Below are 57,671 nucleotides of genomic sequence, written 5' to 3' on the forward strand. Positions count from 1 at the left end.
GGCCCAGAACGAGCTGTTTTCTCCCGTGTAACGGAAGCGGAACTGCGCAGTCGTGGCTCCTGCGGGCACTGTGAAGGGCAACTTCTCCACCGTATTCGTCGCCGTGGAGTAGCTCTTCAGCGTCTGGGAGGCCCCGGTATCGAAGGTAACTGTGACCGTGGCTGACTGCGGACCATCGATGGCGTAGTTGGTGGCGTAGCCAAGGCTCGCGCGTCGCAGGCCGGCAACTTCAAAGGCGGGGCTGACCAGCGTCGAGTCGAACTGACCGGATGCGTGCTGCTTGTCATCCCATTCGTCCGAGTCAGCCACCGCGATCACGTCGCGGCCACGTACCGTGGTTTCGCGGCGCTGGTCGCGATCGGCCGCCGTCCAGAAGTCATCCGTGGCAAAGGTCCACCCCCGCCACTCTGCAGTCCCGCCACTGGGCATCGCCGAGTTGTCGATTGACCAGCCCTCAGGCGTCGTCTTGGTCCATCCGAGAGTTCCCGTGGGGATCGCTGTCTCATCAACGCCGGGCTGAAGAGCCGGGCGCAGGGAGTCGAAGGCATCGTGGGTGAGGCTGCCAAGGGATGTTCCGTCGAGATTCCACTCCGGCTTCACGGGCACGCCCGCGGCGGCCATGATGGTGGGGGCTACGTCCACAAGCTTGGCGTCGTACCGCGTGACGTTTGCGGCGACTCCCTTGCCAACCATCGTGGTGAAGACACGCCGCTCCACCGGCGAGCTTCCGCCGTGACCTCCCGTAGGGGTGTGACCGTGGTCGGTGGTGACAACTACCGTCCATTCCTCGTTTGCCGGGCGCGCCGCTACCGCGTCCATGACCTGGCCAATTCTCGCGTCCGCGCTGGCCAGAGCTGCACCGTACGCAGCTCCATTTGTACCCACACTGTGCCCGGCCTTGTCCACGTCCTCCAGGTAGAAGAAAAGATCGTCCACTGATCCGGTGGAGATTGCGTCGACTGCGGCCGTCGTTGTCTCCGCATCAGTGGAAAACTTGGTTCGCACGTCCACACCCGGACCGAAGATGGTGGCGGTAATGGGCTCCCATGTTCCCATTGCGGCGGTCTTGCGTGATGGCGATGCCGCGTTGATACGGGTCAGATAGTCCGGATAGGCTCCGAATTGCGGCGAGCCAAACCCGTTATCCAGCACGTTGTGCTTGTCCGGCCAGACGCCGGTGGCAATGGACGCCCACCCCGGCCCGGACCACGTCCCAGCCATTGGCGACGCATAGAGATTGCTGACCGATGTTGTGCCCTGCGCACGCAGCGCATCCAACCGGGGCATTTCTGCCGGGCCCAGAAAATCGTAAGCTGCCCCGTCAATCCCGATAATCAGGGTCTTTACTATGGGTGCCTCGGCGGCAATCGCGGGGGCGCTGGACAAGACTGCGCCGGTCAACGCCACGGCCGTAGCCGCGACCCCCGCCCACAGACGTAGATGGTGTGCCATGGAGTGGTTCTCACGATCTCTAGGGTGCTCGTGGTGCATCGGCCAGCTGCCAGGCAGGGCTCCACTAACACCCGAAATCGTCTGCACCGACGAATGATTACGTAAACATTGAAGGGGTATGCGCCGACATTGTCAAGAGCACGAGCCTCCACTCCCGCGGCGGAAGGAACATGGACTACTGACCAAAAATGTTCTATTTTGGTAGGTATTGTTTCTTAATGGTGTAAGTTTTATGGTGGATCGGGTTCGTTCCGAAGATTCGCCTGCACCGCTGCCCTTACCCCGGCACAGTTGTGCCTCTCCCATTGGTTTCGATGCGCAGCACGGCGCACAACGAAGGAATAATCCACCGATGTTTCCGAGCACTTTTCCCAAGCCTCAACTCTTCTCCCCCGGCACAGACGCCCCGGCGTTGCGTTGGGGGCTGCTTGCGCCCGGATGGATAGCGGACCTGTTCGTGTCTGCCGTGCACGAGCACACTGACCAGCGATTCGTCGCCGTTGGCTCCCGGTCTGCTGACCGAGCGCGATCGTTCGCAGCCCAGCACGGTATTGCAAGGGCGTATGACTCGTACGAGCAACTCGTAGCCGACCCCCAGGTTGATGTGGTCTATATAGCTGCACCGCAAAGCGAGCACCTGACGCTCGGGCGCCTCTCCATCGCTGCCGGAAAACACACCTTGATCGAAAAGCCGATGGCGACCACTGCCGACGAAGCCCGGGCGCTGACCGCAGCGGCTCGAAACGCCGGAGTGCTCCTGATGGAGGCGCTGTGGAGCCGTTACCTACCGCAGACTTCCGTTGTTCGCACCCTCGTCAACGACGGGTTCCTCGGCGAAGTCCGCTCTGTGATGGCCGATCACGGCCAGGCCATTCCCGGCTACCCGGATCATCGCCTTCACCGCCGCGAACTGGGCGGAGGGGCACTGCTCGACCTCGGCATCTACCCTGTACAACTGGATTCAATGGTCCTGGGTGCGCCACAATCGATCACCGCGATCGGCGGCCTCCTCGATACCGGCGTCGATGCCTACTCCACTCTTGTGCTTGGACATGGGCAGGACATCCAATCCACTCTCACCACCAGTCTTGCCGTGCGCACTCCGTCCACAGCCGTCATCACCGGCACGCACGCGAGAATCGAGATTGACGGTTCCTTCTACATGCCCACCACCTTCCGCCTCGCGGGCAATGATGGTGACGCGATGGTGTGGAACGATCCCACCGGGGTGACGTCCATGGCGGGGCTGTCCTGGGAAGCGACGGCACTGGCACAATTCGTTGGCGAAGGCCGTACTGAATCACCCATCCATACTCTGGACGAGACCATCTCAATCCTCGAAACTCTCGACGAAGCGCGTCGACAACTCGATGTATCCGCATCGCTTTAACACCCGATCTTCTTCCGCCAGCACTCGCCGAGGCCCCCTCCCGGCTGTTCCGGCACTGGCACTCAGTCGGCAACACTTGGACATATTTGCGGAAATCGGACGGAAAGTGACAGTACCTTTGTTTAGGTGAACATGGATCAGGAGAGCGCGGACCCCAAGGCTCCGGCGGGAGCGTCCAAGGAGTCCCGGAAACCCGCGGCCAGGAAGCGTGCTTCCCGGGGCCCATCCATCGGGGACGTGGCGAAGGCGGCAGGAGTCTCCGCCCAAACAGTTTCCCGGGTTTCCAACGGACTCACCAACGTCGAAGAATCCACGAAGAACAGGGTCCTGGACGCCATGAAGGAGCTCGGCTACCGGCCCAACAGGGCCGCGCGTGCGCTCAAGAGCGGCCAGTTCAAGTCCATCGGCGTCATCATGTTCACCCTCTCCAGCTTCGGCAACATGCGCACCCTGGACGCCATTGCCACCGCGGCCTCCCGGGCGGGCTATTCAGTAACGCTCATCCCTGTGCAGGACCCCACCACCGGCACCGTGTCCGGGGCTTACGAAAGACTGCGCGAACAGCAGGTTGACGGTGTGGTGGTCATTTTCGAGGCCCACCTTCTGGATGACACAGACATATCTCTTCCCCAGGATCTCCCGGCTGTGGTGATCGACTCCAATCCTGGGTTCGGCTATCCGATGGTGGATACGGACCAGGCCCAGGGCGCCCGGTTTGCTACGCAGCACCTTCTGGACCTGGGGCACCAAAAGGTCTGGCACATAGGCGGACCAACCACCTCATTCTCTGCAACACACAGGGAAGAGTCGTGGCGGCGGACGCTTGAGGAAGCGGGTTTGGAGGCTCCTCCGGTCCTTCATGGCGACTGGTCCACGGAGTCCGGCTACCAGATCGGCCTGGAACTCGGCCGCAAGCCCGAACTGACCGCCATTTTTGCCGCCAACGATCAAATGGCTCTCGGAGCAATGCGCGCTCTTCACGAGTTGGGGCGCAGGATTCCGGAAGATGTCAGCATCGTCGGATTTGACGACCTCGACGAGTCCACGTCCTTCTGGCCGCCTCTGACCACCATCCATCAGGACTTCTACGCCGTGGGCCGCCTCAGCATCGAAAACCTGCTTCAGCAAATCGGCGGCACCGGTTCGGTGAATGACGTCACCACCGTGCCCACCAGCATGGTGGTGCGCAAAAGCACTGCCGCACCCGCCGTCAGTGCCAGGCCGACAGCCCGGAAAAAGCGCGTAGCTGCGGAGAAGGGTTAACCCTCCTCCGCAGCTGCCACGTTCAGTACTGCTAGCCCTTGCTTGCGCCCAGGGTAAGCCCCGCCACGAATTGCCGTTGCAGGACCAGATAGATGACGAGGGTGGGTATCAGCGTGATCATGGCGCCTGCCGCGATCAGGTTGTAGTTGCTCAGGAACTGTCCCTGAAGGTTGTTGATGGCGGTGGTGATAGGGAGTCTGTCACCGCTCTGGATGAACAGCAGCGGCCAGAAGAAGTCGTTGTAGATGAAGATGACTTGCAGGGTGCCCAAAGCTGCTAGTGCCGGACGACAGAGTGGCATGATGATATTCCAATACTGCCGCCAGATACCAGCGCCATCCACCAACGCGGCTTCCGTCAGGTCCTGCGGGAGGGCCTTCATGTAATTGGAAAGCACAAAGGTGCAGAACCCGATCTGGAAAGCAGTGTCCACGATGATGACGGCTATGTAGGTATTGAGCAGGTTACCGGAGTCGCTGACTGAGTACGGCAGGGAAACATGCTTGAACATCTCAAACAGCGGTGCTGCAAGTACCTGCGGCGGCAGGAGGTTGCCGGCGGTGAACATGATCAGCAGCGTGATGTTGAACTTCCAGCTCACCCGCGATACTGCAAAAGCCATCATGGACGCGAAGAGCAGCGTCAGCAGGACCGTGGGAACCGTGATCAGGACTGAATTCAGGAAGTACTTTGAGAACCCTCCCTGGTTCCAGGCCTGCACGAAGTTCTCGAAGCCGAAACTGCCGCCGAAGCTGAAGTAGCCGTATTTGTCGGTGTCCTCTTTGGGACGGAGCGCCGTATAGAGCGACCAGACCAGCGGTACCAGCCAGACGGCGGCCATGACGATGAGGAAGATGTGCGTGCCGTAATGACGCTTGCCCGGCTTGCGGACAACGACAGTCTGGACAGGAAGGCGGCGGGCGATAGTGCTCATGCCTCTTTCTCCTTGCCGAAGGTGCGGATCAGGTAGAAGACAATCGGTACCAAGGAAATCACCAGCAGTACCACAGCCAGTGCTGAACCGACGCCGATCACCTGTCCTTCACCGATCAGGTTTTGGATCACCAAGGCGCTGAGCAGTTCCAGCCCGTTGGTGCCCCGGTTGATGACATAGACGATGTCAAAGGCGCGGAGTGACTCAATGATGGTGATGACCACGATCACGATGTTGACCGGGCGCATGGCGGGGAAGACTACGCGGAAGAAGGTCTGAACAGCATTGGCGCCGTCAATCGACGCTGCTTCCCTGAGTGCGGGGTCCACACCCTTCAAGCCGGCCAAGTAGAGGATCATGACGTAGCCTGCGTGGCGCCACGTTGCCGCGATCATGGCGGCCCAGATGTTGACATTCGAGTCACCGAACCAGTCCACCGCCTGGGGCGTGCCGGCGGTTCCCAGGAGGAAGTTCAGCAGGCCGCTGTCACGGTTGTAGAACAGTTGCCAAATGATGCCGATGAGTGCCAGCGAGAGCATCACCGGGGTGAAGAAGATGCTCTGGTAGATCCTGCTTCCGCGGATTTTCTGATCCAGCAGAACCGCCAGGAGCAGGCCCAGGGGCGTTGCGATGAGCGCCAGGAAGGCCAGCCAGAGGACGTTGTGCTGCATGGCCGGCCAGAACGGTGGGTAGTTCTGGCTGATGAACTCATAGTTGTCCAGTCCGGCCTGCTTGATGTCTGCCACGTCCAGGCCGTTCCATCGCGTGAAGCTCAGCCCGATGGAGAAGAGAGTGGGAAGCCAGACAAACAGCAGCTGGATCAGGGTGGGCAGGCCAACCATGATTCCGAGGACCGTTTTGTCCCGGCGGCTGAGGCGGCGTACCCGCCTGGACTTGATGCGCTTCTTGCCGGGAACTGCCGTTGCCGCGCGGGATCCGCCGTGCTGCGAGCCGTGCTCGGGTGGTCCGCCGTTGTGGGAGGCCGGTTTTTCGGCTGTGGTGCTCATGGGAAATTCCTTTGGTCTTCATGTCAGGGGTCGGGCGTCGTGTGCCCACCCGACCCCTGACCAGGCTGACTGGCTTGTGGGCCATCAACCCCTGTAGCCGGAGCGGCTCTCTGCTATTGGGCCGCGTAGAGCGACTTTGCCTGCGCTTCGAGGTTCTTCACGTCGACGTTTCCATCTTTGATGAAGGACTGAAGTGCCGGAATCATGACGTTGTTGGCCATTGCCGGCAACGCATCGCGGTCCAGGAACTGGCTGATGTACTTCGCGTTCGCAATGGTGTCCGCACACTTCTTGTTCAGAGCAGAGTACTTGGACGTGTCTGCGCCCTTGACCGTTGCGATGTTGGAGGTATCTACGGCCGCGTAAGCGTCCTGGCCTTCCGGGCTTCCCATGAATGCAAGGAAGTCACGGGCGGCTTGATTCCCGCCACCCTTTTTCGACAGCAACAGGCCATCGATCGGAGCTTCTACTGCGTCCGTTCCTTCAACGGCGATCTCCGGGAACGGGAAGAAGTCGATGTCAGCCAGCACTGTGGGATCTGTGAACTGCTGCGTCACGAATGAACCCAGGAGGTACATACCCGTCTTCTTGGCCTCGAGGGCCTTGGCTGCATCCTGCCAGGTCTGGCCCAGGGCCGCCGGGTCCTGGAACGGCAGGAGCTGTTTCCAGGTATCGAAGACGTCGCTGACCTTCTTCTGATCCCAGCTTTCCTTGTGCGCGGTCAGGTCAACGTGGAACTGGTATCCGTTGAGGCGCATGTTGATGTAGTCGAAGGTGCCCATGGCCGGCCAGCCGTCCTTGTCGGCGAAGCCGATCGGAATGATGCCATCTGCCTTCATCTTGGCAGCCAGGGTTGTCAGCTCATCGAAAGTTGCTGGAACTGCGTAGCCCTTTTCGGCCCAGAAGCTCTTCCGGTAGAAGAAGCCCCAGGGGTAGTTGTAGTTGGGAACCAAGTACATTTTTCCGTCAGGACCGGTGGAAGCCTTCTTGATGGCGTCGGAGAAGTTGCCGCCGATCTTCTCCCAGACGTCGTCGACAGGAGCCAGGAGGCCCTTCTCGGCGTAGTACTGCATGCGGTAACCGGCAAACCAGGTGAAGGAATCGTCCGGGCTGCCCTGCAGGTAGGAGTTGATCTTGTTCTGGAAGTCGTTGTGGGGAACCACGTTGGTCACCACATCGAAGCCCGACTTCTTCGTGAAGGCGTCCGTTACGGCCTTGTAGGCAGCGCGGGGAACTTCGTCCGATGAACCCGAGCCAAAGGTGAGGCTCTTCGAGGTGGAACCGGATGTGGGCGCTGAACCGCCGGTACAGGCAGAGAGCATGGGGATGCCCGCTGCAGCGACTGCCCCGACTCCCAAAGTCTTAAGGAAGGTGCGCCGTCCTGGACCGGCGCCCTCCACCGCCTGGAACGGGCCAAGATGTATAGCCATGATTACTCCTTTGGATCGTGGTTCTTGGTCAGACTGTCCTGTATCCGCGCGCACTGTGGGATAGCTCAAGTGTGGGCTTGCGGAAGCAGAAAGTCGCCGGGTGGGATCAATATTTTTGTGAATGTTCACGTAAACATCGAGTTGCAAGAAGTTTACGTAAACATGGTTGGTTTGACAAGGTGTTTTTGCTGCTTTTCGGCACTTTTTCGGGAGCACGGTGCGCTCCCGGATATCAGGGCGTACCGACTTCCCGACGCCCGGCCTCACGGGCCTCTTCGACCAGCCTGGCCAGCTCCTTCTTCCGCCGCTTGCGCCCCAGGAAAAGGCCCGCAAACAGGAGCATCACAGCAACAAGGATGGCGAGCTGCGGCCACGGAATCGCCCATAACGTCACGCTTTCCTGCACGGGATCCAGCGCTTGGGTGGCCCCGTCAGGGGCAACCACGCCTTGCGAAACCGTCACTGGCAATGTCAGGATGCCCAGCGGCCACACATGAGGTACGTGGATACTGACGGTTCGACGGTCCCCGGGCAGCAATTCGAGAGTTCTGGCTTCTTCGGTACCGGCAGCCGGCCACCGGGCGTCATTAACCATGGTGGAGGGATCCACTGACAGGCGGACGTTGCCCGTATTCTCCAGTTCAACGGTAAGGTCGGCGGATCCGGGTTCCAGGGGATTCCACGACGTATCGTAGCTCGCGGTTGCCTTCATGCTGAGCGCAGCTTTGACCTCTCCCTTGACCCGGGTCATCACACGGAACCCAACGCGGCTTTCCACGCCCAGTTGTGTCCCGTCCGAGCCGCCCTGTGAGTAGATAGAGGCAGCTATTCCCGCCGCATGATCGCCCGGTGTCGCGTTGTCCGGAACCGTCACCTTGAACGGCACGACGGCGGTACCTCCCGCCGCTACGGTGACCGTCTTGTCCATGGAGATCCAGGTACCTGCAGCAACCGACTGTTTGTCACCAGGGAGCATATTGAAGCGCCCTGTCGGAGTGAAATACCCATCGGCGGCGGTGAGGGAAAAAGTGACTTCCCTGTCGCTGAGGTTTCTGACCGCCAAATGGTCATCTACGCTCGTCCCGGAATCGAGTTCCAGTTCAACCCATGAGCGGCCGTCAGGGCCCGCTGAATCCGCAGGAGTCACGGCCCAGGTGACCGGACTATCCGTCGCATCTCCGGTGGTGGCAAAGCTGCTGGTCGCAGAAGCGAAACTCGCACAGACAACAGCTCCCACAATGCTTGCCACGATGGCGCAGCGTCGCAGAAGTCCGTAATCGGACAGTTCGAGGGTTGGGGACCTCATAAGCTGAAGATACCTCCGCCGGTACTATTCGAACAGGGACAGCGTCAGCTTGGCCACATAGTTGCCAGGGGCGACTGTTGCGGGCGTGCGGAGGAAGAGGTCAGCGTTGGCTGTCCACTGTCCTTCCGAGGCAATCGCACCCGAGTTCTGCGTCAACGCCAGCAACTCCTGGTCCACAAGACCCACGGCATTGCTACCGGAATCCATCGATGTGTCCACTCGGTCACCTTCGGTCACCTGACCGGACTCACCGCCGTCGATGACTCGCGGTGCCCAGCCCAAGTGTGATGCGCTGATGGCCGGTTGTCCCGCGCCGCCGGCGAAATCCGTTGAGGTGCCCAGCACATACCAGCCGGCACCGGCAGGGATCTCATCCGGAGATCGGGTATCGGTCACCGTCACGGTAGGCAGGGTGCCCTTGAACTGGCGCACAGCAGGCGTGGAACCGTCCTCGGTCAGTGCCGTGGCCGTGCCTGCCACGCTCATGGCGAGCACACCGCCGTCGACGACTTCGGTAATGCCGACGTTGACATCCACGTCCTGATCGCCGTGGTTTTGGTCGGCCATCGCCATCCCGGCGACACCCAGCAACAGCGCCGCAGCAGTGGAAACAGCTGCACCGCGGGCCAGGAATTTATGTCGGTTCACTTTTCATGCTTCTTTCACGTAAGCCCGGCAAACCGGCCGGGAAGAGAGGGTAAAAGAAGCTGGTGGCCCACCATCGGGCGGGCCACCAGCGTCAGGTTAGTTGCAGGATGCTGCGTTGTAGGCGGCGTTTGCTGTCACTGTGACGGGTTGGCCGTTCACGGTGGCTTTGGCTTCAACGGCTACGGTGCCTGCCGGTACCGAAGCGGCACGGGTGGTGAAGGCGTGGACCGCGTTCTTACCCGGCTTGACCTCAGCGAAGGACTTGGTGCCGTAGGACGACGTGAAGGTGGCCTGGACCGATTTGGTGTCGTTGTTGGTCAGCTGCGCCGTCACCGTGACTTTTCCGGCAACGCACTTGGTGCTGGCCACGGCCGTGACGTTCAGCTGCGGCGCGGCCGGAACCGGGTTTGCGATCATCAGCCAGCTCAGTTGCACATCCGGCCCGCGCGTCGGTGTCAGCGAGAAGGTCAGCTTTCCATCCGTTCCCACCGTGACGTTCTGGTAGGCAGCGGACTGGTAGTCCCCGCTGTAATCGTGGTCAGCTTCAACCACAGCACCGTTGACGGTGACCTTGGCCCCCCGGTCATCCCACTGTGCCCAGGGATCGTAGTACCCGGCATAGACCGTGTAGGTGCCCGGAGCGAGATCATTGAACTTATACGTCAAATCACGGCCACCTGCGGCATACCGGAGCGTAGTGAAGACATCTCCGTCCGCAGTTCCATAGACCCCACTTCCCTCACTCTGATAACCCCAGGTCTTGCCTGTTGCCGGATCCACGCCGTAAGGCTGATCAGCAGCACTGTTGAGGGTTGCTCCGGCAACGCCCGGAGCTGCCATCAGCGCAGTCCAGTCGGCTGTTTGTTTGCCACCGGCATTGACGGCGTACCGGACACCGTTCGGGACAACCGGGATGGTGCGGGTGAAGGTACGGTTGCCGAAGCCGGGAAGCGTTCCGGTCGCGGTAATGACTCCCACCGTGTTCGTGTTCCCGCTGACCTGCCACGTCACAGGCTGGGTGGAGCTCTGCCCGTTCTGCGTGACCGTCACGGAGTTGACATTGAAGTCCGCCCCGACGGGGAGGCTCGCAGGCACTCCGGTGACGTTCCAGACAGCATTGGCGTCAAGATCCTCAAGTCGCCATTCGGAGGGCGAAAGGACGCTGAGGGTCTTTCCGCCTTCGCCCATCTGGATGGGCAGCCAGACCATTGGCGCGGTTGCCAGTGCTTGGTCCGATCCCCCGTTCCAGCGGTCACCCATGTAGATGAACTTGCCGTTCGCCGCATCCACCGGGATCACGGACGAAGGCTGCGAGTTGTTGGAATTCCACGCCACGTCGCTGCTGAACGGATTCGGCAGCTGGGTCCATTCTCCCAGGATGCTGGTTGACGTGCCGTACTCTGAGGGATTCGGCGACCAGCCGGTGGTTCCCGAGGTGATGATGAAATAACGGCCCTGGTACTTGAAGATAGCCGGTGATTCGCGGGATACGTTCACAAAAGCCCGCCGGAAGTCGACGCCCTCCACAGCTGTATCCGGCGAAGCGGACAAGTTGGTGTAGTCAGCGTTGAGCTTGGAGATGAACATGGTCTTGTTCTCTTCGCTGGAGTAGATGATGTAGCCGGTGCCATCGTCATCCACGAACAGGTTCATGTCCCTGGCCATGCCGGGGTTGTTCGGTGCGAAGTTGGTGGGATCGCCGGCCGCTGCCTTGTGGAGGCGGTAGCTGTCGATGTAGCGGAAGGGACCAAACGGTGAATCCGAAATTGCAACACCAGCGTTGGCCTTGGCGTACTGGACGTTGTATTGATCGGTTGGACCATCGGCATGGACCCACATGACCCACTTGTTGGTCGCCTTGTTGTAGATGACCTTTGGCCGTTCGAGGATCGGGGGCAGCCTGTCTCCTGACGGCACGGTTCCGAGGTCACGGTACACGGCATTCTTCTGCTCAGTGGAGTAGCCCGAGTACAGGTTCTGGAAGTACGGATCGCTGGTGAATTGGTCCGCGGAGGACATCGCTTTGAGGACTACCCCTTCATCCTTCCAGTTGTAGAGGTCGTACGAACTGTAGCCGTGCACACCCGGGGATGAGTGGTAGCCATTGGTCCGGTCCTCGCCGTACAGGTAGTAGATGGTCTTGCCCTCGGAATCCTTGGAGGTCACTACCTGCCCACCGTGGGCCTGGATGAGGTTGCCGTTGTTGTCCCGCCAGTCCTGGCCGGGCCGGAAGCTGTTGTAGCCCGTACCTTCGCTGGCGTTCCGCAAAGTGAAAGCCTGGTTGGCTCCACCGTTTGAGGTCCACAGGCCGATCCAAGCGCCCTCGTGTGTGGACTGATTGGAGACATCAAGTACCTGCCCCTGTCCTGCATTGAGCAGGCTGAACGAGGTACCGTCGGTGGTGCTGAACAGCCACTGGGCCGAGCTGTCCGTGCGCGCTTCTTCGTCGGTGATGGTGCGCAGGGCAGTACCGTTGGCGTCGGCGGCCAGGGCACGGCCGTCAGCGAGCCTCAGGACGAAACGGTCACGGGTAGTGCCGTCTTCATCGGCAATGAGGGTTGCCTTCCACACTTGGTTCCCGCCGGCAATCGAGTCGCTGAGCACCGTTTTTGGCGAGCCCTCCGACGCAGTAACGGCACGACCACTCTGCACGCCAACGAAGCTGTACGACTGCCCGTCCTGCACCGCCGGGGCGTTCGCTGCGACACCGGATGCTCCGTTGACGACGAACGTGGTGACGGACTTGGCAGGCACTGTCAGGGTTGCGGAACGCGATCCAGCATCAATGGCCACAGGGGTGCCGCTCACCAAGGCATTCGCAGTCGGGTTGCCTGAAGGAGACTCGGTAGTAACTACAGGAGTGACGGTGGCTCCGGCAGCGATTGTGGCGAACTTGGACAAGTCCACCTTGATGGTCCTGGCTTGATCGGAGTCGTTCGTGTGGACCATGGCCAGACCGGAACCATCGGCCTTCAGCGCAGAGGTGGTCTTGCCGTCGCTCGTGGGAATGATGCGGTCACCCGGTGCGATGTAGTGGGTGAAGTTCCGGATCGTGTTGTACTTTGAGTTCACCTTGGTGCGGCACGAAGGATCAGCGGCACCGTCGGCCAGGCGCCGCACGGAGTTGCCCTCGGCGTTGCAGTCGAAGTCAATGAAGACAGACCCCCAGTTTTTCTTCTCGCCGAGTTCCATGTTGTAAAGGTCTTCAACCGGCTGCCACAGTACCCAGGACTCAGGATCGAGCTCGCGGAGGTCATCGGTAATGCGGGTGGCCATTCCAAGACCGTTCTCGATGCTGTCCGGGTTCCAGGAGTCACCGCCCCAGTTGCCTTCCACTTCGCTCATGGACAAGGGCTTGTCCGTTGCCTTGGCGACGTCCCGAACCGCGAGGCGGTCACCGGTGGAGTACGTGTGGACGTTCAACTGGCTGACGGCCTGTTTGGCTTCAGGAGTCCAGCCGTTCCAGTCTTCCAGGAAGCGGCTGGGCGATGTTTCATCCGGACCGGAGACCTTGGCATCGGTGGTGGTGCCTGGCTCGGCGAGCTCGGCAGCCATGGCGGTCAGCACCTGGGATTGCAGGGCGGGGCCAGCGTGGGCACCTTCCTGGCCACCACCGTTGGGCAGTCCGTTGCCACCGATGGTGGTTTTCCAGTAGTTCGTGTTGGGCTCATTGAGGGGGTTGATGGTGTCGAAATGGATACCTTCGGTTTGCTCGACGTGTTCAGCTGCCTTTTTGACGTAGTTGACGAACTTGCCGATGGCCGCGGGCTTGATCTGGTCGGCGTTGGGATCCGTGCCGCCGCTGACGTAGCCGCTTTCGGTCATGAAGTAGGGCGGCGAGTTACTGAATGCCTCCCAGGTGGTGACTTTGTCCTTGACGGCCGCAATCCAGGCACGCTGCGAGGCATCGGCGTCGAAGTTGTAGTCCGAGGCGTTCTCGCCGGTCCAGGCAGCCAGGAAACGGTCCCGGTCAGCGTAGTTGGTGGTGATGGGCCCTGATTGGTCCGAGAGACCGGCATTCGGGTTCCACCAGCCAGGAACCGCTCCGCCAGGGCGCAGATAATCGGGGATGTCGCTGGCGTTGCCGCCGCCTACGTTATAGCGGGCGATGTTGAGGTTGAGGCCGTCATCACCGAAGACCTTGTCAATCAGATCGTTCCGGATGGCCTCGGGGTATTGGCCGGTGGCGTTGGCCATCCAGACAAGGCTGGTACCCCAGCCTTTGAATGCCGGACCGGCCTGTGCGGGGTTGGGAGTGAGGACGAGTGCTTCCCCGGCAGCGGCAGCGACCGGGATAGTGCTTGGGGATAGGAGGGGAAGTGTTGCTAGTGCGAGGGTAGAGGCGGCGATTGCCGCTGCGATGCGATGACGCGACGATGCGTTCGTATTCGACAACATTGTCTAAATCCAATCCGTTCATGTTTACGTGAACATAGAAGAGGTTTACGTAAAAATACCGTGATGTGAATCACTCGTCAATATGTGGTTCCTCATGACGCCCGGGCGCCCACACCACGCTCATCGGGGATAGCGCATTCCCTTCGGAACCCACTATCCCCGCGGCTTTTGTCCTTCGAACGGACTAATGCATGCCGAACTGGTACGCCGCCGGCACCGGCTCATCCGGGCAGACTTCCTGCCACAACGCGGCAATTGCGTCCTCGCCCTCCCGCAAGTCCGGAATCTCGACGCCCTCGCGCAGGATCGCGGCGGCCTGGGCTCCGTGCCCGCCCCTGGCGAGCGCCAGCGCCTTGAGGAACCCCAAACGTCCGACGGCGGCTCCCTGGGTGGGTGCCGACTCCACCAGATCCAGCGCCATGGTGGGGTCACCGTGCCGGATGCTCAACGTCACGGCTTCCACAATGAGAGCCGTTGCGGTCGAGTCGGTTTCAACCCCGGTCCGCAGTTCGGCGAGACCTTCTTCGTCCTCCCCCGCCGCCAGAAGAGCCAAGCCCAGGCCACGATGCGCGAGGGCCTTGGTGCGCCTCCGGACGCCCTTTGTCCCCAGAACCTTCAAATATGCTTCTTTCGCTCCCCCGAGGTCCTGCCGTGCGTGCCGCATGGTGGCCAGGTGGAAGGTAGCCTCGGGGTTGTTCTGCGCTGCAAGCATCTGTTCCCAATCCGCCCCGGCGACGAAACTGGCCGCGCCGTCGAACGTTTCTCCCTTGAGCAGCCCAAGCCACGGTTCCTGTTCTTCGGAAACGCTCTCGTCCACGAACGGGGTGCCGCTTTCATCGATCCAGGGCATGCCGGCCTTCAGCCGCCGGGCCCTCTCCACCACGCCCCAGCCGCTGCCGTGCAGGAGCATTTTCGACGGCGGGACGTCGGCGTTCGTGATGGCCCCGGGCAGCATTGCCTCCAACGATTCATGTGGCAGCAGCTCTTCCAAACGCTCACCGGCGTGGGCTACCGCGGCATCCCAGTCAGTGCCGTGGGCGGTCACCGTGTTCAGGTGTCCGTTGCCGTATGCCTCCACCCAGGCCCATTCCGCACCGGCCGGCATGACCAGGTGTTCGAATTGCGTTTGTGCCAGGCCGGCCTGGATCTCCGCGTACGGGCCGGCTCCGGGGCTCAGCCATTCCTGCCAGCGTTTGCCGCCCTGTCCCTGGCCCCATACGAAGAGCTTCTTCCCCCGCAGGAGGCCCGTTGACAGCATCGCCAGCCCGTCGCCGTCGTCGTCCGCAGCCACAACCCAGCGCCGCTCGGAGGGGTCGATGTCGAAGAAGAAGTCCGCCGCGTGCGGGCTGTTGACCGGCCACGTGCCGTCATGGCCTTCGTGGGTGGGTGGCCTGACGCGGGTGATGTCCGTGGTGTAGTCGCTGCCGTAGGCCTCGTGGGCGGGTGCAATGACGCGGGTGCGGTCAGTCTCGGGGATGGCGGCGTTGCTCCACCAGTACATGGGGACGTCGTGGTTGTTCGGGTTCCGGATCCGCACCGCTGCCAGCACCACGGGCGAGTCCGCGGGCAGCCAGATGTCTACTTGGAACACCACTTCCCGGAGCCGCTCGTACTCCCACATCCGCAGGATGTGCTTGCCGTCGGCTGTGTGGACGATCGCGGTGTGCAGCGGATCGCAGCTGGTGGGCGAATGGCCGCGGGTGCCGATGTTCCATTCCAGGCCGCCCGCGAACCAGGCCTTGCGCAGGGCAATGTTCGCCAATTGCGGGGCGTCGTGGGTGTGGAGGAGTTGCTTGCCCGTGGCTTTGTCGAACAGCTCCCAGATGCGGCCGCCCAGGGACGGGATGACCGTCACCTTGAGTTTGCTGTTTTCAAGCACGACGGCGGGAAACTCCCTGGGTGCCGCCTGCCGGCTGTAGCCGTCCTGCATGAGATAGGGGTGGATGTTGGGCACCACGCCATAGCGGGCCGATGCCTGAAGCTCCTCCGGTACGCCCTCGCCCACCGTGTAGGGCTGGTCCAGTTCGGCAGCAACCACCGGTAACGGGTTGAGCGGGCCGAGCTCGGCCATGGTCAGGGAGACGGTGGTGACTGTGAGGCTGGAAGTTGCTGTGTCTGGCACGTCAGTATCCGATCGTGAGAAGGAGGCCGCGTTGCGGCTCGAGGGTGATGGCGTTGCCGGGCACGTAGCTCATGGCGGACTGGAAGCCGCGGATCGCTGGGGCGTTCATGCTCGTGGCAGGGGCCGTGGGGGTTACGGCAGTGAGGGCCTCGTCGTCGAAAATCAACGTCACATCCTCAGTTTCCCCGGCCCAGGAGGCCAGCGCCACAACCATCCCGCTGTTCGTCAACCACGTGGTGGCCAGGACATCCGGGTGGCTGGTCCTCACTGGCGCGTGGGGGTCCCAGAACCCGTGCATCCGTGCCCGTTCCAGGTTGTTCTCCGCCCAGAACTCCCACAGCGGACGGTTATCCACCGCGGGTGCCCGGCCCGTCATGCCGAACACCATTCCGCGCCACGGGTTGCCGCCGCCTTCAAGCATCTCGCCCATGAGCCCGAATGGAATGCCGGATAGCTCCACAAGCCAGTAATCGGGGTCGGTGCCGTCGTAGTCGAAGTATTCCCCCAGCCATAACCTGTCCACATACGGCAATTGCTCCATGTACAGGTTCGCCGATGAGGCATAGCCGTCGTGGGCCGTGAACTGGTTTGCGGAGTGGAGGTCAATCTCGGGACCGTCCACTCCCCTGGCCTTGCACGCCCTTTCCAGGACCTTGCGGACGCGCACCATGGCGTGCCGGTCAAAGGCGAGGTCATCGAGGTAGATACCGTCAATTCCGTCATCCCCCGCGGCCAGCTCCTGCAGGCTGCGCACGTAGAAGTTCTCCCACCGTGACCCGCCCGTAGTCACCACTGCAATGTCCTCCACGTCCGGGGCAAACCACGCGGAGACGTACCCACAACCGGCATGCTCCTGCAACCAGATATGGCCGGCGCCAGGACCATCGCTGAAGATCTCATGGTCCAGCTGCAGCAACGGCAGCAGCTCCGGGCTGTGGAAAGTGAGCTCCCGGACGGTGTTGTAGATCTTGGCTTTGAGACCCTCCCCATGGCACTGCGCCACGTACCGCCTCAGCGTGTCCTCGGTCAGGAGAGGGTCGTTGATGTACGGCGCCGGCGCCGTCGCGTGGTGGATGTTGACCACAGTGGCCCCCGCGGCCCTGATCTCCGACGGGTTTCCGGGAGCGTGGAAGTAGCGCTTGCCCAGGTGCTTGCCAGCTTGGATAGCTTTGAAGGGTGTGAGCAGAAGCCGGAAATCGAAATGAAGCGGCTCATTCTGCGTCAGCGTCCGGGGTCCGCTGAACGCGCGGACGGACACCTTGCCGTTGGCAGTCCGGAGCTTGACGCCGCCCCGCACACCGTCCTCCTGGCGGTTCGCCCACGATGCCGGTTCCAGCAACGGCTTTTGCCGGTAGAAATTGGTGTTCAGGGGCCGCTGGTAACTCTCATCCCGCAACGACAACTGCAGTCCGGCGTTCACCCTTCCCAGCCACAGTGCATCCTGGTTCCGGGCTGCCACGTCCCACGTCCAGTCCAGGGTCTCAGGCCGCCGACCACCGGGAACGCCCAAACCCATGGACAGCGGCACGGCGTCCTCGTCGAACCACAGCTGCAGCCCGACGTCGTTCACGTCCAGGGTCTTCCCGGGCGCGAGCCGCAGCGAGTACTCAACCGTCCCGTCGGCGTCGAGGACGCCGTTCAACTCCAGCGTCACCGCCGCAACGCCGTCCTGTCGGCCTGTCCAGCTGCAGCACCAAGAGATCCGCGCCGGCCCTTCCGAGGTGAACGTAAGCGGCGAAAAATCCCAGCTGATCCCCTCAATGTCCAGACCCATGGGAACGTCCAAAAGCTCGACGGCGGGACCATCCGCTGACGTCACTGCGCCGGTGAAGCTGGACGTCACCTGCGCAGGCAGCCCCGATGCCGACAACCCCAGGGTCCGGCCCAGAATCCCCAAGGTTCTTGCCGGTTCGTCCAGGGTGACGGGCGTGAAAGGAGCCACGAGCTCCGCGTCCTGGGCCACAGACGAATCCAGCCACGCCAGGCGCCGCAGGAATCGTGCGTCACCGAAACCGCCCGCCAGGATGTCCGGTTCCGTTTCCATCCCCACTTCCAGCGTGACCTCGATCTCCTGCGCAACTTCGCCCGCCGCACGGACGGTGAGGGTGGCGGAGTGCGTGCTTCCGGCAGCGTCACGGGGAATGGGAAGGACAACGAACAGTGCCCGCACCGTGCCCGCTGGTACGTCCAGCTCCCTGTGCCACGGCCTGCCCAGCCGGTCCACGCCGTCGGAATTGATGCAATGACCGCCGGCTGATGACACGACGTCGACGGCGACGCCCGCCAGATCCTTCAGCGCATAGAGCCCCAACTGCACCACGTAGTCCTCGCCCGCAACAGCACTGGCCCGAAAGGAGTCCGACGGCCCGTTGGTCACCCAGTGCGCCGGAAGGTCAGTGCGCATGGAGACAGGATTCAGCCGGTCCTCGGGAAACACCAGGAACGCCCCGCCGTGGTAACGCGCCTTGAATTGTTCCAGTTCGTCCGCCCGGGCCGTGAAATTCATAGGCGCGAAGGAGTCGCGCTCACTGGCGGCCTCGTAGCGGAGGACTTTCGCACTGGGCAGCCCGGGCTGCGCTGCCCCTCGCCAGGCCGAAGGCCCGACGGCGGCAGCCCACCCCGGCTCTGCCGTTGGGCGACGCGGGAGGTACCCGGCTTGGGGATAGTGGGGTTTGCCCAGCATCGCGTAGGGCAGGTAGTAAACGAAGTAGATGCCAGGGCCATCGATCGCTTCAAACAGGAGGATTCCGGCTTCCCTGGTGCATTCTTCGACAACAACGTTGCGAACCCTGGCGCCCGTTTTCCCGGAAACAATGATGATGTCCACCGCTGCGGGGTCCGGATCCTGGCGCCGCCATGGCAAGACAATCCTGTATGGCTGGGCTGTGAGGGCAGGCTGGGACGTGAGGGCGGGCTCGAATGTGGCGGCAGATCCAACGGCTCCGGTTGATTCAAAAGCCCCGGTTGATTCAACTGCCGGGGCAGATTCAACAGCCGCGGCGGCCGCTTCCACCACGAAGCGGTGGTTTCCGTACAGCAGTTTGTCCCACGTTCCGATGCCACATGCCACCTCCGGATGACCTGCGGGGGCGTTGTTGCTTCGACTGTTTGGAGGACGGGAATTGACGACCGGTGAAACCGGCGAGGGCAGCGGCATCGCTGGGACTCCTGAAAGTAGCTTCCGGGGCTTCTTCACCGAGTTGGTGAATCCTTACATCATCCGGGCGTTCCGCGGAATCGTAAAGGGTCATTGCGATGCGTACTCACTGGAATTTGCCCAGCCACGGGCTGGACGGCGGAGCTAATTCAGCCTAGCCAGATTCAGGGCATTGATTTTCGCTTTGGCAGCCCGGACCGTTTCGCGGTCGGTGACTGTGTAGGCGGTAGGGTCGCTGCCGTCCTGGGTACCCAGGGAAATGGTTCCCTGGCTGAGCGTGGAGACGGTTTTCTTGGCCGACAAATGGACTGCGTTCAACCCTGCTGCGTGCATCGCCGGAATGTCTGTCAGGGCCAGTCCCCCGCCGGCCATGATCTCCATGGCACCTCCGGCGCGTTCCACCATGGTGGCGAGCGTGTCCAGGCCTGCCCCCGCCGTTGCTGCGTGCCCGGAGGTGAGGACCCTGGTGAAACCCAGTTCCATGAGCTGGTCCAGGGCAGCCAAGGGATCCTTCGACTGGTCGATGGCCCGGTGGAAGGTCAGTTGCGCCTCCGGCTTGGTCTCCCTCGCCGATTCCACCAAGCGCCGGATTGTGTGCACGTCCACTGTCCCGTTGGGTTCGAGTGCCCCGATGACAACCCCGTGTGCGCCCTGGAGCAGCAGATGCCTGATTTCATGCACCATGGTGTCGACATCCGACGCCGAATACAGGAAGTCACCCGGCCGGGAACGGATCAGCGGATGGACTTCCAAACGGCCATCGACGTGCTCCATGCTGGCTTCCAGCAGCCCCTGGCTGGGCGTGATGCCTCCCAGCTCCAGGCTGCTGCAAAGCTCAATGCGATGGGCGCCCTCAGCGGCGGCCACACCTGCTCCGGCGGCGCTGACCACAGCGATTTCGAGTTTCATGGTGAAACTCTACGGGCAATAGTGGATGTCCGGGCAATGCGGGAAGTCCGGGCAATGCGGGAAGTCCGGTCAATGCGGGATGTCCGGGCTACGCCTTATAGCGTTGCAGCTTTTCCTTTTGCGCAGGCGTGAGCCTCAGGACCCTCCCGGTTGCCTCCGCGACGAAGGCCAAGTGCGTGGTTGCCTTGACGCAGTCTTCCAGGGTGACGGGATCCTTGATGACGTAGTGGAGATCGAAGCTGGCCCCTTTGATGGCGCCCACCCAGATCTCTACGACGGCCGGGATGTTGCGGTAGTCCAGGGTCCGGACGTAGCGGACCTTATGCTCCACCACCAGGGTCATGGTGCCCTCCTCAACATCGTTGAAGAGGGCTGCCGGGGGCTCGACGCCGGGAAGCCCCGCACCGCTGGGTGGCCCGAAGGCCGCGATGCGGGCTTCCTCGAGAATGCGCACAATCTGGACATTGTTGATATGTCCATAAGCGTCCATGTCACCCCAGCGCATGGGCACCAGGACCTCAATGCGCCGGGGTTCCACGGACTCCTTTGGTTGCTGCGTACTCAGCTGTGCACCGCCGTCGAATCATCCACAGCAGTCTCTTCCTCGCCGGCGAACTGGGACATGTACAGGCGGTAGTAGGCGCCTTCGAGGGCAAGAAGCTGGGTGTGGTTGCCCTGCTCCACGATCTGGCCGTTCTCCATCACGAGGATGGTATCGGCGTCGCGGATGGTGGACAGCCGGTGGGCGATAACGAAGCTGGTCCGGTCCGTGCGGAGTGCTGCCATGGCCTTCTGCAGCAGCAGTTCCGTACGGGTGTCCACCGAACTGGTGGCTTCGTCCAGGATCAGCAGGGAAGGATCGGACACGAATGCGCGGGCGATGGTGATGAGCTGCTTTTCACCGGCGCTGACGTTATTGCCTTCTTCATCGATGATCGTCTGGTAGCCATCCGGCAGGGCACGGACGAAGCGGTCCACGTACGTGGCCTTCGCCGCTTCCATGATCTGCTCTTCGGTGGCATCGAGCTTGCCGTATTTGATGTTGTCGTAGATGGTCCCGCCGAAGAGCCAGGCATCCTGCAGCACCATGCCCACCTTGGACCGGAGCTCGGAACGGGTGAGGTCCTTGATATCCACGCCATCCAGGGTGATCCGGCCGGAATTGAGCTCGTAGAAACGCATCACCAGATTCACCAGGGTGGTCTTGCCGGCGCCTGTGGGTCCAACAATTGCCACGGTGTGGCCCGGCTCGGCGCTGAAGGACAGATCCTCAATAAGTGGCTTGTCCTCCACGTAGCTGAACGAGACGTGCTCGAACTCCACGTGACCGTCGGTCTTCGCCGGAAGGTGGCGCGTACCGTTCTCTTCAACCTCTTCATCAGCGTCCAGGAATTCGAAGACCCGCTCAGCCGAAGCGACACCGGACTGCAGCATGTTGGCCATGCCGGCGATCTGGCCCAGCGGCTGGGTGAACTCGCGTGAGTACTGGATGAAGGCAGTGGCATCGCCAAGGCTCATGGACCCCGAAGCAACCCGCAGGCCACCCACCACAGCGATCCCGACATAGGACAGGTAGGACACGAAGTTCATGGCCGGGAAGATCACGCCCGAGACGAACTGGGCGCCGAAGGATGCCTTGTAGAGTTCCTCGTTCTTCTCGTCAAAGCGCGTCAGCATGTCGGCATCGCGACCGAACACCTTCACCAGGTCATGGCCGGAGAACGATTCCTCGATCTGGCCGTTCAAAGCGCCTGTGTTCTTCCACTGCGCTGCGAAGAGCTTCTGGCTGCGGGCACCGATGACTCCGGCGACAACACCGGAAAGCGGCAGTGCGATCAACGCGATAAGCGCCAGCTCCCAGGACACGATGAACATCATCACTGTGATGCCCAGGACCGTAAGGACGGAGCTGACCAATTGGGAGAACGCCTGCTGGAGACCTTGCTGGACGTTGTCGACGTCGTTGGTCACACGGGATAGGATGTCGCCGCGTTGGCGGGTGTCGAAGTAGTTCAGCGGAAGCCGGTTGAGCTTGGCCTGGACATCGTTGCGCAGTTTCTTGATGACCCGCATGACGATCCGGTTGAGCAACCAGCCCTGTGCCCACAGGAAGATGTTGGCCACGAAGTACATGAGCAGCACTATCGAAATCAGGAACGTCAGCTTGGAGAAGTTGATCCCGTTGGTGAGTTCCATCTTGGAGACCATGTCGGCAAAGTTTCCTTGGCCTTGCTGCCGCATGAGCTCAACGAACTGTTCCTGCGATACCCCGGGCGGGATCTGCTTGCCCATGACTCCACCGAAGATGACGTCCATGGCGCTGCCCAGAACCTTGGGCGCGATCACGTTGAGGACCACGGAAACAATCACGAGGCCGATCACGATGAACACGCCAATGCGCTCGGGCTTCAGCAGGCCCATGAGCCGCTTGGCTGAAGGCCAGAACTCCTTGGCCTTCTTTGCAGGCACATCCCCGAACATGCCGCCATCGGCCTCGGACGGGACGTACTCCTCCTCTACGAAGTCGTCGTCGTCCAGTGCTTCCGTTGCTACCTCTGCCGCGGCGGCTGCCTTGGCATCCTTCGCGGCTTCGGCCTTGGCAGCCCAGCCACGCTTCTTCTGCTGGTTCTGCTCGCTCATGCCACTTCCTCCACACTCAGCTGGGATTCGACGATTTCCTGGTACGTCGGTGACGTCTCCAGCAGTTCGTCATGCGTTCCCCGGTCAACAATGCGGCCGTTGTCCAGGACAAGGATTTCGTCAGCGTCCGCAATGGTGGAGACACGCTGGGCCACGATGATCACCGTGGCGTCCTTGGTCTTTCCTTTCAGGGCCTTCCGGAGCCTGGCATCGGTAGCCACATCCAGTGCCGAGAAGGAATCGTCAAACAAGTACACGTTCGGTTTGGTCACCAGGGCCCTGGCGATGGAAAGCCGCTGGCGCTGTCCACCAGAGACGTTGGTGCCTCCCTGTGCGATCCTGCGGTTAAGCCCGGAGGACTTCTCCTCCACGAAGCCCTTGGCCTGCGCCGTCTCCAGGGCCTCCCACAGTTCCTCATCCGTGGCATCCGGCTTGCCGAAGCGCAGGTTGTGCTCGATGGTTCCGGAGAACAGGTATGGCTTCTGGGGTACCGCCGACACACGGCTGGTGATCTCAGAGGCGTCCATCTCGGTGACAGGAACGCCGTCGAGCAGGACCTCACCGGAGGCGACGTCGTAAAGCCGCGGCAGCAGGGAGACCAGGGTGGTCTTGCCCGCACCGGTGGAACCAATGATGGCCAGGGTCTTGCCGGGCTCCGCCGTGAAGGAGATGTTGCTCAGGACAGGCGCCTCAGCACCCGGGTACTTGAATGTGACGTCGCGGAACTCGACGCGACCCCTTTTTTCTGCCGGCACCACGGGCGAAGAGGGGTTGTGGATGGACGGCTCGACGTCGAGGACCTCGCCAATGCGGTCTGCACAGACGGAAGCGCGCGGAATCATCATGGCCATGAAGGTTCCCATCATGACGGCCATCAGAATCTGCAGCAGGTACTGCAGGAAGGCCGTCAGGGCACCCACCTGCATGTCGCCGGAATCAACGCGTTGGCCACCGAACCAGAGCACCGCCGCAGTGGACAGGTGCAGGATCATGCCGATCGCCGGGAACATCAGGACGAAGAGGTTGCCGATCTTCACGGAGACGGCGGTGAGGTCCTGGTTGGCATCGCCGAAACGCTTGGCCTCGTGGGGTTCACGAACGAACGCCCGGACCACCCGGATGCCGATGATCTGCTCGCGCAGTACGCCGTTGATGGCATCGATCTTGGTCTGCATGGAACGGAAGAGCGGCATGAGCCGGACAACGAGATAGCCAACCACGGCCACCAGGACCGGGACTGAAACCCAGACAAGCCAGGAAAGGCTGAGGTCCTCGCGGAGGGCCATGATGATGCCGCCAACGCACATGATGGGCGTTGAAACCATGAAGTTCAGGCCCATCAGCACGAGCATCTGGACTTGCTGGACATCGTTGGTGCCACGGGTGATCAGGGTGGGGGCGCCAAAGCGGTTGACGTCCTGGGCGGAAAAGCTGCTGACCTGGCGGAACACGCTGCGGCGCAGGTCACGGCCGATGGCCATGGCCACGCGGGCGCCGAAGTACACGGCAATGATGGCGGAAAGCACCTGCCCAAGGGCGACTGCGAGCATGAGCGCACCGGTTTGCCAGATGAAATCGGTGTCGCCGCGGGAAACTCCCTCATCGATGATTTTGGCGTTCAGGCTGGGAAGGTAGAGCGTGGCGATGGTGGACGCCAGCTGGAAAATCAGCACAGCCACAATCTGCGGCAAATACGGCTTTGAGTAGCGCCGTATAAGGGTGACAAGCATGCCCACGGGTCCTTAGAAAGAGTGCGTTAATGTGATGTAAAGAAGTTTTGCAGCAGAGGCTGACAGTATTAGCCTCCCCACTCTACGAAATCCGTTGCCCGGGCGAAACAACTTCCGGAAAAGATCATCCCTGCGGAGTATTTGTCGTGTCGCGACTGCTCCCGCTGTGGCACAAAACTGCCTGGACACAGCAAAGCGCCGGCGGGAATCCCCAGCCGGCGCCTTCAGCCTTGGCCCTTGTTCACGCCCGGTTCGAGACTCCCCGGCGTTGAACGCCGGGTGCCTCGGACCAGGGCAGGGTTCTTGCCGTTCAGCCTGCGTGCTTGCCGTGTTCCTGCCGGGCTTCAACGCCTTGGAGGAGCAGCAATGCCATGCGTTCCTGCTGCCTGCGTTCGCGCTTGAGTTCCTTGCGGATCGCGGCAAGTTCCTCAGCGGTGCGGGACTGCTGTTCGGCGATGGTCTGCTGGTCACGCAAGCGGGCCTGCAATTCCACGTTGGCACGGCTGAGTTGCAGCTGCTGTTCGGCAAGGACATACTGCGTGCGGGACAGTTGCTCCTGCACTTCCTTGACGTCGGCCGCGGCATTGGGCCGTTCCTGGGTAAGGATGCGGGCGAACTCGAGGTCAAGGTCGGAGCCGGAATCCCCCGGCCGTACCTCACGCCCGGCCCCTGGAAGGGGACGGCGTGCACCCAGGGGGCTCGCGGCGTCGTCGGTCTTCACTGCGTCGTCGATTTTCGCGGCGTCGTCGATCTTCACTGCGTCGTCCGCCTTCACTGCATCCATGGACGCAGTGTCCAGCGACATTCCGGCCTCTCCCGAAGCCGTGGCCACGAGCTCCTTTTCCGGAGCGGCGTCGACCGTACGGCGCAGCGGACGTTCCTTGATGAACAGCACAGCCAGGAGGGCCACGACGCTGATGATGGCAGAGATCAGGAAGATCTGGGCAGTGGCGTCACCATAGGCAGCCCGCATGATGTCTGCGATGGGAGCCGGCATATCCGCCAGGTCCATGCTGGCTCCGGAGCCGCCGCCCTGGACGGGGATACCGGCGGCAGCCATGCCTTCAACAGCCAGGTCCTTCACGTGGTTGGACATGATGGCTCCGAGGACGGAGACGCCGATCGCGCCACCCACCGAGCGGAAGAACGCTACCGAAGCACTTGCGGTTCCAATGTCCTTGGCCTGAACGGTGTTCTGCACGGCCAGCACCAGGTTCTGCATCAGCATGCCCAGGCCCAGGCCGAACACGCCTGTGTAAATAGCCACGATCCAGAGTTCGGTGGTGTGGTCCATGGTTCCTGCGAACGCAAGCCCACCGATAAGGAGAACCGAGCCTGCAATGAGGAACCTCTTCCACTTCCCGAAGCGGCTGATCAGGATGCCCGATGCCACCGAACCGATGAGGTTGCCGGCGATCATGGGAAGCGTCAGCAGGCCAGCCTCGGTGGGCGTGGCTCCACGGGCCACCTGGAAGTACTGCCCCAGGAAGGTGGAGGAACCGAACATGGCGATACCCACTGCAACGGAAGCAACGATCGCCAACGCGGTGGTGCGCTCGGAGATGATCTTGAGCGGAATGATCGGCTGGGCAACCTTGGTCTCCACGAAGACCAGGAGGGCCAGGAGTGCTACGCCGCCGCCGACCATGAGTGCCGACTGCCAGGAAACCCAGTCGTAGTACTCCGGGTTACCGGCAAAGGAGACCCAGATCAGGAGCAGGCTCACACCGGAGGTCAGCAGAATGGAACCGAGCCAGTCGATCTTGGCGGGGCGCTTGATGTGCTGGATCTTCAGGGTGATCTGGAGCAGGATCAGCGCAACGACGGCGAGGGGAACGCAAACGAAGAACGTCCAGCGCCAGCCGAGCGGGCTGTCCACGATGAAGCCACCCAGCAGCGGTCCTCCGGCAGTTCCCACGGCCATGACAGCACCCATGTAACCGGAGTACTTTCCGCGGTCACGGGGCGGGATCATGGATCCGATGATCGCCTGCGCCAGGGCCGTGAGGCCACCCATGGCGATGCCTTGGATAACGCGTGCGGTCAGCAGCAGTGGGATGGTTTCGGACAGGCCCGCCATGACCGAGCCGGCCACGAAGATGATGATGCTCAGCTGGACCAGGAGCTTCTTGTCGAAGAGGTCCGCGAGCTTGCCCCAGATGGGCGTGGTGGCCGCGTTCGCCAGCAGTGCGGCCGTGATGACCCAGGCGAAGTCGGTCTGGGTGCCCTTGAGCTCGGACATGATGGTGGGAAGTGCGTTGGCGACAATCGTGCTGCTGAGGATCGCCGTGAAGAAGGCCGCGAGGAGGCCGGTGAGGGCTTCCATGATCTGACGGTGGGTCATGGGCGCGGCAGCCTTGGCTGCGGCGTCCACCGCCTGCGGGTGTTGTGGTGCTGCTGTAGCCATGCGTGGGCTCCTAAGCTGTCTGGTCTGTTGTGGTGGAGCCGGCCGCCGTTGCCCGGATTGAATCCTTGAGGGATTCGGTGAGTTTGTTGATGACCTGGGAGGCCTCGAGGGCGTCCGCCTCGCTCCAATCCGCCAGGTAATCCCGCAGTCTCACGCTGCGTTGCTCTTCGAATTCGTGCAGCTTGGCCGTACCCCGTTCGGTCAGGGCCAGGAGTTGCGCCCTGCCGTCGGCCGGGTCCGGCCGCCTGGTGACGAAGCCGAGTTCCTCCAGCTCCGCGACGTGGCGGCTCAGCACCGGCGCGCTGACGCCAAGGCGCGCGGCCAGGTGCGTGGCACGGGTCTCCCCCTCGCCAATGAACCTCATGACCCCCTGGACCGCCATTCCGACGTCGGGAACGCGGGCCATGTGCGCGGTCACCACGCAGCGCAGAGTCCGCTGCAGGTCAAAGATCTGATGCACAAGATCGGTTGCTGTGGCAGAACCGACAGACATGTAAAACACCCCTTTTTGTTTGCCTAAAGCAACTATAACGCAGATTGATTGCTTTGGGAAACTAAAAGAAGAGGATTCAAGTGGTCGTTGCGGGGCCCGCTCTGCGTCCACCTCACCAGATTTGGGGCGCAGAGCGGGCCTCGCAACGCAGCCAGCCCCCGCACGGTGTTCCGTGCGGGGGCTGGCTTTTGGGCTGTTTAGTCGTCCTGCGTCTCAGTCGTCCAGGTGCGTCGGTCCGAACATCTTCAGCAGCGTTTCAACCACGACGACGTTGGGTCCGTCCGCTTCGAAGGACGCCTTGAGTGCGTCCCCCACTTCCTCGGGGGCGACCCTGCGGGCCGGGACACCGAAGGACTCGGCAAGCTTGACGAAGTCCGGGCGGGCGAGCTCGGTGGCCGTGGCCTGGCCGAAGGCACCCACCATGTATTCGCGCAGGATCCCGTAGCCGCCGTCGTCCACGATCAGCCAGGTGACCGGGACGTTGTGCTGTTTGGCGGTAGCGAGTTCGGAGATGGAGTACATGGAGGAACCGTCACCGGAGACAGCCAGCACGCGACTCGGTTTGCCCGTGGTCTCCAACCCGACGGCTCCGCCGATGGCTGCCGGGAAACCGTAACCGAGGCCACCGGCGCCCTGGGCGGAGTGGAACTGGCCCTGACGGGCGTCCCAGCAGCTCCAGCCCCAGTAGGCAGAGATGGTCATGTCCCAGAACGTCTGCATGTCGGCCGGAACAGCCTCGCGGATGTCGGCCATGAACTTCAGTTCCTTGGCCAGGTCCTGTGATTCCAGGCGCGCCTTGACCTTGGCCAGGGATTCCTTGACCACGTCTTCCGGGCTGGTGCCGTGCCATGACCGTTTTGTTGCGTCCGCCGCCCCTGCTGCGGCGAGGGCTTCATCCAGTGCCGCGAGGGCCTGGCCTGCGTCGGCACGAATGCCCAGGCCTGGCCTGTTGGATTCCAGGACGCGGGGTTCGGCGTCGATCTGGATGATCCGGCCGCGCGGTTTGAACGTGAAGTAGTTCGACGTCACTTCACCCAAGGATGAGCCGATGACGATCAGGACATCGGCGTCTTCGAGGACATCGGTCATGTACCGGTCCTCGATCCAGGACTGCAGGGACAGTTCGTGGGTCCACGGGAACGCACCGTTGCCACCGGGGGTGCAAATGACCGGGGCGCGCAGCTGCTCGGCAATCGAGAGCAACGACTTTTCAGCCCGGCCACGACGCGTACCGCCGCCGGCGATGATCGCCGGACGTTCCGCCGTCGAAAGCCACTTCACGGCCTCACGAACCAGCTCAACGCGCGGCGGGTTGTCGAATGCTTCAGCAAGCGCGTCTTCTACCGGGGGCACCATGATCGGATCCAGCAGGACGTTCTGCGGGATTTCGATCCAGACCGGGCCCTGCGGGGAGGAAATCGCTTCGGTCCACGCGTCCTGGATGGCCGACGGGATGCCCGAAGCGTGCTGGATCAGTCGCTGGCTCTTGGTGACGTTCGCAGCCGAGGCCTTCTGGTCATCGAGCTGGTGGAGCATCCCCTTGCGACGAGCACCCAGGCCGTCCAGCGGAATCTGGCTGGCCACAACCACCATGGGAACACCCGTAGCGTACGCCTCCTGGAGACCTGCGAGGGATGTCAGCGCACCCGGACCGGTGGACAGGAACAACACACCCACCTCGCCGGTCGCCCGGGAGTAACCGTCAGCGGCGAACGCCGAGTTGTTCTCCACACGGGATGACACGAAATGCAGGTTGCCGCGGCCCATGGCGTCAAAGAGGCCCAGCGCGTGCTGGCCCGGGATACCGAAAACCGTCTTGGCGCCCAGCGCCTCAAGGGTCTCGACGACGAGGTCCCCACCGTTGCGCTGGTTGGTCCCCTTGGTGGGGGCTGCTGTGCCGGGATCGAAATCGATCATCGCTGCTCTCCCGATGCGAGCGCGATTTCTTCGATGCGGGCGCCGAGGGCCTGCTGGGCGTAGCCGTTCGGGGCACCATGGCGGTCACCTTCCACAGCGTTGTCTGCCATGAGGGTCACGAGTTCATACGCCACGTGGCTGCCTGCGACACCGGTGATTTCTGCGTGGTCGTAAGCCGGGGCGACCTCCACGATGTCCGCGCCCACGAGGTTCATGCCGCGGAAGCCGCGGATGATCTCCAGGAGCTCCCGGCTGCTGATGCCACCGGCTTCCGGGGTGCCGGTGCCGGGGGCGTGGGCCGGATCCAGGACGTCGATGTCCACCGAGATGTACAGGGGGCGGTTGCCGATGCGGTCGCGGATCTTTGCCACCGTCTCCAGGACGCCCTGGTAGTAGACGTCCGCGGAGGTGACGATTCCGAAGCCGAAGCGGTGGTCGTCGTCGAGGTCCTTCTTGCCGTAGAGCGGACCGCGGGTACCCACGTGGCTGATGGCTTCGGTGTCCAGGATGCCTTCCTCCACTGCGCGGCGGAATGGCGTGCCGTGCGTGTATTCAGCGCCGAAGTAGGTGTCCCAGGTATCCAGGTGCGCATCGAAGTGCAGCATGGCGATGGGTTCGCCTGCGCGCTCTGCTGCTGCGCGAAGCAGCGGAAGGGCGATGGTGTGGTCCCCTCCGAGGGTGACCAGCTTGCTGCCATTGGCCGTCAGGTCCAGGGCATTCTGCTGGATGGTCTCGATGGCTTCGTTGATGTTGAACGGGTTTACAGCCATGTCGCCAGCGTCGGCAACCTGGATGTTCTCGAACGGGCTGACGTCCCAGGCGGGGTTGTACGGACGCAGCAGCCGGCTGGCCTCGCGGACGTGGTTGGCGCCGAACCGGGCGCCGGGGCGGTACGAAACACCGGAGTCGAAGGGAACGCCAACTACCGTGACGTCGGCCTTGGAGACCTGGTCCAGACGGGGCAGGCGGGCGTAGGTGGCGGCACCGGCATAGCGCGGGATACGGGATGAATCGATGGGGCCCAGGTTGCCGTTGGCCTCGATGCGGAGCTCTTCCAAAGTACGCCACTCCTTGAGTGAATAGGTGGGATTGAATCTGCGGACTGTGACACCCATCATACACTCAAAGTTGTCTAATATGCATCACCTGTTTACAACATTGGAAAAGGGTGAGACGCCGCTCACAGCAGGCGTAAAGATTCCATAAAAACCGGTGTCCCGGCGTCGAACCGGGCCATACGCTCCATGCGGAAGCAGTATCGTGCTGCGCGAAAGGACACCGTGACCACCCTGTCGAGGCCTCCGGCCGACCCGGCCAACCGGCCCAAGAATTCCTTCAAGCTCAAACCCTGGCTGCTTGAGGGAATGCCGGACACTTCAGGCAAGCGGCAAGGACCCCACGGCCAGCCCTCGGAGTCCCACAAGCCGCAGGCCTGGTGGAAGGTCATGTGCCTCACGGGCCTGGATTACTTCTCTACACTCGGGTACCAACCCGCCATCGCCGCGCTCGCAGCGGGCCTGCTCTCTCCCCTGGCGACGTTGCTCCTGGTCACAGCAACCCTGGCCGGGGCGCTGCCCGTCTACCGGCGCGTGGCAAAGGAAAGCCCACGCGGAGAAGGCTCCATCTCGATGCTGGAACGGCTCCTCCCCCGTTGGGGCGGCAAACTCTTCGTCCTGGCACTCCTCGGCTTCGCGGCCACGGACTTCATGATCACCATTACGTTGTCGGCAGCCGACGCTACGGCCCACCTCATCGAGAACCCGTTCGCACCGGAATTCCTCGAAGGACAGAACGTCGTCATCACCCTTGCGCTCATCGCGGGCCTCGGCATCGTCTTCCTCCGCGGATTCAAGGAGGCCATCAACGTGGCCGTCGTCCTGGTGGGCGCCTTCCTCATGCTCAACCTTGTGGTCATCGCCGTATCCATCGGCCACGTCTTCACCGAGACCCGCGTCATCACGGACTGGTGGACCGCGTTGACCACTTCCCACGGCGATCCGATCATGATGATCGCCTTGGCGTTGCTGGTGTTCCCCCGCCTGGCGCTGGGCCTGTCGGGTTTTGAAACAGGCGTCGCCGTCATGCCCCAGATCAAAGGCCACGCCACGGACACTGACGCCAATCCGGACGGCCGCATCAAGGGTGCCCATAAGCTCCTGGCCACCGCCGCGATCATCATGAGCTCATTTCTCATCACCTCCAGCTTCACCACGGTCATGTTGATTCCGGCCGCTGAATTCCAGCCCGGGGGCAAGGCTGACGGACGCGCACTGGCCTACCTTGCCCACAGGTTCCTTGGCGATGGTTTTGGAACCGTGTACGACATCAGCACCATCGCCATTCTGTGGTTCGCCGGCGCCTCCGCGATGGCTGGATTGTTGAACCTCGTACCCAGGTACTTGCCGCGCTACGGCATGGCACCGACCTGGGCGCGGGCGCTCCGCCCCCTGGTCCTCGTCTTCACTGTCATCGCTTTCATCGTCACCATCATCTTCCAGGCTGACGTCAACGCCCAGGGTGGCGCCTATGCCACCGGCGTACTGGTCCTGATTACTTCCGCGTCCATCGCCGTCACGCTGTCCGCGCGTCGAAAGAAGCAAAAAGGACAGGTCATCGGCTTCGGCCTCATTTCCCTGGTCTTCGTCTACACCACCGTGGTCAACTCCATCGAGCGCCCCGACGGCCTGAAGATTGCCGCCCTGTTCATTCTTGGCATCCTGGTGGTCAGCTTCGTCTCCCGCATGCGGCGGGCGTTCGAGCTGCGCGCCACCCACATCAGGATGGACCAAAAGGCCCTGGAGTTCACGGCCAACAACACCCATGGCCCGGTCCGGATCATCGCCCACGAGCCCAAGCACCTCAGCGCCAGCCGCTACCGCGAGAAACTCCAGCACGCCCAGCAGGCCAACCACCTTCCCTTGGACTGCGATGCCGTCTTCATCGAGATCATCGTGGACGACAGCTCAGACTTTGAGCAGGAACTCCAGGTGGTGGGCAAAGAACGGCATGGGTTCAAGATCCTGGAAGTGCACAGCAACAATGTGCCGAACACGCTGGCGGCAGTACTCCTCCATATCCGCGACGTCACAGGCTTCATGCCGCACATCTACTTCCGGTGGACTGAGGGCAACCCGATCTCCAATCTCAGCAAGTTCCTCTTCTTTGGCGAAGGGGAGATCGCGCCTGTCACCCGCGAAGTGTTGAGGGAAGCGGAGCCGGACATCACCCGCCGGCCCTGGGTCCACGTGGGCTAGCCGCCTCGCACGCTCCTTCCCGGTTAGTCCCCTCGCAGGCTGCGCTCCTCCCCAGTTCGTCCCCCGCAGGCTCCGCCCATCCCCGGATTTCGGGCGCTCCGCGCGGCCCGTGGGACGAAGGGCGGCGGCAACCGGGGAGGAGCGCCGCCACCAGGAGCTCAAACCGGGATGGAGCGTCGGCTGGAGTTGCCCACATACGGCAAGTGTGTCATTTCGTGGAACCTTGGAAGCCTGTGGACTGGTCCGATGGACGCCTTCCAGTACCTCGAAAAAGTAGGCGGCGTGACTCGGACCAGACAACTCCTGGCCGCAGGCTATTCGCGCAGGGACATCGCGCGCCTTCCAAGCAAGGGTGCGAAACAACCCCGGCGGGGCATCTTCATGCTTGCGGATCACAGACCCGAGTTGGCAACCGCCCTCCGCTACAACTCCTACGTCTCCTGCGCCAGCGCAGCCCAACACTACGGATTGTGGATACGCAAAGCACCTGATCTGCACCATCTGGCATGCGATCACGGTCACGGCACCGGGTTCATCAGGCACAGGACCATGAGATTCGAACCTCATCCCAGCCTCCCAATCGCCGCGGTGGAAGATGTGGTCCTACATGCCATGGCTTGCCTGGCGCCGCCCGCTTCAACGGCAATGGCCGTCTCGGCGGTTCGACTGCACGGTGTGCCGTTGGAACTGCTGAAGGAACAGTTGCAGGGAGACAGGTCGCGGCCCGTCCTCAACGCGCTCAAGGATCTCGACCTGCGTGCGGAGTCCATTGTGGAGGTCGATGCACAGCATCTGCTCCGCACCCACGGCATTGCATTCGACGCCCAAGTGGCAATACCTGGCATCGGGCGCGTCGACCTCCTTCTGGAAGAGTTCCTCATTATTGAAGTGGACGGCTTCGCGTTTCACTCCGATAGAAAGGCCCTACGCAACGACTTGGCACGAAACAACGCCTCCACCATCAACGGGTATTTGGTCCTGAGGTACCCACCGGAGGTCATCTGGTTCGAGCCGGAGCGCGTGATCGCGGAGATCCAGGCGGTTCTCAAGCTGCGTCGTGACGATCCTGCCCGGTTGGTGGACGGCTTTGCCCAGCCGAGCCCCGGAGTTTCGGGGATCAGCCCGGTCCTTGGCTTCCAATACCGGAGGTAACTGGGAGGGAGTGCACAACGCCGGGAGGGAAGCTACCGGCTTGCTGCGGGTACCAGCACCCACAGCACTTCCACCGTTTCGTCCGTCGGGTTGATCCAGGTGTGGGGTTCACGGCCCGGGAAGGAGAGGGTGTCGCCTTCTTCGAGGTCGTACTCCTCATTGGTCAGGATGAGCTTGATCCGCCCTTTGACCACATGGAGCACATCCACATCGCAGTCCACCGCGTAAAGCTCGTTCTCGCCGCGTCCCCGGGGTTCGATGGTGGCCTGGAGTATCTGCAGCCGTCGCTCGGAACGTGCCGTCAGCAGGCGTTCAACAATGCCCTGGCCGCCCAGCGAGATCCTGGGGCCGTCGTCGCGCCTTGTCAGGTGGGTCTCCGGCGCGGCGAACAGGTCACCTACGGAGACGGAAAGTACCTGGCACAGGGTGACCAAAGAAGCCACCGACGGCGATGTCAGGTCGCGCTCCACACGGCTCAGGAAGCCTTTGGTCAACCCGGTGGCGTCCGCGACCTGCTCGATGGTGAGGCGCTGCGCCTGCCGGGCTGCGCGGATTCTGGAACCGATGGCAACGGGAACATTGCTCGGTTCAACGGGTAGAGCCTTCATTCACGAACCTTTCAGGCCTGTCATGTGGCCCTGTCATTGGAGCAATAGTAGCCGGGACGCACGCCAACGGGGCCACAGCGGGCGTAACCAAGTCCAAAGGATCTTGACTGTTACTCCGATCACAACATATCCTCATAGGCAACAAGTGTTGTCTGTGAGGCACACAACACATCCTCAAGCTCCAAACCCAATCTCCAATCATCCGCACAGAGACTTCGACGCATCGCAGGAGTATCGTCGAAACCCCCAACCTCCGTGCATCAGCTCCAAGGACCGTTCATGGAATCTTCGGCTATTAATATCGCAATCGTGGTGGTGTACCTGCTCGCCATGCTGGCCTTCGGCTGGTGGGGCAAGTCCCGCACCAAGAACAACAGCGACTTCCTGGTGGCCGGCCGCCGCCTGGGACCCTTCCTCTACACCGGCACCATGGCCGCGGTTGTTCTCGGTGGCGCATCCACCGTGGGCGGCGTTGGCCTGGGCTACAAGTTCGGCATCTCGGGCATGTGGCTCGTGGTCGCGATCGGCTCGGGCGTGCTGCTGCTCAGCCTCCTGTTCGCCGGCACCATCCAGCGATTGAAGATCTACACGGTCTCCCAAATGCTGAGCCTGCGATACGGCAGCAAAGCCACCCAGACATCCGGAATCGTGATGTTGGCCTACACCCTCATGCTCTGCGCCACCTCCACCGGCGCCTATGCCACCATCTTCGTGGTGCTCTTCGACTGGGAGCGCTGGTTGGCAATCGCCGTCGGCGGCGCCATCGTGCTGGTGTACTCCACCATCGGCGGCATGTGGTCCATCACCTTGGCAGACCAGGTGCAGTTCCTGATCAAGACCGTAGGTATTTTCTTCCTGATGCTGCCGTTCGTCTTGAACGCAGCCGGCGGTATGGACGGCATCCGTGAACGCCTTGATGCCAGCTTCTTCCAGATCGACGGCATCGGCGTCCAGACAATCATCACGTACTTCGTGGTCTACACCCTCGGCCTCCTGATCGGCCAGGACATCTGGCAGCGCGTCTTCACCGCCAAGACCCCCACCGTTGCCCGCTGGGGCGGCGCTACCGCAGGCGTTTACTGCATCCTCTACGGCATCGCCGGCGCACTGATCGGCCTCGCTGCCCGCGTCGCCCTCCCGGACATCGATGTCGCCAACCTCGGAAAGGACGTTGTCTACGCCGAGGTGGCAACCCACATCCTGCCCGTCGGCATCGGCGGCCTGGTCATGGCCGCAGCTGTTGCGGCGATGATGTCCACCGCTTCCGGCGCGTTGATCGCAGCAGCAACGGTGGCCCGCGCAGACGTAGTCCCGTTCGTGGCCAGCTGGTTCGGCAAGACGATCAACACCGACGACACCGAAAATCCCGAGCACGACGTCAAGGCAAACCGCTACTGGGTCCTGGGTCTGGGCATCGTTGCCGTCCTGATTTCCATGGCTGCCCAGGACGTGGTTGTGGCCCTCACCATCGCCTACGACATCCTGGTAGGCGGTCTCCTGGTCGCTATTCTTGGCGGTTTGGTCTGGAAGCGCGGAACGGGCATCGCGGCTGCATGGTCCATGGCAGTCGGCTCGGTTCTGACACTGGCCCTGCTCATCATGTACGCGGTTGGTGCCATCCCCAGCGAAGACGGCGTCTACGCCAACGAGCCCATCTACTGGGGCCTAGGGGCATCCCTGGTGGTCTACATCGTGGTGTCCCTGCTGACTCCGCCCACGGACGCAGCCGTCCGCGAAGCCTGGGACAAGCGCGTTGCCGGTGCGATCTCCGAGGAACTGCCGCCGGAAGTCCACCCCGTGGGCAGCAGCAAATAGCATCAGCAAATAGCATCAGCAAGTAACAACAGCAATACCCGACGGCGGTGCCGCCCCTTTGCGGGGGCGGCACCGCCGTTGTTTTGTCCCGGGTGTTTGTCCCGGGTGTTTAGGCCGGGACAATGCGCCCCTCAACGGCGGGTGCGGTACTGTTGTCCCAGCTTCAAGAGATGTGGCGCCAAGCTCCGACTGGCCATGCACCAACCCCATGTTCACGGGTGGTTCGGATGAGGAAGCGGCCCGTCCCGGACCTGAGACAACCGAGCGGGCAAGAGCACTCTCCACAGGAGCAGCACCTTGCCGTATCACAGCGATACCAGCCAAGCCCACCGCACCCCCGGCGAAACCGCAGCCCGGACCGTCAGGGTGATCCCCGCCGTCGACCTTTACCTCGGCACGGTCACCATAGTGGCCGGGAACAGGACCCTGCTTTTCCGGCATCCCCATCCGCAGCAGATCGCCAAAGCGCTGGCCCGCGCCGTCCGCCCCTCAACGTGGTGCGAGGTGTCCCGGACTCTGACGGTGACAGTCGCCGCGACAGGAAAGCGGGATGGCCAGCCGCAGCTGTTCGCCTTGGGCGGCCGGGAAGAGACCTAGATTTCCTCTTCCTCCCCACGGAATTCCTCGGTCTCATCGATCGGCACCACCCGTTCGTCGTCCTCGGGGGCGTCCACTTCCTCCACCCAGGGCTCGTCCACTTCCTGGTCTTCGGCGTAGTCGTAGGCCGGGTCCGACTCGATGGTGGTGCGCTCCGGGTGCTTGGCTTGTGATTCGGTGGTGTCCATGGTGCAACCTCCGTCCCGTGGGCCTGTGACAGCCCCCTAACAAAGTGCGGGGAGACCCCCCGCCCCTGTCATTCCATCTGAGCACCGGCCCCCGCGAGGGTCAAGCAGCTCCGGAAATTACGGTGCACCGAACATTCCGACTAAGGAATACCAGCCAAAAAACCCCGCAAATAAGCGGTAGTGTGGGGCGTGCAATGGGGCCGCAACTACCCCACCCAGCACAGGAGATAGAGTGCAGATGCACCAGGAATCCCACAGTTCGTCGAGCCCCGCTCCGGACCCCGCCCCCGAACCAACAGCCGTTCACGACGCCGCGGACCGGGCAACACCCACAGCCTCGGACATCAGGCGTTGGCGGCAATACCTTGCCGATGAACGCGCCGAGGCTGCGGTCTACCGCCAGCTCGCCCAACGGCGCGACGGCGAGGAACGGCAGATCCTGCTGGCCCTGGCCGAAGCCGAAGGCCGGCATGAAGCACACTGGCTCAAACTCCTGGGCGAACACGCCGGAATGCCCAAGGCCGCCTCTGCCCGCAGCCAGTTCCTGGGGTTCCTGGCCCGAAACTTCGGCTCCGTCTTCGTCCTGGCCCTGGCCCAACGCGCGGAGGGCCGCTCCCCCTACGGCACCGAGCCGGCAGCCACCCCGGCGATGGTGGCCGATGAACAAATCCACGAGGAAGTAGTCCGTGGCCTGGCAACCCGTGGACGCAACCGGCTCTCGGGCACCTTCCGCGCAGCAGTCTTTGGCGCCAACGACGGCTTGGTGAGCAACCTTTCGCTGGTCATGGGCATGGCCGCCACTGGTGTACCGAGTTCCGTGGTGCTCATGAGCGGCGTAGCAGGGCTCCTGGCAGGCGCATTGTCCATGGGCGCCGGCGAATACGTCTCCGTCCGCTCGCAACGCGAACTGCTCAACGCCACCCTCCCCACCCAGGCCACCCTGACCGCGGCTCCGTCGCTCGACATCGACCACAATGAGCTGGTGCTCGTGTACCTGGCACGCGGCATGACCCGCGAAGCCGCCGAGCACCGCGCAGCCGAGCGCATGGGACTGTTCAGCTGCGACTGCGACCCGAGTCTTTCCCTGCAGCCGGAGAAACCGGTGGCCGATGAACACGAATCGGTGGGTTCGGCGTGGGGCGCGGCACTGTCCAGCTTCTGCTTCTTCGCCTCAGGTGCCATCGTCCCCATCCTGCCCTTCCTGTTCGGGATGACGGGCATGGCGGCGCTCCTGGTGGCCGGCGTTCTGGTGGGCATCGCGCTGTTGGCGACAGGCGCCGTCGTGGGCTTGCTTTCCGGAACGTCACCGCTCAGCCGCGGCCTGCGGCAACTGGCCATCGGGCTGGGAGCAGCTGCTGCCACCTACGGACTTGGACTGCTGTTCGGCGCGGCGATCGTCTGAGTTTGGACGGCTTCCCCGGCAGACCGTAATGTTGGTTCGTCCTCCGCGCTGCCCCGCGTGACCAAGGGCCTGAGGAATGGAGAACCGTGGACTGGGAGCGGGAAGCAACGCACGCGCCAAAGCACCGCCGCACGGGAACAACCGGGCGCGTCATGCTCGGCCTGCTGATGGCAATCATCGCGGCAACGGTGGCTGTGTTGGTTTCCGGGTTCCTGAACGGCGACCCCCGCATCACGGCACTGTTCCCGGGCGTCAGCGTCCCGGGCGGCGCACAAACCGGGAAAATTCAGCCCACCTCGGCCCGCTTGCCGGACGCACCGCCGCCGGGACTTGAGGAAGCGGACGCCCCGCTGGCCTCGCCGACGGCACCCGGCACCACCAACGATTCGTACAAGTTCCTGGCCATGAACGACGACGGCACTCCGGTGGGCTACTCCCCTTGCCGGCCGCTGCACTACGTGGTGAACAACGCCTCCGCGCCCGAAGGCACCGACACCCTCCTGGACACGGCCATCGCCAATATCTCGGCAGCCTCGGGCATCCGGTTCGTCAACGACGGAACAACCGACGAACAGCCCGTGGACCGGCGCGAACCGTACCAACCCAACCGCTACGGCGACCGGTGGGCTCCGCTGCTGATCTCCTGGACCACCCCTGAAGCAGCACCGGCTCTCGAAGGGAAGGTCATCGGCACTGGCGGCAGCACCATGTATTCGCTGGACAAGGGCCCCAAGAGCTACATCACCGGGAGCCTGGAGCTGGACACACCCCAAGTGGCGGAACTCCTGTCGGATCCCGGCGGCGCGGACTACGTCCTTGCCGTCATGCAGCACGAACTGGGACACGTGATGGGCCTGGACCATGTGGACGATCCGATCCAACTCATGTACCCGGAAATCGGGGCACCTGACGGTCTTGCGGCTGGTGACCTGAACGGCCTCCACCTCCTCGCCTCAGCCCCCTGCCGCAAGGACATCTAGCAGCTTTCCGGCGTTGGGTACGAACGCCATGGACTCGCGGGGACACTGGACTTATGCTGGCGGATACGGCCGACGGCGGCGCCCCACCGCCTGTCCGCGGCCTCCACGTCAGGGGGTTCCATGGAACCTTATGGGCCGTCCAAGTGGCCGGACCCGGATCCTCCCCGGCCCCATTACCTTCCGCCCTCGGGTCCGCACGAGCCGCCTGAGCCCCGCCCGCCGATCAAGCACAGCAGCATCGCCGCCATCCTGTTCCTCCTGGGCATCCTGGGGCTCGTCTGCGCCGGAGCCTATTTCGGCGGAGAACTGCAGCAATTCCTCTACGGATCAGCGGAAAGCCAGAGCCAACCGCCACGGCCCGGGCTGGCACCCTTCGGCCAACGGAACGATCCCCTGCCCGGACGCGAAGAAGCCGACTCGCCCCTCGGCACGCCGCCACCCCTGGTCCAGGCCAGCAGCTCGTACAAGTTCCTGGCCGTCAAGGAAGATGGAACGCCGCTGGCATACTCGCCCTGCAGGCCCATCCACTACGTGGTGAATTCGGATATCGCCCCGGCGTCCTGGCAGGTTTTGGTGGAGAAGGCAGTCCACGAAGCCAGCCGGGCCACGGGTTTGAAATTCATTTACGACGGTCCAAGTTCAGAGGTTCCCTCCACCAACCGTTCCGGATACCAGCCGGCCAGGTACGGGGACCGTTGGGCGCCCGTACTCATCGCCTGGAGCACACCGGAGCAGGTACCGCGCCTGACCGGGCAGACAGTGGGCCTGGGAGGAAGCTCCTCCATTGGGCTGAGCAACGGCTACAAGGCGTACGTGACCGGCACAGTGTCACTGGATGCGCCACAGTTTGCCGGGATCGTGGACAACCCGGGCGGCGACGACATCGGCGTGGCGGTCATCATGCACGAACTGGGACACCTGGTGGGATTGGACCACGTGGACGATCCCCGGCAGCTCATGTTTGGCCAGGCATCATGGGTCCGGGAGTACGCCGCCGGCGACCTGACAGGCCTCGCAGAACTGGGTTCGGGTCCTTGCAGCAAGGACTTCTGACCCGGTCCGTGTCTCAGCGGGCCAGTACGGCGAGCGCATCCTCCACGGTGTCCACCAAAAAGATGCGCTCCGCCATGGGCTTCCCGGCGGCCAGGCTCTGCAGCATGGGCCATGCCGGGAAGGTACGTTCCCAGTGTTCGCGGCCCACCAGGACCATGGGGGTAATGGTTTCGGGCGCGCCGTAGTAGTTCTCGCAGGCGTCCTGGAAAATCTCCTGCACCGTGCCGGCAGCCCCCGGCAGGAACACGATTCCTCCGTTGCAGACTTCCAGGAGGATTGCTTCGCGGATGGCGTTGGCGAAGTACTTGGCGATGTGGGTCGCGAACAGATTGGGCGGCTCGTGCCCGTAGAACCAGGTGGGGATGCCGAGGGTCGGGGTGCCTTGCGGGTAACGTTCGACGACGGCCGCCGCCTGTCGCGCCCAAGCCGTCACCGAGGGCCTGAACCCCGGGACATCGGCGAGCGTCGCAAGGGCCGCCTGCAAATCGGCGTCGGGCCTTCCGCTGAAGTAGGCGCCCAGGTTGGCCGCTTCCATGGCACCGGGACCCCCGCCCGTCGCGACGGCGAAGCCGGCTTGGGCGAGTAATCTGCCCAGCTGGGCGGCGTCGGCAAATTCCCTGGATCCTCGTTGGGCGGCATGCCCGCCCATGACTCCCACAATCCTGCTCCCTGCGAAGGGGCCCTGGTCCAGTGCCTCGTCCAGGGCGTCCCCTATCGCATGATCGTGCAACGCTGCAGCGAGCGTGGCATCGAGGCTCTGACGCTGTCCGGGCAGGATGCTCCACTGGTAGACCTGTGCGTCGGGGGTGGACTCGTACTCAGTGGTTGGGATGTCCTGGTAGAGCTCGCCCGGAGTGTAGAGAGTGCCGCGGTACGGGTCAAAGGGCACACCCAGCAGCTTGGGAAAGATCAGCGCACCCCGGCTTCGCAAACTCTCTTCCACGCCGGCGTCGAAGGTACAGCCCAGGAAGATGGCCCCTTGCGGATCCAAGGCCTTGAGCTGGCGCGAGTAGCCCCGAAGGTCCAGCGATTGGGCGTGCCAACCGTGCATTGACCTGGCTCCGGCACTGACCAGCCGATCGAAGTGAACCACGCTTTCGACGTCGAGTGTTCGAGGACTTGGGTTCAACGCGGCAGTGCGGTTCATTGTTTCAGGGTAATGGCCGGGTGAGCCGGTCCGCGTGGATTTCGCGGGTGTCCGGGACCGGACCCTAGCCATGGATTTGCCCGAGGAGTACAGTATCGATCACTGCACCACTTTCAGTTGCTGGAAGGGATCGCAGCACCCAACTGAATCCATGAATGACGCCCTGGGGGCGTTGTAAGTTTGCCGGCTGGGGGGCCCAACATCTGCTCGAGGAGCAATGGTTGTGGACCGTCCAAAATACGCTCGGCGTCGTACCCGATTCACCTCTCGGCGTCGTACCCAATTCACCTCTCGGCGTCGTACCCAATTCACACTGTTCAGTACCCGTTCCTTTGCCGGAAAAGTCCTCGGTTTCCTGCTGGGTTCCTCCGTTGCCTTCTCTGCACTGACCGTTGGCGTTGCCGCACCTGCCTCTGCAGCGGCGCCGCCCTGTCCGGGCACAGGCGGTGCGATGCAGATTGTGGCCCACACCGATGACGACCTGATTTTCATCAGTCCGGACTTCATGCGGGACATCCAGTCCAAACGTTGTGTCCAGACGATTTACACCACGGCCGGGGAAGCAGGCGAGGGAGCAGCCTACTGGAACAGCCTCGAAGCCGGAATCAGGGCCAGTTACGCCAAAATGGCGGGCGTGGCCGATGCCTGGACCACTTCTGACGCCGGCGTGCCTGGACGTCCCCTCACGCTCCAGACGTTGAATGCGGCACCCAACGTTTCTGTCGTTTTCATGCGGCTTCCCGATGGCTTCCCGGACGGGAAGGGCAGCAGCCGCTACAACGGCCAGAGCATCCTGAAGCTTTGGGACGGCAGGCTCAGCTCCATCCGTCCCGTTGATGGTGCTGCGGCCTTCACCAAGGCGCAATTCCAGACAACCCTGAACCAGCTTGTGGCCAATTACCAACCCACCACCTTCCGCACCCAGGATTGGACCGGCAGCTACCAGGACCCGTACGACCACAGCGATCACTGGGCTACGGCAAAGTTCGCCCAGCTAGCCAGCAGGGCCTATACCAGTCCCCACACGGCCTCGGCATACGACGCTTATGTGATCGACGAATACGCCCAGAATGTTACCGGCGCGGATCTGACCAACAAGGTAAATACCTTCGTTCGATTCGCTGACTTCGACAAATACCTCTGCGACACTCCATGCCCGGCACCGCCCTACAGCGACTGGCTGAAACGGCAGTACATCACAGCCATCGAGTGGACCGGCAACGCTGCCAAATCAGCAGGAACAACAGTGAGCGCTTCCTCGCAAAAGGCCTCGGCGCAGAGCCCCGAAAAGGCCCGGGACGGGTACGCGTGGGGCTCTCCCATGGACGCCAACCGCGAGTGGGTGAGCAACGGGGGCAAAGCCGGCAGCTGGATCCAGTACAACTTCTCCCCTGCCCGGACCATCAACGCCGTGACACTGTTTGACCGGCCGGTCCTCAGCGACCAGGTGACCGGCGGCAACCTGGCCTTCTCCGATGGCAGCACCGTGCCGGTAGGCGCCCTGCCCAACAACGGTTCGGGACTCACAGTGAACTTCCCGGCACGCACAGTCAGTTCGGTGCGATTCAACATAAGCTCCGTCAGCAGCTCAACCACGAACGTTGGCCTGTCCGAGTTCGAGGCTTACATCACCGCCGACGTCGTTGCACCCGAAGTGACGGCGACACCGCCCGGCGGCACGTACGACGTCGGGCAAAAGGTCACACTGTCCGCAAACGAGCCCGCGACGATCTACTACACGCTGGACGGGACCACCCCCACCACGGCGAGTGCCAAATATGCCACTCCGATCACCGTGAATGGTCCCCTGACGCTGAAGTACTTCGCCGTGGATGCTGCGAACAATCCTTCGGCGGTGGTGACGCAGAGCTACTCTACCGGCCCCGATGTGACCAAGCCCGTGGTATCGGCCAACCCGGCGGGCGGCGCCTATGCCCCGGGCACCACCATCACCCTCACATCCAACGAGGCCAACTCCGTGATCAAGTACACCAAGGATGGCAGCGATCCCCTCAATGCTGGCCTGGTCTACTCCACGCCGATTGTCTTCGCGGGCCCGGATCCGATGACGCTGAAGTTCTTCGCCACCGATCCGGCCGGAAATGTGTCCGATGTTCTCACGCAGAGCTACAACGTTCCGCCTGACACGCGGGCACCCGTGGTGACGGCGAATCCAACCAGCCGTGCCTTGGCCAACGGGGCAACCATCACGCTTTCATCCGACGAGCCCGGCGCAAGCATCTTCTACACCACGGACGGCAGCACTCCCACGGCCACGGAGTCCGCCACCAACTTCAAGTATTCGGCTCCGATTGTCATGGGAACATCGCAGCTGACCCTCAAATACATCGCTGTGGACACTGCGGGGAACACCTCGCCCGTTGGAACCCAGACGTACAGCGTTCCCGCAGCCGGTCCGCCGTCGTCCCATGACTTCAACGGCGACGGCAAAGCCGACGTCCTGTCCTCCGATACCGCCGGCAACCTGTACCTCTACCCGGGAAGTGGCGGAGGCAGCCTTGGGCCCCGGCAAACAGCCTTGGCCGCGCCCGCGTGGTCAACGATTACGGATACCATCACGCCCGGCGATTTCAACCGGGACGGCAAACCGGATGTGCTGGCCCGTGACGGAGACGTTCTGTGGTTCTACCCGGGCGACGGCGCCGGCAGCTTCGGCACCCGGGTCCAGGTAAGCACCGGATGGAGCACCATGAGCCAGTTGTTCTCCCCGGGCGACTTCAGTGGCGACGGCATCCCCGACCTCATCGCCAGGCGCAGCGGCGGCGATCTGCGCCTCTACGAAGGCAATGGCAGCGGCGGTCTGCGAACGCCCACCACCATTGGAACCGGTTGGAATGTTATGAATGCAATTCTGAGCACGGGGGACTTTAATGGAGATGGTACGGGAGACGTGCTGGCCCGGCGTTCGGATACAGGCGCCCTCTGGCTCTACCCCGGCGACGGAACCCGCGGCTGGCTCCAATGGAAGCAAATCTCCGCGGGTTGGGACAACCGAACATCGATCGCAGGCCCCCGGGACCTCGACGGCGATGGCAAGAACGATGTCATCGGCCGGATCGGAGACACCCTGTGGCTCTACCCAGGCAGCGGCAGCGGGACTTTCAGCAGCGTCCCGCCCACCAGCCTCGGCACCGGTTGGCAGGCCATGAAGTTCATCGGCTAGCCAACCCCAAGGACCTGGCGCGGGTCGGAGTTTTCCCCCAGACTCTTCGGCCCGCGTCAGCCATGTCCGGGTTCCGATGGCACGTCCGCTGGCGGGTGGGGGTGGGCGCCGGGGTGGCCGCCGGGGTTGGGCGCCGACAGCTGGCCGCCGGGGATGGGGTGCTAATAATGTCAGACCCCGGTGACAAGGTTGATTCATGGGAAGCATTGGGGATGTCTTGGCGCGGCGGGCAGGTTCGCCCGGCGCCAAAGTGCTGCCCCGGCGACGCCGCGACCGTACCGATGCCGGCCTGAGGGTGATTCCGGTGGCTGAGATCAAGCGCACCGCCGCCCTGATCGAAGCAGGCCGACTTGCCGGAGGTGCGGACAGGTCACCTGAGCAGGCGCGCCAGATTTCGACGCCGGATCGCCAAACCCAGCGCGTGGCGACCGGGGTGGCCGAAGCTCTCGCCGAGGGCGCAGCCGCTGTTGAGTTCCTGCGCTCATTCGCTGCGGCGGACGCCCGGTTGTTCGGTTTTGCTGAAGCAGCGGACTTCGCCGGGCGGGTCGAGGAGATCGCCCGAGGCCTTGAGTATACGCAAATAGTTGCGGCCCAGGCGGTGGAACGCAGCCGGAGGGAAGCGCAGGCGCTGCAGTCCCGGCCGTCCGGCGCACAGGAATGGCGGACGGGGTGGACAGAACCAGCCGGTGGCGCAGGTGGTGGTGCTCGGGCTGTGACTGGTTCTGTGAGTAGTTCTGGGGCTGGTGCTGATTCGGCGGTGGCTGCTGGTGCTGGTGGCAGTGTTTTGGATGATGGGTACCGGAACGCAGCCGAATTCCTCCGGGCCCGGCTACGGATCGGCATCAGCGAAGCCCGGCGACGGCTCGCCCTCGCAGACGACGTGCTGTCGCAGACAGGAATGGCCGGGCAAGAGATCCCTGCCCGTCGTGAAGTGCTGGCCAGCTCAGTTGAATCCGGGCAGGTACCCTCACGCTCGGCCACGATCATCAGCACCACTCTGGACAAAGTCCAACACCTCACCGACCCGGAGACCCTCACCCGCATCGAACACGCCCTCACCACCACCGCGGCACAATCCGACCCCGACTTCGTCACCACCATGGCCAAACGCTGGATCGACCGCATCGACCAAGACGGCCCCGAACCCACCGAAGAAACCCTCCGCCACACCCAAGGCGCGTTCCTCCGCCGCCGACGCCGCTACGGCCTGCACCACCTGGAAATCTTCGCCACCACCGAACAATACGAAACCCTCGCCACCGCCATGAACGCCGCCACCAACCCCCGACTCACCACCACCCCCGGAAGAACCACCACCAACGCAACCGGGGCCAACACCACCACCAGCGGCGGCACCACCAACACTCTTGGCGCCACCAGCGGCGGCACCGTTCAAGACACTGCAACCGGCCCTGAACTGGACCGGCGCTCCCGCGCCCAGAAACTCCTCGACGGCCTCGTCGGCGCCTGCGCAGTCGCGATGACCACCGGCAAACTGCCCTCCAACGGCGGACTCCGACCCCAACTCACCGTCACCGTCGACCACCGCGACCTCTTCACCCAACTCACCGGCAAAGACCCGAACCAAGCCAGCGCCCCCACCCAGCCCGGCACCCGGAACACCATCAGCACCGTCAGTACCGGCACCGCGACCTTCACCGGCCCACTACACCCCAACACCATCCGCAAAATAGCCTGCGACGCCGAAATCCTCCCCGTCCTGCTCGGCACCGACTCCCAAATCCTCGACATCGGCCGAACCACCCGGATCTTCCCACCCCACATCCGCAAAGCCATCACCGCCCGCGACGGCGGCTGCGCCTTCCCCGACTGCACCCTCCCCGCACCCTGGTGCGAAGCCCACCACATCACCTACTGGTCACACGGCGGCACCACAGGAACAGAGAACGGCACCCTCCTCTGCTCACACCACCACCACCTCATCCACAAAGAACAATGGACCATCACCATGAACACCGGCATCCCCTGGTTCATCCCCCCACCCCACATCGACCCCCACCAAACACCCCGACGCAACCACCACCACACACCCCACAGAACATAAACAAAATGTGGGGACCGTCGGTACATATGTGGGTGTGCGAGAGCTTGGCCTTCGCGAGCGCGACCTGGCTGGAACCTGACGTGGCTGGAACCTGACGTTGCTAGGCAGCGACTCTAACCGGTACGCCTGTTTCCAGGGACTCCTGCGCTGCGTCGGCTACTTTGGAGGCAGCCACAGCGTCCTCGGGCGTGCAGGGATTCTTCCGCTGCCCGCGCACCAGTTCCACGAACGCGGACATTTCCGAGCGGTACGCCTGGTCGAAGCGTTCAGCGAACGTGAGGTGAGGAGTGCCCGTGGGGAACTCCACGCCAGGCTCGGCGGACCGCACGGCCATCTGCTCGTCCATCCCCACCAGGACGGAGCCCTCCGAGCCTTGGAGTTCCAGCCGGACATCATGGCCGGCCCCGTTGTAACGGCTGGCCGAGACCGTGCCTACCGTACCGTCGTCGAACGTCACCACAGCCAAAGCAGTATCGACGTCGCCTACTTCACCGATTGCCGGGTCACCGTTGTTGGAACCCTTGGCGTAGACCTCCACGATTTCCTTGCCGGTGAGCCATCGGAGGATATCGAAGTCGTGGACCGAGCAGTCGCGGAACAAGCCACCCGAGGTGGCCAGGAACTGGACTGGTGGCGGCGTCATGTCGCAGGTGACAGCACGGACCGAATGGATCCACCCAAGCTCCCCGGCTTCGTACGCGCGTTTGGCCTCAAGGTAGCCGGCATCGAAACGGCGTTGATGGCCAATCTGCACCACACCGTTTTTCTCCCGGATGTAGTCGAGGACCGGGACTGATTCCGCCACGTTCACAGCCACGGGCTTTTCACAGAACACCGGGATGCCCGCATCAACGCCGGCCCGGATGAGGTCCGGGTGGGTTGCCGTGCCTGTTGCGATGACCAGGCCGTCCACCCCGGAGGCGATCAGTTCCTCAACGGACCCCACGAACTCAGCGCCGACACTGACCGCCACGGAACGTGCATGCTCCTCCGCGACGTCCGTCAGCTTCAGCCGCACCTGCACACCGTCCTGCGCCAGTGTTCTGTCCTGTTCAGTGCCGTTCAGAGCGCTGATGTTATTCGCATGCATTACGCCGATCCGGCCTACGCCTACCAGTCCGAGGGTCACTTCGTTCGTCATGTTCTGTCTCCGTCGCTGCAGCAGAAAGTGGTCTCCGGGCGAGAATCCTGAAGCGAGACTAGACCTTGTTAGTTTGTCCTGTCAAACATTTCACGCCATACTTCCCGTTGACTCAGAGCGGCCCCAACTCATGCAAGAACGCACGGCATCCCGTCACCCAACCCCTGCAACCACGGTGCGCGTCATGACGCCCCCCCATTGCATCACTAAGAAGGTGGCATCAGACAGATGTCCAAGAGCCTGACGCAAGAAAGCAGGAGCAGAGCCCTGAAGACACCGACGAAGATGTTCAACAAGATTTCGATGTGGCTGGGCGGTCCGTGGTCCGCAAGGCTATACGGGAAGCTCAATAGCTACGGGTACGTTGTTGTTGAGATGCGGTTCAGTGCCTCAACGTTTCGAGGACTGATCGATGAAGCACTGAGCAGGAACGGCTGGATGATCGAGGACGACAGCTGTTGGGAGTCAGAACGACGACTGACGGTGGTACGCCTTGGTCCCCAACTCGTCGGGGCGAACGCCGGCGACACAGCGACCAAGGACCTCATGACAACGATGTCCTGCGTTCCCAACAAGCTGGAGCTGGTGGAAGCCAGGCATATTGACCCCGCTTTCGAACAAGTGCCCGCATGGACAATTGATGAAAACGCAACGATTGTTCGGACTTCTGACAAAAAAGCCCCGCGAATCTATGGTGACCGGGCGCATGTCCTCGCGCGTTTCGAAGTGCTCTTTCCTCTGATTGCCCCAATCCCGGCGAACGCTGCTGCACGTAAATTGGATCCTGAAACCAGGCGCATCACCATCCCCGGCGTTCGGCGGGCGGCTGCGTTTACAGCAATCGCAGCCCTCGTCATGATGGCGTCGGGATGGCTTCTCTACTCTGAACCGCACTTCGCATTGAACGCTTCCGAACTGCTGCCCGTGATCGCCCCGATAACCATGGTCGGCAGCGGCGTTTGGGTCTTTATCTGTCATCTCGTTTACAAGCTGGGGCTTCTGGTTGCGGATCGTAGGGGGAAGTTCAAGGGATCGGCGTTCAACCGTCGCTTAGTCAAAGACCCCTCGCCGGCAGACTCACCAGCCGTACGATGGGCACTCCGGTCATGGTGTTGGCCGAGCAGACGCGCGGCTGTTGATCCGGGGATCAAAACCTACATGCGGATCAGATTCGTTGCGATCACCCTAGGGCTTACCGGCGCTTCGTTTGCTGCCGGTGGTTTGCTCCAAATTCAGTGGGCCACCCGCCCACAAAGTCCGGACGTAGTCATTGGAATCATCGTCGCATTGTGTTTGCTGGGTGTCGCTTGGCTCGCAACCCAACTGATCCAGGCTCGGTGGCTACTCCGGGCAAGAACACTTCCACGACTGACCTTGAATATTGCCTCTGCCGCAATCATCCTCACCGTTCTCACGCGGTTCCCGGCATGGGCCTACCTGGTCGGCATGGAAGCAGGGCATCTCATTGGAGTCGTTGATTGGACCCAGCTTCTTTCTTTCGTCCCCGATATTGGCGTCCTGCTGTTCCTGTGCCTGCTCGGATGGCTTGCGACGTGGTACGGCCGGCAAATAGGCTCGGGCGGCTTCCTGATGACCATCATGTTCTGGATGGCAGCACTGGTGGGCGTGCTCAATATCGCCCAATCCCAAATGATGGCCGGCTATAACCTCCGCGTCCATGGGACTTCTGAATTCGCCAGGATTAACTATCCCGTCCGGGCGTGCATGACAAAGTTCGCCGATCCCGCCAACCCTCAGTCAGTCTGGCTTCTGGGCAGTACCGGCAGCCAGATCATAGTCACGACACGAAGTCCAAGTGCGGAGTCCTTGACGGTTCCTGGTCATGTGTCTGCGGTGCCCAGCAGCAGCATCATTCTCGATTTAGTTTCAGACGAGGCATCTGCTGACGCATCCTCCGTGAACGGATGCCCAAAATCTTGAGAACACACCGACGGGCACAGCGGCTCCGACCAGGATGTGCGCCGTGGAACCAAACGCTTCGCGAAGAATCCACTGCCCAGCTACAAGGTGGCGGCGAACGCAATCCGTTGACTCATCACTGCGGTTTGCATGTGAGTCCTTTCGAAATCCAAGAGCAGCTCCATGCCCCTCTTTGAACCAAGTCCGCCAGCGCGCCCAGCGCAATGCAAGGCGGCGGCGTAAGGGCCACCGCCTTGCCGGGCTCCTCTTTCTGCTTAGGCAGGAACGTTCAATGACTGCTCCAGCGCGGCATCGGCATCCAGCAGCACTTTCGCCGCAACCTCCAGTCCTTCGATGCGGCCCAGGGAGACGTCCTCATGCTCGATATTGACCAGCATGTTCGGGTCTACGTCATGGAGCGCCCGGAGGAACTCGGTCCAAAAGGCGGTATCGTGCCCGCGGCCCAGTGCAACGAAGTCCCAGGCCGAGTTCTTTGGCCATTCATTGGCCCACTCGTCGCCGCCAAGGTTGGTGCGGTTCTCGTCGACCGAGAGCCTGCGGAAGCTGTTGTCCAGTACTCCATAAAGCGCAGCGTTGCCCTTATTCACCCGGACGTCCTTGGCGGCCGCCTGGAACACCAGCGGGCCAAGCTCCCGGACCACTGCCACCGGGTCCATCTGCTGCCAGAACAAGTGCGACGCATCCAGTTCCACGCCTACATGGGTGGCCCCGGTGAGCTCGATCAGCTTGTAAACGTCAGCGGTGTTGAAGACGATATTCTGCGGGTGCAGCTCCAGGGCCACCTTGACGTCATGATCTGCGGCGAGACGATCGGTTTCCCTCCAGAATTCCGCGGCCACGCCCCATTGGTAGTCCAGCACATCCAGTGCCGCTGAGTTCCAGGCATTGACCACCCAATTGACGGTAGTGGCGCCCGGCTCACCACCGGGGAGACCGGACATCGTGACCACCCGGTTCTGGCCCAAACGGCCGGCCAGACGGATCGAGCGCCTAATGTCCTCCGCGTGCTTCCCACCGATCCCGCGATTGGGGTGCAGTGGGTTGCCGTTGCAGTTCAGGCCGGCTATGGAGACGGCAGTGCCCTCGAAGACCGCAAGGTAGTCGTCGCGGGCTGCGTCGCTTTCCAGGATCTGGTCAAAGGTGGGCACATGCACAGCGGGAAGGAAGCCGCCTGTATTGATCTCGATCCCCGTGAGCCCGAGGTCGGCAATGACCTTCAGCGCTTCGGCCAGCGGCCGGTCGTGCAGGATCGCGTTGTAGACGCCGAGCTTCATAGCGTGATCTTCTTTCCGTTGTTGAGCGCGGAGTCGGTCACCGCGCCGAGGAGCTCCATATTGCGGACACCTTCATCGAAGGTGGCACAGCGGGGCAGGGAGGCCTCTGCGCTGAGCCCGGCAACCTCCTCCAGGAAGGCCCGCGCCTGGTAGCCGAACGCGTCATTCTGGCCGAAACCAACTTCGGGGGCATCCATGGCCAGACCCCCGGCGATGTAGGGGTGGCCCGGGCCAAGGATGACTTGGCGGTAGCCATTTTCGTTCCCGGAGCCATCGTTCAGGAACAACTGGATCTCCGATGGCCGGCGCTGGTCGAATTTCGCGCCGCCGTTTTCGCAGAACACCTCGAATTGCAGGCTGTTGGCATGGCCCGCCGCAACACGGGATACTTCAAAACTGCCGGCCCCATTGGCGAACTCGGCGTTGAACGCTGCGTAGTCGTCATTTTCCACGGCTTCGAACACATCACTGACGGCAGCGTGGTCATGACCCATCACTGCACTGAGCGGCAGGGGTCGCTTGTGGATCGCCGTCGACAGGCGCCCGCCGCTGATGGATGTGATGTCGCCGCAGAGGAATTCGGAGATGTAGGTCAGATGGCTTCCGACGTCGGCGAGCGCGCCTGAGCCGGGCCCACCCTTGTAGCGCCAGCTCATGGGCGCGGCGGGGCTGAAGCCGTAGTCGGTCCAGTATCGGCCGCTGAAGTGGAGCACGTTGCCGAGCGTGCCATTGCCGATCAGGTCCCGGATGTAGGCGATGCCGGGGGTGCGGCGGAACGTGAAACCGATGCGGGCAAGGGTTCCGCGGGCTTCCGCTGCCCGCGCGGCGTCGGCCATGGCCCGCGCGTCCTCCAAGGTATCGCTGAGCGGCTTTTCGCACAGGACATGCTTGCCGGCCGCCAACAACCCCTCAACCACTTCGCGGTGCAGCGAGTTGGCGATGACAACGCTGACAACATCGATGTCGTCAGCGTCCGCGATGGCTTGCCACGAGGTGTCGTTGCGTTCGTACCCAAAACGACGTGCGGCCAACGAACCGAATTCAGCATTGACGTCGCCGATCGAGACCAGGCGGAGCGGGGGAAGTACCGGGCTGTAGAGGGCAGATGCCGTGCGGTAGGCGGCAGCGTGGGCCTTGCCGGCCATGCCTGCGCCAATGACGGCGACGCCGAGGCTTTCAGCCATTGATTTCTCCTTTGAAATTTCGCCGCAGCGTCCAGGCGCTTACGACATTTTGTAGCGCTACAATTTTGCGCTGGATTTGATCGTAGCTATGTCTATATGTCCTGTCAATGTCTCACCGGCTATCCTCGAAGACAGACACGAAAGGCATCGAAGATTCCCTTGAACAACCCCGGCCCCCGGAACAGTCCGCGCACCCGACGCCCCACCCTCTACGATGTCGCCACCCAGGCCGGCGTCTCGCCGTCGTTGGTCTCCTTGTTCCTCAAGGACCCCGGAAGGATCAGCAAAAAGCGCCGGGACGCCGTGCAGCAAGCCATCTCCGAGCTCGGCTACCGCCCCAGCCGCGCCGCCACCACGCTGGCCAGCAGCCGGACCAAGAGCATCGGCCTGGTCATCGACGACTACCGGAATCTGTGGTTCGTCGACCTCCTCCGAGGCATGGAATCAGTCCTTTCAGACCTCGGCTACCAAGTCATGCTCGCGGACTCCAGGCCCGGCGAGAACCGCATCAAGGAAGCCACTGACGGCCTGCTCGCCATGCACGTGGACGCCCTGGTCCTCGCCGCCGAGCCCAGCGAAGCAATGTTGTCCGGAACCTGGGTTCCTACCGTGGTTGCAGGCTGGCGCAACGGCATCCCGGAAGGCGCGGACCTGATCACCAACGACGACGATAACGGCGGCAGTATGGCGGCCAACCATCTGCTGGAGCTGGGTCACGTCCGCATCGGTCACCTCTCAGGTTCCGACGGCGCCTCCGCACACCGGCGGGCCGGTTTCCTGCGCGCTGTAGAGACTGCCGGCGTCGACCCTGTTGTCAGCACGTCCGCCGGCACCTCGGAGGAGGATGGCTACGCGGCAGCCGTGTGGCTCCTGGACCACCACCCGGATACCACCGCAGTCTTCGCGGCCAACGACACCATGGCTCTGGGTGCCTTCGCCGCCCTCAAGGCCCGCGGGTTGTCGGTACCGGACGACGTTTCCGTGATCGGCTACGACAACTCCCCCCTGGCGAAGTCGCGCTACCTGGACCTGACCTCCATCGACAACCGCAGCGACCTTGTGGGCGTGGACGCCGCCCACAGGCTGCTCGCCCGGATCGAGGACCCCGCACTCCTCCCCGAGCGGAAGCTGATTGAACCTGCGCTGGTACTGCGCGGCACAACGTCCATCCGCTGAGAAGGCCCGGCCGCTGAAATGACCCTGCCCGGAACCATTGCAGGCTCCGGGCAGAATTCCGTGGTGAGTGGCCTAGTGGCGTTTGGTGGTGGCCTCCGTTGCGGCCTCGGCGACGTCCGCCACTTCAGCTTTGACTTCCTCCAGTGCCTCGGAATGCCCGCCGAGCTGTTCCAGCTCATGGGCCAACTCGGCCAATTCGGCCCCACCGGCCATCTGGGCCGTCAGCTCATCCAGGGTGATGTCCTTCTTGTCGTAGTAGCCGATCGACTTGCCGCGCTTGAGCAGCAGGAACCGGTCACCTACGGGGAAGGCGTGGTGGGGGTTGTGGGTAATGAAGATGACGCCCAGGCCCCGGTCGCGCGCCTGCAGGATGTAGCGGAGCACGACGCCGGACTGCTTGACTCCCAGCGCGGCCGTCGGTTCGTCCAGGATCAGGACTTTGGCACCGAAGTACACCGCACGCGCAATGGCTACACACTGGCGTTCACCACCGGAAAGCTGGCCGATGGGTTGCTCAACATCGCGCAAGTCGATGCCCATGTCCGCGAGTTCCTTCTTGGTGATGTCCTTCATCTTCTGGACATCCATGCTCTTGAACGGGCCAAAGCCGCTGGTCAGCTCGGAGCCCAGGAAGAAGTTCCGCCAGATGGGCATCAGCGGGACCACGGCCAGGTCCTGGTAGACGGTGGCGATGCCGGCGTCGAGGGCGTCCCGGGGTGAATTGAACTTCCGTTCGTCGCCCATCACCTGCAGGGTGCCTTCATCGTGTTGGTGAAGCCCGGCGATGATCTTGATCAGCGTGGACTTGCCGGCGCCGTTGTCGCCCAGGACGCAGGTGACCCGGCCATTGTCCACGGCCATGGTGACATCACGAAGGGCGATGATGTTGCCGTAGTGCTTGCCTATGCCATCGAGTGAGAGCAGGTGCACCGGTGTGTGCGTCAATGGGTCCTTCTCGTCTTTCAGCAGGGTTTGCTGGTCGATCTGTTGTGCGTTCATGGTTCCGGCCCCTTACTTCAGCTCTGCCCGGCGTTTGACGATGAGGTTGACGATGGTTGCCAGCAGGAGCATCAAGCCGAGGAAGAACTTGAACCAGTCCGGATTCCATTGTGCGTACACGATGCCCTTGTTGGCCATGCCGAAGATGAAGGCGCCGATCGCCCCGCCAACTGCTGAGCCGTAGCCGCCGGTGAGCAGGCAGCCACCGATGACAGCGGCGATGATGTAGAGGAACTCGTTGCCGACACCTTCGCCGGACTGCACGGCGTCAAAGGCGAAGAGGTTGTGCATTCCCAGGATCCAGCCGCAGAAACCCACTGCCATGAACAGCCCGATCTTGGTCTTGGTCACGGGGACACCCACGGCACGGGCAGCATTGGCGTCGCCGCCCACCGCGAAGATCCAGTTGCCCACCTTGGTGCGCAGGAGCACCCAGGACGCGATCAGGACAAGGACGATCCAGAAGAACACCGTGATCTTCACTTCCACCCCGCCGATGCTGACGGAGGATGCAAAGACCGCTCGTGCCGATTCGAAGCCGTCCAGCTTGGAGATCGACGGGGAGGAGACGCTGCCGCCAATCAACCGGGTCAATGCCAGGTTGAGGCCGGTCAGCATGAGGAAGGTAGCCAGGGTGACGATGAAGCTGGGCAGCCTGGTCTTGACCAGGATCCAGCCATTGATGAATCCGATGCCCAGCGAGACCACCAGGGCCAAGGCAACGCCCACCCAGGCGTTCAGGGAGAAGTTCCAGCTGAAGAGTGAGGCTGTCAGGGCGGACGAGATCACAGCCACACCGGTGGAAAGGTCGAACTCGCCACCGATCATCAGCAGCGATACTCCGACGGCCATGATGCCGATGGTCGATGAACCGTAGAGGACGGTGGCGAGGGCGTTGGGCTGGGTGAACGTCTGGGACACCGAGGCGAAGAAGATAAAGAGGACCACGGCACCTACGAGGGCACCAACCTCGGGCCTGGCGAGGAACTTTTGGAAGGGGTTGCGACGGCCGACCCGTTCATCGCCAGGCGACGTCGCCGGCGGCAGGGTTGCTGTGTTTGCCATGGGAGTGACTCCTTGTTGTCCAGGCTGCGCGGCGATGGGGCGCCGCGCAGCCTGATGCCGGGATCTAGCGGACGCCCTGCTGGGCGAATTTGAGGACGTCGGAAGCGTTGGACTTGTCCACGATGGTGGGTCCGGTCAGGACCGGCTGGCCGCCACCAATCTTGAAGCCACCGCGCTTTGCCTGCCACAGGGAGTCAACGGACATGTAGCCCTGGAGCCATGGCTGCTGGTCAACAGTGAAGATCACTGCACCGTCCACGATCTTCTGGGCGAGATCGGCGTTGAGGTCAAAGCTGGCCACCTTGGAGGAGCTTCCTGCATCGGACACCGACTTGAGCAGGGTCAGCGTAATGGGGGCACCGAGTCCGATGATCACGTCCGCGTCCTTTGCCGCCTGGAGTTTGGCGGTGGCCGTGGACTGGACCGCTGTCATGTCCTTGCCGTCAACGTAGAGGATTTCCGTCGCTGGAACCTTGGCCTTGACGCCGGCGCAACGGGCTTCCAAACCTACGTGGCCCTGCTGCTGGATGACACACACGGGGTGCTTGTAACCTTCGGCCGCGAGCCTGGTACCAACGGCTTCGCCGGCCAGCTGCTCGTTGGAACCGAAGTGGGTGAAAGCGCCGAGCTGGGCCGAGACGGATTCACCGGCGTTCAGACTGACCACCGGGATGCCTGCGTCGGTGGCCTTCTTCAGTACGTCCTTCAAGGCGTCCGGGGTTGCCAACGTCACGGCGATGCCGTCCACCTTCTGGTCAATGGCCTGCTGGACCAGCTGCGCCTGGCGGCCGGCCTCGGGGTCGCTGGTGTACAGCAGCTCTACATTGTCCTTCGCGGATGCTTCCTCCGCCCCCTTGCGAACGATGTCCCAGAAAGTGTCACCGGCAGCGGCGTGCGTAATCAGGGCGACTTTGATGCGATCAGTGCCGGCTACCTGGCCAGCGGCTGCTCCCCCACCGGCATCTGCCGGCTTGCCACCCTGGCTCGAACAGGCGCTCAGTGCCACCAAGGGAACCACTGCAGCGACGACCGCCGCTTTGCGCCATGAGAATTTTGCCACCGTTATCTCCTTTGATTTCAGGTTGAGGGGTCCGAAGACTCGTATCCGGATCTCCCCACTACACCGATCATGGTGACTCGCCTCACACTTTGTCAATAGTTTGTCCTGACATTAGGATGTTTTTACCTAACCTCCTCGAGTAGACGATAAAGAGCGTCCTGTTTGAGGCGATATCCTTGACGGCCATAACCCGGCTGCTATCATCAAAAAAGGCAGTATGTCCTATCAAGAGAACATGACCGGACATGCGCTTCCATCCGGCAGAGGAGCCACATCCTGCTTCCCTGGCCGGTCTTCAGCAGGCGTCTAGGAGAATCCAGTGGCGAACCAACTCAGTCTCAGCATCGATCGTTCGTCTCCCGTGCCCCTCTACCATCAAGTGGTCCAGGGCATCGAGGCCGCGATCCACAGCGGCATCCTGGAACCCGGGAGCCGCCTGGACAATGAAATCGACCTCGCGGCACAACTCAATCTGTCCCGGCCCACCATGCGCAAGGCAATGGACGAGCTTGTCCGCGCCGGCCTCCTGGTCCGCAAACGCGGAGTGGGAACGCAGGTGGTAGCCAGCCAGGTCCGCAGGCCGCTGGAACTCTCCAGCCTCTACGACGACCTCAGCAACAACGGCAAGAAGCCCACCACCGAAGTGTTGAGCTTCTCCCACGTCGAAGCCGACGCACTGACACTCACAGCCCTCCAGCTGCCCGCCGGGTCCAAGGTCTACCACTTCACGCGCTTGCGCAAAGTGGGCGGCAAACCCCTGGCTCTCATGGAGAACTGGGTCCGCGATGACATCACCAGCATGGATGAAGCCCAGCTTTCCAAGGAAGGCCTCTACGCCATCCTTCGGCGTGGCGGGGTGAACTTCAGGCTCGCTTCCCAGCGCATCGGCGCCATGATCGCCAACGACTACCAGGCTCCCCTCCTCGAAGCGGAGGTCGGCTCGGCCCTGGTCACGATGGAACGCACCGCAGTGGACGACACCGGACGCATGGTGGAAACCGGCCACCACGTCTACCGCGCCGACTCCTACAGCTTTGAAATGACACTCGTACAGCGCTAACGCAAGGACAGACTATTGATGGCCAACTGGGTTTACCCGCTGGGAACAGCCAACGACGGTAAGTGGGATATCTCGCTGGGAACGTTCGATTCCAGCCTCGCCGTCGACGGCTGGGCCCATACG

At 62.7% G+C, this 57,671-nt stretch carries 41 protein-coding genes and 1 riboswitch (2 of these 42 running past the window's edge); of the genes, 15 read left to right on the forward strand and 26 right to left on the reverse strand.

The window, feature by feature from the left end; genetic code table 11:
• Nucleotides 1-1,452: the 5' portion of an alkaline phosphatase family protein gene (locus tag IEY62_RS07440; protein ID WP_189015469.1), read on the reverse strand. 837 nt of this gene lie to the left of the window's left edge; the window shows 1,452 of its 2,289 coding nt (coding positions 1-1,452); its start codon is at nt 1,450-1,452; its stop codon lies off the left edge, out of view.
• A gap of 352 nt (nt 1,453-1,804) precedes the next feature.
• Here IEY62_RS07440 and IEY62_RS07445 point away from each other — a divergent pair, with 352 nt between their 5' ends.
• Complete coding sequence (locus IEY62_RS07445; protein ID WP_189015471.1) at nt 1,805-2,842, forward strand: Gfo/Idh/MocA family protein; 1,038 nt, start codon at nt 1,805-1,807, stop codon at nt 2,840-2,842.
• Between the two features lie 132 nt (nt 2,843-2,974).
• Nucleotides 2,975-4,105 carry a LacI family DNA-binding transcriptional regulator gene (locus IEY62_RS07450; protein WP_189015473.1) on the forward strand — a complete coding sequence of 377 codons (1,131 nt, stop codon included), beginning with the start codon at nt 2,975-2,977 and terminating at the stop codon, nt 4,103-4,105.
• A 31-nt stretch (nt 4,106-4,136) separates the two neighbouring features.
• Here IEY62_RS07450 and IEY62_RS07455 read toward each other — a convergent pair whose 3' ends face one another.
• The 16 genes from IEY62_RS07455 to speB form a co-directional block, all read right to left on the reverse strand.
• On the reverse strand, nt 4,137-5,039 hold the full coding sequence (locus tag IEY62_RS07455; RefSeq protein WP_189015474.1) for a carbohydrate ABC transporter permease: 903 nt from the start codon (nt 5,037-5,039) through the stop codon (nt 4,137-4,139).
• Nucleotides 5,036-6,046 carry a carbohydrate ABC transporter permease gene (locus IEY62_RS07460; RefSeq protein WP_189015475.1) on the reverse strand — a complete coding sequence of 337 codons (1,011 nt, stop codon included), beginning with the start codon at nt 6,044-6,046 and terminating at the stop codon, nt 5,036-5,038. The genes IEY62_RS07455 and IEY62_RS07460 overlap by 4 nt, the downstream gene beginning before the upstream one ends.
• A 113-nt stretch (nt 6,047-6,159) precedes the next feature.
• Entirely contained in the window at nt 6,160-7,476 is a 1,317-nt protein-coding gene (locus IEY62_RS07465) for an ABC transporter substrate-binding protein (RefSeq protein ID WP_189015476.1), read from the reverse strand.
• Between the two features lie 232 nt (nt 7,477-7,708).
• A complete protein-coding gene (locus tag IEY62_RS07470) occupies nt 7,709-8,782 on the reverse strand; it encodes a WxL protein peptidoglycan domain-containing protein (RefSeq protein WP_189015477.1) in 1,074 nt (357 codons plus the stop codon).
• A gap of 24 nt (nt 8,783-8,806) precedes the next feature.
• The gene (locus tag IEY62_RS07475) at nt 8,807-9,430 is read right to left on the reverse strand and encodes a hypothetical protein (RefSeq protein WP_189015478.1); all 624 of its coding nucleotides are present in this window, start codon (nt 9,428-9,430) and stop codon (nt 8,807-8,809) included.
• 96 nt (nt 9,431-9,526) lie between these two features.
• Entirely contained in the window at nt 9,527-13,828 is a 4,302-nt protein-coding gene (locus IEY62_RS07480; RefSeq protein WP_189015479.1) for a family 43 glycosylhydrolase, read from the reverse strand.
• Nucleotides 13,829-14,012: 184 nt separating this feature from the next.
• Entirely contained in the window at nt 14,013-15,950 is a 1,938-nt protein-coding gene (locus IEY62_RS07485; RefSeq protein WP_229785125.1) for a DUF5107 domain-containing protein, read from the reverse strand.
• A gap of 1 nt (nt 15,951) precedes the next feature.
• Nucleotides 15,952-19,020 (reverse strand): glycoside hydrolase domain-containing protein, encoded by a 3,069-nt coding sequence (locus IEY62_RS07490; protein ID WP_229785126.1) that lies wholly within the window; start codon nt 19,018-19,020, stop codon nt 15,952-15,954.
• 231 nt (nt 19,021-19,251) lie between these two features.
• Complete coding sequence (locus tag IEY62_RS07495) at nt 19,252-20,016, reverse strand: copper homeostasis protein CutC (RefSeq protein WP_189015482.1); 765 nt, start codon at nt 20,014-20,016, stop codon at nt 19,252-19,254.
• Nucleotides 20,017-20,104: 88 nt separating this feature from the next.
• Nucleotides 20,105-20,521: an acyl-CoA thioesterase gene (locus IEY62_RS07500; protein WP_189015748.1), complete on the reverse strand. Its 417-nt coding sequence runs from the start codon at nt 20,519-20,521 to the stop codon at nt 20,105-20,107.
• A 56-nt stretch (nt 20,522-20,577) separates the two neighbouring features.
• Nucleotides 20,578-22,656, reverse strand: coding sequence for an ABC transporter ATP-binding protein (locus IEY62_RS07505; RefSeq protein ID WP_308424482.1), 2,079 nt, complete (start codon nt 22,654-22,656; stop codon nt 20,578-20,580).
• A complete protein-coding gene (locus tag IEY62_RS07510) occupies nt 22,653-24,386 on the reverse strand; it encodes an ABC transporter ATP-binding protein (RefSeq protein ID WP_189015484.1) in 1,734 nt (577 codons plus the stop codon). The genes IEY62_RS07505 and IEY62_RS07510 overlap by 4 nt, the downstream gene beginning before the upstream one ends.
• A gap of 310 nt (nt 24,387-24,696) precedes the next feature.
• Nucleotides 24,697-26,793 (reverse strand): MFS transporter, encoded by a 2,097-nt coding sequence (locus tag IEY62_RS07515; RefSeq protein ID WP_189015486.1) that lies wholly within the window; start codon nt 26,791-26,793, stop codon nt 24,697-24,699.
• Nucleotides 26,794-26,803: 10 nt separating this feature from the next.
• On the reverse strand, nt 26,804-27,286 hold the full coding sequence (locus tag IEY62_RS07520; RefSeq protein WP_189015488.1) for a MarR family winged helix-turn-helix transcriptional regulator: 483 nt from the start codon (nt 27,284-27,286) through the stop codon (nt 26,804-26,806).
• 213 nt (nt 27,287-27,499) lie between these two features.
• Nucleotides 27,500-29,203, reverse strand: a complete 1,704-nt coding sequence (locus IEY62_RS07525; RefSeq protein ID WP_189015491.1) for a thiamine pyrophosphate-binding protein — start codon at nt 29,201-29,203, stop codon at nt 27,500-27,502.
• Nucleotides 29,200-30,261, reverse strand: a complete 1,062-nt coding sequence (gene speB / locus IEY62_RS07530) for an agmatinase (protein WP_189015754.1) — start codon at nt 30,259-30,261, stop codon at nt 29,200-29,202. Before speB ends, IEY62_RS07525 begins: the two co-directional genes overlap by 4 nt.
• A gap of 222 nt (nt 30,262-30,483) precedes the next feature.
• Between speB and IEY62_RS07535 the strand changes: the two genes are divergently transcribed.
• Both IEY62_RS07535 and IEY62_RS07540 read left to right on the forward strand, forming a co-directional pair.
• Nucleotides 30,484-32,457: an APC family permease gene (locus tag IEY62_RS07535; RefSeq protein ID WP_189015493.1), complete on the forward strand. Its 1,974-nt coding sequence runs from the start codon at nt 30,484-30,486 to the stop codon at nt 32,455-32,457.
• Between the two features lie 282 nt (nt 32,458-32,739).
• Entirely contained in the window at nt 32,740-33,609 is an 870-nt protein-coding gene (locus tag IEY62_RS07540; protein WP_229785127.1) for a DUF559 domain-containing protein, read from the forward strand.
• A 32-nt stretch (nt 33,610-33,641) separates the two neighbouring features.
• Here IEY62_RS07540 and IEY62_RS07545 read toward each other — a convergent pair whose 3' ends face one another.
• Nucleotides 33,642-34,217, reverse strand: coding sequence for a helix-turn-helix domain-containing protein (locus IEY62_RS07545; RefSeq protein ID WP_018777077.1), 576 nt, complete (start codon nt 34,215-34,217; stop codon nt 33,642-33,644).
• A gap of 279 nt (nt 34,218-34,496) precedes the next feature.
• On the opposite strand from IEY62_RS07545, the gene IEY62_RS07550 reads away from it, so the two are divergent.
• Both IEY62_RS07550 and IEY62_RS07555 read left to right on the forward strand, forming a co-directional pair.
• A complete protein-coding gene (locus tag IEY62_RS07550; RefSeq protein WP_189015497.1) occupies nt 34,497-36,032 on the forward strand; it encodes a sodium:solute symporter in 1,536 nt (511 codons plus the stop codon).
• Nucleotides 36,033-36,193: 161 nt separating this feature from the next.
• Nucleotides 36,194-36,313: riboswitch (SAM riboswitch) on the forward strand.
• Nucleotides 36,314-36,329: 16 nt separating this feature from the next.
• A complete protein-coding gene (locus tag IEY62_RS07555; RefSeq protein ID WP_189015499.1) occupies nt 36,330-36,629 on the forward strand; it encodes a hypothetical protein in 300 nt (99 codons plus the stop codon).
• On the opposite strand, the gene IEY62_RS07560 is transcribed toward IEY62_RS07555, so the two are convergent.
• On the reverse strand, nt 36,626-36,817 hold the full coding sequence (locus IEY62_RS07560) for a hypothetical protein (protein ID WP_189015501.1): 192 nt from the start codon (nt 36,815-36,817) through the stop codon (nt 36,626-36,628). The genes IEY62_RS07555 and IEY62_RS07560 overlap by 4 nt on opposite strands.
• A 238-nt stretch (nt 36,818-37,055) precedes the next feature.
• Between IEY62_RS07560 and IEY62_RS07565 the strand changes: the two genes are divergently transcribed.
• The 3 genes from IEY62_RS07565 (at nt 37,056) to IEY62_RS07575 (ending at nt 40,252) form a co-directional block, all read left to right on the forward strand.
• On the forward strand, nt 37,056-38,219 hold the full coding sequence (locus tag IEY62_RS07565; protein ID WP_189015756.1) for a VIT1/CCC1 transporter family protein: 1,164 nt from the start codon (nt 37,056-37,058) through the stop codon (nt 38,217-38,219).
• 86 nt (nt 38,220-38,305) lie between these two features.
• Complete coding sequence (locus IEY62_RS07570; protein WP_189015503.1) at nt 38,306-39,199, forward strand: matrixin family metalloprotease; 894 nt, start codon at nt 38,306-38,308, stop codon at nt 39,197-39,199.
• 120 nt (nt 39,200-39,319) lie between these two features.
• Nucleotides 39,320-40,252, forward strand: coding sequence for a zinc metalloprotease (locus IEY62_RS07575; protein ID WP_189015505.1), 933 nt, complete (start codon nt 39,320-39,322; stop codon nt 40,250-40,252).
• A 13-nt stretch (nt 40,253-40,265) separates the two neighbouring features.
• Here the strand turns inward: IEY62_RS07575 and IEY62_RS07580 are convergent, their stop codons facing one another.
• Nucleotides 40,266-41,399 (reverse strand): LOG family protein, encoded by a 1,134-nt coding sequence (locus tag IEY62_RS07580; protein WP_189015507.1) that lies wholly within the window; start codon nt 41,397-41,399, stop codon nt 40,266-40,268.
• Nucleotides 41,400-41,850: 451 nt separating this feature from the next.
• Between IEY62_RS07580 and IEY62_RS07585 the strand changes: the two genes are divergently transcribed.
• Nucleotides 41,851-44,583 (forward strand): chitobiase/beta-hexosaminidase C-terminal domain-containing protein, encoded by a 2,733-nt coding sequence (locus IEY62_RS07585; RefSeq protein WP_229785129.1) that lies wholly within the window; start codon nt 41,851-41,853, stop codon nt 44,581-44,583.
• A 196-nt stretch (nt 44,584-44,779) separates the two neighbouring features.
• Entirely contained in the window at nt 44,780-46,648 is a 1,869-nt protein-coding gene (locus IEY62_RS07590; RefSeq protein WP_189015511.1) for an HNH endonuclease signature motif containing protein, read from the forward strand.
• Nucleotides 46,649-46,748: 100 nt separating this feature from the next.
• Here the strand turns inward: IEY62_RS07590 and IEY62_RS07595 are convergent, their stop codons facing one another.
• Entirely contained in the window at nt 46,749-47,789 is a 1,041-nt protein-coding gene (locus IEY62_RS07595; RefSeq protein ID WP_189015513.1) for a Gfo/Idh/MocA family oxidoreductase, read from the reverse strand.
• A gap of 228 nt (nt 47,790-48,017) precedes the next feature.
• On the opposite strand from IEY62_RS07595, the gene IEY62_RS07600 reads away from it, so the two are divergent.
• Nucleotides 48,018-49,730, forward strand: a complete 1,713-nt coding sequence (locus tag IEY62_RS07600) for a hypothetical protein (RefSeq protein ID WP_189015515.1) — start codon at nt 48,018-48,020, stop codon at nt 49,728-49,730.
• 254 nt (nt 49,731-49,984) lie between these two features.
• Here IEY62_RS07600 and IEY62_RS07605 read toward each other — a convergent pair whose 3' ends face one another.
• Together IEY62_RS07605 and IEY62_RS07610 are read right to left on the reverse strand one after the other, a co-directional pair.
• Nucleotides 49,985-51,004 (reverse strand): sugar phosphate isomerase/epimerase family protein, encoded by a 1,020-nt coding sequence (locus IEY62_RS07605; protein WP_189015517.1) that lies wholly within the window; start codon nt 51,002-51,004, stop codon nt 49,985-49,987.
• Nucleotides 51,001-52,188: a Gfo/Idh/MocA family protein gene (locus tag IEY62_RS07610; protein ID WP_189015519.1), complete on the reverse strand. Its 1,188-nt coding sequence runs from the start codon at nt 52,186-52,188 to the stop codon at nt 51,001-51,003. Before IEY62_RS07610 ends, IEY62_RS07605 begins: the two co-directional genes overlap by 4 nt.
• 159 nt (nt 52,189-52,347) lie before the next feature.
• On the opposite strand from IEY62_RS07610, the gene IEY62_RS07615 reads away from it, so the two are divergent.
• Entirely contained in the window at nt 52,348-53,364 is a 1,017-nt protein-coding gene (locus IEY62_RS07615) for a LacI family DNA-binding transcriptional regulator (RefSeq protein ID WP_189015522.1), read from the forward strand.
• Between the two features lie 72 nt (nt 53,365-53,436).
• Here IEY62_RS07615 and IEY62_RS07620 read toward each other — a convergent pair whose 3' ends face one another.
• The 3 genes from IEY62_RS07620 to IEY62_RS07630 form a co-directional block, all read right to left on the reverse strand.
• Nucleotides 53,437-54,363: an ATP-binding cassette domain-containing protein gene (locus IEY62_RS07620; RefSeq protein ID WP_189015524.1), complete on the reverse strand. Its 927-nt coding sequence runs from the start codon at nt 54,361-54,363 to the stop codon at nt 53,437-53,439.
• A gap of 12 nt (nt 54,364-54,375) precedes the next feature.
• Nucleotides 54,376-55,428, reverse strand: coding sequence for an ABC transporter permease (locus tag IEY62_RS07625; protein WP_189015526.1), 1,053 nt, complete (start codon nt 55,426-55,428; stop codon nt 54,376-54,378).
• A 64-nt stretch (nt 55,429-55,492) separates the two neighbouring features.
• On the reverse strand, nt 55,493-56,488 hold the full coding sequence (locus tag IEY62_RS07630) for a substrate-binding domain-containing protein (RefSeq protein ID WP_189015528.1): 996 nt from the start codon (nt 56,486-56,488) through the stop codon (nt 55,493-55,495).
• Nucleotides 56,489-56,807: 319 nt separating this feature from the next.
• Between IEY62_RS07630 and IEY62_RS07635 the strand changes: the two genes are divergently transcribed.
• The gene (locus IEY62_RS07635) at nt 56,808-57,548 is read left to right on the forward strand and encodes a GntR family transcriptional regulator (protein ID WP_018779623.1); all 741 of its coding nucleotides are present in this window, start codon (nt 56,808-56,810) and stop codon (nt 57,546-57,548) included.
• A gap of 18 nt (nt 57,549-57,566) precedes the next feature.
• Nucleotides 57,567-57,671: the beginning of a 5-deoxy-glucuronate isomerase gene (gene iolB, locus IEY62_RS07640; RefSeq protein WP_189015530.1), read on the forward strand. Its footprint extends 789 nt past the window's final position; the window shows 105 of its 894 coding nt (coding positions 1-105); it begins with the start codon at nt 57,567-57,569; its stop codon lies beyond the right edge, outside the window.

The organism is Paenarthrobacter histidinolovorans (assembly GCF_014647595.1).
GTDB lineage: Bacteria > Actinomycetota > Actinomycetes > Actinomycetales > Micrococcaceae > Arthrobacter > Arthrobacter histidinolovorans.

Bases quoted from the DNA above. Each gene is read 5' to 3' on its own strand.
- IEY62_RS07445 (WP_189015471.1), top strand. From the start codon at position 1,805: ATGTTTCCGAGCACTTTTCCCAAGCCTCAACTCTTCTCCCCCGGCACA.
- IEY62_RS07450 (WP_189015473.1), top strand. From the start codon at position 2,975: ATGGATCAGGAGAGCGCGGACCCCAAGGCTCCGGCGGGAGCGTCCAAG.
- IEY62_RS07455 (WP_189015474.1), bottom strand. From the start codon at position 5,039: ATGAGCACTATCGCCCGCCGCCTTCCTGTCCAGACTGTCGTTGTCCGC.
- IEY62_RS07460 (WP_189015475.1), bottom strand. From the start codon at position 6,046: ATGAGCACCACAGCCGAAAAACCGGCCTCCCACAACGGCGGACCACCC.
- IEY62_RS07465 (WP_189015476.1), bottom strand. From the start codon at position 7,476: ATGGCTATACATCTTGGCCCGTTCCAGGCGGTGGAGGGCGCCGGTCCA.
- IEY62_RS07470 (WP_189015477.1), bottom strand. From the start codon at position 8,782: ATGAGGTCCCCAACCCTCGAACTGTCCGATTACGGACTTCTGCGACGC.
- IEY62_RS07480 (WP_189015479.1), bottom strand. From the start codon at position 13,828: ATGTTGTCGAATACGAACGCATCGTCGCGTCATCGCATCGCAGCGGCA.
- IEY62_RS07495 (WP_189015482.1), bottom strand. From the start codon at position 20,016: ATGAAACTCGAAATCGCTGTGGTCAGCGCCGCCGGAGCAGGTGTGGCC.
- IEY62_RS07500 (WP_189015748.1), bottom strand. From the start codon at position 20,521: ATGCGCTGGGGTGACATGGACGCTTATGGACATATCAACAATGTCCAG.
- IEY62_RS07505 (WP_308424482.1), bottom strand. From the start codon at position 22,656: ATGAGCGAGCAGAACCAGCAGAAGAAGCGTGGCTGGGCTGCCAAGGCC.
- IEY62_RS07510 (WP_189015484.1), bottom strand. From the start codon at position 24,386: ATGCTTGTCACCCTTATACGGCGCTACTCAAAGCCGTATTTGCCGCAG.
- IEY62_RS07515 (WP_189015486.1), bottom strand. From the start codon at position 26,793: ATGGCTACAGCAGCACCACAACACCCGCAGGCGGTGGACGCCGCAGCC.
- IEY62_RS07520 (WP_189015488.1), bottom strand. From the start codon at position 27,286: ATGTCTGTCGGTTCTGCCACAGCAACCGATCTTGTGCATCAGATCTTT.
- IEY62_RS07525 (WP_189015491.1), bottom strand. From the start codon at position 29,203: ATGATCGATTTCGATCCCGGCACAGCAGCCCCCACCAAGGGGACCAAC.
- IEY62_RS07545 (WP_018777077.1), bottom strand. From the start codon at position 34,217: ATGAAGGCTCTACCCGTTGAACCGAGCAATGTTCCCGTTGCCATCGGT.
- IEY62_RS07550 (WP_189015497.1), top strand. From the start codon at position 34,497: ATGGAATCTTCGGCTATTAATATCGCAATCGTGGTGGTGTACCTGCTC.
- IEY62_RS07560 (WP_189015501.1), bottom strand. From the start codon at position 36,817: ATGGACACCACCGAATCACAAGCCAAGCACCCGGAGCGCACCACCATC.
- IEY62_RS07565 (WP_189015756.1), top strand. From the start codon at position 37,056: ATGCACCAGGAATCCCACAGTTCGTCGAGCCCCGCTCCGGACCCCGCC.
- IEY62_RS07575 (WP_189015505.1), top strand. From the start codon at position 39,320: ATGGAACCTTATGGGCCGTCCAAGTGGCCGGACCCGGATCCTCCCCGG.
- IEY62_RS07580 (WP_189015507.1), bottom strand. From the start codon at position 41,399: ATGAACCGCACTGCCGCGTTGAACCCAAGTCCTCGAACACTCGACGTC.
- IEY62_RS07585 (WP_229785129.1), top strand. From the start codon at position 41,851: ATGCAGATTGTGGCCCACACCGATGACGACCTGATTTTCATCAGTCCG.
- IEY62_RS07590 (WP_189015511.1), top strand. From the start codon at position 44,780: ATGGGAAGCATTGGGGATGTCTTGGCGCGGCGGGCAGGTTCGCCCGGC.
- IEY62_RS07595 (WP_189015513.1), bottom strand. From the start codon at position 47,789: ATGACGAACGAAGTGACCCTCGGACTGGTAGGCGTAGGCCGGATCGGC.
- IEY62_RS07600 (WP_189015515.1), top strand. From the start codon at position 48,018: ATGTCCAAGAGCCTGACGCAAGAAAGCAGGAGCAGAGCCCTGAAGACA.
- IEY62_RS07605 (WP_189015517.1), bottom strand. From the start codon at position 51,004: ATGAAGCTCGGCGTCTACAACGCGATCCTGCACGACCGGCCGCTGGCC.
- IEY62_RS07610 (WP_189015519.1), bottom strand. From the start codon at position 52,188: ATGGCTGAAAGCCTCGGCGTCGCCGTCATTGGCGCAGGCATGGCCGGC.
- IEY62_RS07620 (WP_189015524.1), bottom strand. From the start codon at position 54,363: ATGAACGCACAACAGATCGACCAGCAAACCCTGCTGAAAGACGAGAAG.
- IEY62_RS07625 (WP_189015526.1), bottom strand. From the start codon at position 55,428: ATGGCAAACACAGCAACCCTGCCGCCGGCGACGTCGCCTGGCGATGAA.